Annotated in this window: 55 protein-coding genes (2 of these 55 cut by a window edge); 28 read left to right on the top strand and 27 right to left on the bottom strand. The window is 75.0% G+C overall.

Annotation, left to right across the window (positions count from 1 at the left end; all coding sequences use genetic code 11):
- Together CHF16_RS40890 and CHF16_RS40295 are read right to left on the bottom strand one after the other, a co-directional pair.
- Positions 1-1,004: the 5' portion of a helix-turn-helix transcriptional regulator gene (locus tag CHF16_RS40890; protein WP_218826687.1), read on the bottom strand. It extends 163 nt beyond the left edge of the window; 1,004 of the gene's 1,167 nt are visible here — the first part of the coding sequence; its start codon is at positions 1,002-1,004; its stop codon lies beyond the left edge, outside the window.
- Positions 1,005-1,173: 169 nt separating this feature from the next.
- A complete protein-coding gene (locus CHF16_RS40295) occupies positions 1,174-4,080 on the bottom strand; it encodes a hypothetical protein (RefSeq protein ID WP_089326790.1) in 2,907 nt (968 codons plus the stop codon).
- 215 nt (positions 4,081-4,295) lie between these two features.
- Here CHF16_RS40295 and CHF16_RS15820 point away from each other — a divergent pair, with 215 nt between their 5' ends.
- Positions 4,296-5,324, top strand: coding sequence for an EamA family transporter (locus CHF16_RS15820; protein WP_089326789.1), 1,029 nt, complete (start codon positions 4,296-4,298; stop codon positions 5,322-5,324).
- A gap of 27 nt (positions 5,325-5,351) precedes the next feature.
- Here the strand turns inward: CHF16_RS15820 and CHF16_RS15815 are convergent, their stop codons facing one another.
- Together CHF16_RS15815 and CHF16_RS15810 are read right to left on the bottom strand one after the other, a co-directional pair.
- Positions 5,352-6,206, bottom strand: coding sequence for an ABC transporter permease (locus CHF16_RS15815; protein ID WP_089326788.1), 855 nt, complete (start codon positions 6,204-6,206; stop codon positions 5,352-5,354).
- Positions 6,207-6,275: 69 nt separating this feature from the next.
- Positions 6,276-7,223 (bottom strand): ATP-binding cassette domain-containing protein, encoded by a 948-nt coding sequence (locus CHF16_RS15810; RefSeq protein WP_089326787.1) that lies wholly within the window; start codon positions 7,221-7,223, stop codon positions 6,276-6,278.
- Positions 7,224-7,319: 96 nt separating this feature from the next.
- On the opposite strand from CHF16_RS15810, the gene CHF16_RS15805 reads away from it, so the two are divergent.
- A complete protein-coding gene (locus CHF16_RS15805) occupies positions 7,320-8,102 on the top strand; it encodes a TetR/AcrR family transcriptional regulator (protein ID WP_089326786.1) in 783 nt (260 codons plus the stop codon).
- Between the two features lie 37 nt (positions 8,103-8,139).
- On the opposite strand, the gene CHF16_RS15800 is transcribed toward CHF16_RS15805, so the two are convergent.
- Entirely contained in the window at positions 8,140-8,580 is a 441-nt protein-coding gene (locus tag CHF16_RS15800) for an acyl-CoA thioesterase (protein ID WP_089326785.1), read from the bottom strand.
- Between the two features lie 163 nt (positions 8,581-8,743).
- Between CHF16_RS15800 and CHF16_RS15795 the strand changes: the two genes are divergently transcribed.
- Together CHF16_RS15795 and CHF16_RS15790 are read left to right on the top strand one after the other, a co-directional pair.
- Positions 8,744-10,003, top strand: coding sequence for an AI-2E family transporter (locus CHF16_RS15795; RefSeq protein ID WP_089326784.1), 1,260 nt, complete (start codon positions 8,744-8,746; stop codon positions 10,001-10,003).
- 142 nt (positions 10,004-10,145) lie between these two features.
- Positions 10,146-12,002, top strand: coding sequence for a glycoside hydrolase family 3 protein (locus CHF16_RS15790; protein WP_089326783.1), 1,857 nt, complete (start codon positions 10,146-10,148; stop codon positions 12,000-12,002).
- 123 nt (positions 12,003-12,125) lie between these two features.
- Here the strand turns inward: CHF16_RS15790 and CHF16_RS15785 are convergent, their stop codons facing one another.
- Both CHF16_RS15785 and CHF16_RS15780 read right to left on the bottom strand, forming a co-directional pair.
- The gene (locus CHF16_RS15785) at positions 12,126-13,181 is read right to left on the bottom strand and encodes an alpha/beta hydrolase (protein ID WP_089326782.1); all 1,056 of its coding nucleotides are present in this window, start codon (positions 13,179-13,181) and stop codon (positions 12,126-12,128) included.
- A gap of 301 nt (positions 13,182-13,482) precedes the next feature.
- Positions 13,483-14,457: a helix-turn-helix transcriptional regulator gene (locus tag CHF16_RS15780; protein ID WP_089326781.1), complete on the bottom strand. Its 975-nt coding sequence runs from the start codon at positions 14,455-14,457 to the stop codon at positions 13,483-13,485.
- 63 nt (positions 14,458-14,520) lie between these two features.
- Here CHF16_RS15780 and CHF16_RS15775 point away from each other — a divergent pair, with 63 nt between their 5' ends.
- From CHF16_RS15775 to CHF16_RS15765, 3 genes are all read left to right on the top strand, one after another.
- A complete protein-coding gene (locus tag CHF16_RS15775; RefSeq protein WP_089326780.1) occupies positions 14,521-15,705 on the top strand; it encodes an epoxide hydrolase family protein in 1,185 nt (394 codons plus the stop codon).
- A 65-nt stretch (positions 15,706-15,770) separates the two neighbouring features.
- Positions 15,771-16,613, top strand: coding sequence for an NAD(P)H-binding protein (locus CHF16_RS15770; protein WP_089326779.1), 843 nt, complete (start codon positions 15,771-15,773; stop codon positions 16,611-16,613).
- 58 nt (positions 16,614-16,671) lie between these two features.
- Positions 16,672-17,868, top strand: a complete 1,197-nt coding sequence (locus CHF16_RS15765; protein ID WP_245868569.1) for a winged helix DNA-binding domain-containing protein — start codon at positions 16,672-16,674, stop codon at positions 17,866-17,868.
- Between the two features lie 60 nt (positions 17,869-17,928).
- On the opposite strand, the gene CHF16_RS15760 is transcribed toward CHF16_RS15765, so the two are convergent.
- The 9 genes from CHF16_RS15760 to CHF16_RS15720 form a co-directional block, all read right to left on the bottom strand.
- Positions 17,929-18,495, bottom strand: coding sequence for a GNAT family N-acetyltransferase (locus tag CHF16_RS15760; protein ID WP_089326778.1), 567 nt, complete (start codon positions 18,493-18,495; stop codon positions 17,929-17,931).
- A gap of 84 nt (positions 18,496-18,579) precedes the next feature.
- Entirely contained in the window at positions 18,580-19,629 is a 1,050-nt protein-coding gene (locus CHF16_RS15755) for a YihY/virulence factor BrkB family protein (protein ID WP_089326777.1), read from the bottom strand.
- Between the two features lie 64 nt (positions 19,630-19,693).
- Positions 19,694-20,155, bottom strand: a complete 462-nt coding sequence (locus tag CHF16_RS15750) for a DUF3618 domain-containing protein (RefSeq protein ID WP_089326776.1) — start codon at positions 20,153-20,155, stop codon at positions 19,694-19,696.
- Positions 20,152-20,673 (bottom strand): phage holin family protein, encoded by a 522-nt coding sequence (locus tag CHF16_RS15745; protein ID WP_245868566.1) that lies wholly within the window; start codon positions 20,671-20,673, stop codon positions 20,152-20,154. Before CHF16_RS15745 ends, CHF16_RS15750 begins: the two co-directional genes overlap by 4 nt.
- 178 nt (positions 20,674-20,851) lie before the next feature.
- The gene (locus CHF16_RS15740) at positions 20,852-21,601 is read right to left on the bottom strand and encodes an SDR family oxidoreductase (RefSeq protein WP_179271545.1); all 750 of its coding nucleotides are present in this window, start codon (positions 21,599-21,601) and stop codon (positions 20,852-20,854) included.
- Between the two features lie 95 nt (positions 21,602-21,696).
- Positions 21,697-22,821: an AAA family ATPase gene (locus CHF16_RS15735; RefSeq protein WP_089326775.1), complete on the bottom strand. Its 1,125-nt coding sequence runs from the start codon at positions 22,819-22,821 to the stop codon at positions 21,697-21,699.
- Positions 22,805-23,593 carry an RNA ligase family protein gene (locus tag CHF16_RS15730; protein WP_089326774.1) on the bottom strand — a complete coding sequence of 263 codons (789 nt, stop codon included), beginning with the start codon at positions 23,591-23,593 and terminating at the stop codon, positions 22,805-22,807. The genes CHF16_RS15735 and CHF16_RS15730 overlap by 17 nt, the downstream gene beginning before the upstream one ends.
- 141 nt (positions 23,594-23,734) lie before the next feature.
- Positions 23,735-24,397 (bottom strand): response regulator, encoded by a 663-nt coding sequence (locus tag CHF16_RS15725; RefSeq protein WP_089326773.1) that lies wholly within the window; start codon positions 24,395-24,397, stop codon positions 23,735-23,737.
- Positions 24,385-25,647 (bottom strand): sensor histidine kinase, encoded by a 1,263-nt coding sequence (locus CHF16_RS15720; RefSeq protein ID WP_245868564.1) that lies wholly within the window; start codon positions 25,645-25,647, stop codon positions 24,385-24,387. The genes CHF16_RS15725 and CHF16_RS15720 overlap by 13 nt, the downstream gene beginning before the upstream one ends.
- Positions 25,648-25,896: 249 nt before the next feature.
- On the opposite strand from CHF16_RS15720, the gene CHF16_RS15715 reads away from it, so the two are divergent.
- Both CHF16_RS15715 and CHF16_RS15710 read left to right on the top strand, forming a co-directional pair.
- Entirely contained in the window at positions 25,897-28,287 is a 2,391-nt protein-coding gene (locus CHF16_RS15715) for an ATP-binding cassette domain-containing protein (RefSeq protein WP_089326772.1), read from the top strand.
- 49 nt (positions 28,288-28,336) lie between these two features.
- The gene (locus CHF16_RS15710; RefSeq protein WP_089326861.1) at positions 28,337-28,885 is read left to right on the top strand and encodes a helix-turn-helix transcriptional regulator; all 549 of its coding nucleotides are present in this window, start codon (positions 28,337-28,339) and stop codon (positions 28,883-28,885) included.
- Here the strand turns inward: CHF16_RS15710 and CHF16_RS15705 are convergent.
- Positions 28,874-29,488 (bottom strand): TetR/AcrR family transcriptional regulator, encoded by a 615-nt coding sequence (locus tag CHF16_RS15705; RefSeq protein ID WP_089326771.1) that lies wholly within the window; start codon positions 29,486-29,488, stop codon positions 28,874-28,876. The genes CHF16_RS15710 and CHF16_RS15705 overlap by 12 nt on opposite strands.
- An 81-nt stretch (positions 29,489-29,569) precedes the next feature.
- On the opposite strand from CHF16_RS15705, the gene CHF16_RS15700 reads away from it, so the two are divergent.
- The 3 genes from CHF16_RS15700 to CHF16_RS15690 all read left to right on the top strand — a co-directional run bounded on the left by CHF16_RS15700 (position 29,570) and on the right by CHF16_RS15690 (position 30,944).
- Complete coding sequence (locus CHF16_RS15700) at positions 29,570-30,037, top strand: nuclear transport factor 2 family protein (RefSeq protein WP_089326770.1); 468 nt, start codon at positions 29,570-29,572, stop codon at positions 30,035-30,037.
- Positions 29,968-30,153, top strand: a complete 186-nt coding sequence (locus tag CHF16_RS15695) for a heavy-metal-associated domain-containing protein (protein WP_089326769.1) — start codon at positions 29,968-29,970, stop codon at positions 30,151-30,153. The genes CHF16_RS15700 and CHF16_RS15695 overlap by 70 nt, the downstream gene beginning before the upstream one ends.
- A gap of 251 nt (positions 30,154-30,404) precedes the next feature.
- Complete coding sequence (locus tag CHF16_RS15690; protein WP_245868563.1) at positions 30,405-30,944, top strand: DUF1062 domain-containing protein; 540 nt, start codon at positions 30,405-30,407, stop codon at positions 30,942-30,944.
- An 88-nt stretch (positions 30,945-31,032) separates the two neighbouring features.
- Here CHF16_RS15690 and CHF16_RS15685 read toward each other — a convergent pair whose 3' ends face one another.
- On the bottom strand, positions 31,033-31,518 hold the full coding sequence (locus tag CHF16_RS15685) for a MerR family transcriptional regulator (RefSeq protein WP_245868559.1): 486 nt from the start codon (positions 31,516-31,518) through the stop codon (positions 31,033-31,035).
- Between the two features lie 63 nt (positions 31,519-31,581).
- On the opposite strand from CHF16_RS15685, the gene CHF16_RS15680 reads away from it, so the two are divergent.
- Positions 31,582-32,526: an NAD(P)/FAD-dependent oxidoreductase gene (locus CHF16_RS15680; RefSeq protein WP_089326766.1), complete on the top strand. Its 945-nt coding sequence runs from the start codon at positions 31,582-31,584 to the stop codon at positions 32,524-32,526.
- A 6-nt stretch (positions 32,527-32,532) separates the two neighbouring features.
- Positions 32,533-34,002: an MFS transporter gene (locus tag CHF16_RS15675; RefSeq protein WP_089326765.1), complete on the top strand. Its 1,470-nt coding sequence runs from the start codon at positions 32,533-32,535 to the stop codon at positions 34,000-34,002.
- 157 nt (positions 34,003-34,159) lie between these two features.
- Here CHF16_RS15675 and CHF16_RS15670 read toward each other — a convergent pair whose 3' ends face one another.
- Both CHF16_RS15670 and CHF16_RS15665 read right to left on the bottom strand, forming a co-directional pair.
- A complete protein-coding gene (locus CHF16_RS15670; protein WP_089326764.1) occupies positions 34,160-36,358 on the bottom strand; it encodes an MMPL family transporter in 2,199 nt (732 codons plus the stop codon).
- A 33-nt stretch (positions 36,359-36,391) separates the two neighbouring features.
- Positions 36,392-37,030, bottom strand: coding sequence for a TetR/AcrR family transcriptional regulator (locus tag CHF16_RS15665; protein WP_089326763.1), 639 nt, complete (start codon positions 37,028-37,030; stop codon positions 36,392-36,394).
- 59 nt (positions 37,031-37,089) lie between these two features.
- Here CHF16_RS15665 and CHF16_RS15660 point away from each other — a divergent pair, with 59 nt between their 5' ends.
- Positions 37,090-37,866, top strand: a complete 777-nt coding sequence (locus tag CHF16_RS15660) for a DUF4097 family beta strand repeat-containing protein (RefSeq protein ID WP_179271544.1) — start codon at positions 37,090-37,092, stop codon at positions 37,864-37,866.
- Positions 37,867-38,049: 183 nt separating this feature from the next.
- Here the strand turns inward: CHF16_RS15660 and CHF16_RS15655 are convergent, their stop codons facing one another.
- Positions 38,050-38,508 (bottom strand): carboxymuconolactone decarboxylase family protein, encoded by a 459-nt coding sequence (locus CHF16_RS15655; protein WP_089326761.1) that lies wholly within the window; start codon positions 38,506-38,508, stop codon positions 38,050-38,052.
- An 86-nt stretch (positions 38,509-38,594) separates the two neighbouring features.
- Here CHF16_RS15655 and CHF16_RS15650 point away from each other — a divergent pair, with 86 nt between their 5' ends.
- Positions 38,595-39,470 (top strand): sigma-70 family RNA polymerase sigma factor, encoded by an 876-nt coding sequence (locus tag CHF16_RS15650; protein WP_089326760.1) that lies wholly within the window; start codon positions 38,595-38,597, stop codon positions 39,468-39,470.
- A 90-nt stretch (positions 39,471-39,560) separates the two neighbouring features.
- On the opposite strand, the gene CHF16_RS15645 is transcribed toward CHF16_RS15650, so the two are convergent.
- Positions 39,561-40,691, bottom strand: a complete 1,131-nt coding sequence (locus CHF16_RS15645; RefSeq protein WP_143227997.1) for a tyrosine-type recombinase/integrase — start codon at positions 40,689-40,691, stop codon at positions 39,561-39,563.
- A 196-nt stretch (positions 40,692-40,887) separates the two neighbouring features.
- Here CHF16_RS15645 and CHF16_RS15635 point away from each other — a divergent pair, with 196 nt between their 5' ends.
- A complete protein-coding gene (locus CHF16_RS15635) occupies positions 40,888-42,069 on the top strand; it encodes a coiled-coil domain-containing protein (protein ID WP_089326758.1) in 1,182 nt (393 codons plus the stop codon).
- A gap of 27 nt (positions 42,070-42,096) precedes the next feature.
- Here the strand turns inward: CHF16_RS15635 and CHF16_RS15630 are convergent, their stop codons facing one another.
- Positions 42,097-43,299, bottom strand: a complete 1,203-nt coding sequence (locus CHF16_RS15630; protein ID WP_179271543.1) for a low temperature requirement protein A — start codon at positions 43,297-43,299, stop codon at positions 42,097-42,099.
- Between the two features lie 25 nt (positions 43,300-43,324).
- A complete protein-coding gene (locus CHF16_RS15625) occupies positions 43,325-44,602 on the bottom strand; it encodes an MFS transporter (protein WP_089326756.1) in 1,278 nt (425 codons plus the stop codon).
- Positions 44,603-44,756: 154 nt separating this feature from the next.
- Between CHF16_RS15625 and CHF16_RS15620 the strand changes: the two genes are divergently transcribed.
- From CHF16_RS15620 to CHF16_RS15605, 4 genes are all read left to right on the top strand, one after another.
- Entirely contained in the window at positions 44,757-45,764 is a 1,008-nt protein-coding gene (locus CHF16_RS15620; RefSeq protein WP_089326755.1) for an ArsR/SmtB family transcription factor, read from the top strand.
- An 89-nt stretch (positions 45,765-45,853) separates the two neighbouring features.
- Positions 45,854-46,465: a TetR/AcrR family transcriptional regulator gene (locus tag CHF16_RS40290; protein WP_179271542.1), complete on the top strand. Its 612-nt coding sequence runs from the start codon at positions 45,854-45,856 to the stop codon at positions 46,463-46,465.
- A 36-nt stretch (positions 46,466-46,501) separates the two neighbouring features.
- Positions 46,502-47,056 (top strand): hypothetical protein, encoded by a 555-nt coding sequence (locus CHF16_RS15610; protein WP_089326753.1) that lies wholly within the window; start codon positions 46,502-46,504, stop codon positions 47,054-47,056.
- Between the two features lie 85 nt (positions 47,057-47,141).
- Positions 47,142-47,921 carry a methyltransferase domain-containing protein gene (locus CHF16_RS15605; RefSeq protein WP_089326752.1) on the top strand — a complete coding sequence of 260 codons (780 nt, stop codon included), beginning with the start codon at positions 47,142-47,144 and terminating at the stop codon, positions 47,919-47,921.
- Positions 47,922-47,939: 18 nt separating this feature from the next.
- On the opposite strand, the gene CHF16_RS15600 is transcribed toward CHF16_RS15605, so the two are convergent.
- Both CHF16_RS15600 and CHF16_RS15595 read right to left on the bottom strand, forming a co-directional pair.
- Positions 47,940-48,764 (bottom strand): TrmH family RNA methyltransferase, encoded by an 825-nt coding sequence (locus tag CHF16_RS15600; RefSeq protein ID WP_245868556.1) that lies wholly within the window; start codon positions 48,762-48,764, stop codon positions 47,940-47,942.
- 104 nt (positions 48,765-48,868) lie between these two features.
- Positions 48,869-49,312 carry a group II truncated hemoglobin gene (locus CHF16_RS15595; protein ID WP_089326750.1) on the bottom strand — a complete coding sequence of 148 codons (444 nt, stop codon included), beginning with the start codon at positions 49,310-49,312 and terminating at the stop codon, positions 48,869-48,871.
- Positions 49,313-49,459: 147 nt separating this feature from the next.
- Here CHF16_RS15595 and CHF16_RS15590 point away from each other — a divergent pair, with 147 nt between their 5' ends.
- The gene (locus CHF16_RS15590; protein ID WP_089326749.1) at positions 49,460-49,960 is read left to right on the top strand and encodes a MarR family winged helix-turn-helix transcriptional regulator; all 501 of its coding nucleotides are present in this window, start codon (positions 49,460-49,462) and stop codon (positions 49,958-49,960) included.
- Positions 49,961-49,970: 10 nt separating this feature from the next.
- Here the strand turns inward: CHF16_RS15590 and CHF16_RS15585 are convergent, their stop codons facing one another.
- On the bottom strand, positions 49,971-50,963 hold the full coding sequence (locus CHF16_RS15585; protein WP_089326748.1) for a helix-turn-helix transcriptional regulator: 993 nt from the start codon (positions 50,961-50,963) through the stop codon (positions 49,971-49,973).
- Between the two features lie 102 nt (positions 50,964-51,065).
- Here CHF16_RS15585 and CHF16_RS15580 point away from each other — a divergent pair, with 102 nt between their 5' ends.
- The 6 genes from CHF16_RS15580 to CHF16_RS15555 form a co-directional block, all read left to right on the top strand.
- Positions 51,066-51,494 carry a VOC family protein gene (locus tag CHF16_RS15580; protein ID WP_089326747.1) on the top strand — a complete coding sequence of 143 codons (429 nt, stop codon included), beginning with the start codon at positions 51,066-51,068 and terminating at the stop codon, positions 51,492-51,494.
- Between the two features lie 95 nt (positions 51,495-51,589).
- Entirely contained in the window at positions 51,590-52,285 is a 696-nt protein-coding gene (locus tag CHF16_RS15575; protein WP_089326746.1) for a hemerythrin domain-containing protein, read from the top strand.
- A gap of 106 nt (positions 52,286-52,391) precedes the next feature.
- Complete coding sequence (locus CHF16_RS15570) at positions 52,392-52,664, top strand: hypothetical protein (RefSeq protein ID WP_089326745.1); 273 nt, start codon at positions 52,392-52,394, stop codon at positions 52,662-52,664.
- Positions 52,665-52,924: 260 nt separating this feature from the next.
- The gene (gvpJ, locus tag CHF16_RS15565) at positions 52,925-53,371 is read left to right on the top strand and encodes a gas vesicle protein GvpJ (RefSeq protein ID WP_089326744.1); all 447 of its coding nucleotides are present in this window, start codon (positions 52,925-52,927) and stop codon (positions 53,369-53,371) included.
- A complete protein-coding gene (locus CHF16_RS15560; protein ID WP_089326743.1) occupies positions 53,368-54,144 on the top strand; it encodes a GvpL/GvpF family gas vesicle protein in 777 nt (258 codons plus the stop codon). The genes gvpJ and CHF16_RS15560 overlap by 4 nt, the downstream gene beginning before the upstream one ends.
- Positions 54,141-54,222 carry the 5' end (the start) of a gas vesicle protein GvpG gene (locus CHF16_RS15555; protein WP_218826685.1) on the top strand. 176 nt of this gene lie beyond the right edge of the window, so 82 of the gene's 258 nt are visible here — the first part of the coding sequence; its start codon is at positions 54,141-54,143; its stop codon lies off the right edge, out of view. Before CHF16_RS15560 ends, CHF16_RS15555 begins: the two co-directional genes overlap by 4 nt.

Here is a 54,222-nt window from a genome sequence, read left to right as displayed (position 1 = left end):
GGCGGCCCGTACGGGCGCGGATCGGGCAGCTCGCCCTCCCACAGCGCGTCGTCGCACCCCGCCGCCCAGTGCCCCGCCGACGCCAGCACCTCCTCCAGGTCGCGCACCAGCTCGCCCAGCGACCGCGGCGCCATCGCGTCCTGGATCAGCCGCTCCCGCGCCTCGAACGGCAGGTCCCGCCCGAACACCGCCGGGAAGTCCGGGCGCCGCCCCGCCAGGACCGGCTCCTCACCCGTCGCCGCCGACCGGACCGCCGCCACCTGCCACCGGCACCACTCCGCCAGATGCCCCAGCGCACCGCGCAGCGCCGCCGCCCCCGCACCCCCGCTCGCACTCCGTCCGGGGGCCCGTCCGGGGGCGCGGACCTCGGCCGCCGCGTCCCGCAGCCGCGACCGCACATGCTCCAGCCGGTCCAGCGTCCACGCCCGCGCACGCGCCGCGTCCGCCGGCCCCCGCGGCCCCGCCCCCGGCGGCCCCGACGCCTCCGCCGGGCGCGGCACCGGCAGCCGCAGCGCCGCCAGCAGACCGTCCAGATCACGGTCCCGCGCGCCCCGCCCCGACAGGAACGCCGCGCCGATCCGGTCCAGCCGGAACGTCCGCGGCCCGTCCCGCAACCGGCACCACCCCACCAGGTACTCCCCGTAGGGGGCGATCACCAGGCCGTGCGCCTCCACGTCCCGGAAACTGCGGGCCCCCGACCGGCCGGTGTAGGCCAGCCGCACCACCCGGCGCGTGCGGACCGCCTCGGCGAGCGTCCCGCGCACCGGCGCGGTCAGCGACCCCGCCTCGCCCAGCGGCGCGGGCTCCGGCTCCGCCGGCAGCGCGTAGCCGCGGCCCCGGCCCGCCCGCACCGGCAGCCCGCCGTGCGCCAGCAGCTCCAGATCGCGGCGGACGGTCCGCTCACTGACCTCCAGCCGCGCCGCGAGGACCGCCGGGTCCACCGGCTCGGGCGAGGCCGCCCGCAGCTCGGCCACGAGCGCCAGCAGCCGGTCAACGCGATCCACGCCCACCATCGTCACCCGCGCGACCGGCGGTTCCGCCGCCCCGGGGGGACCCAAAACCCTTACCCCGCGGCGGAACCGGCCGCTTTCGCCCCCGCCCGACACCCCCCGCCCGACACCCCCCGCCGGGCACCCCCGCCGGCGGACGCGCCGACGGCGGGGGAGGGAGCCCTTACAGCTCCGCCGCCAGGCCCGCGAAGTCGGACGCCGTCAGCGACAGCGCGCTCCCGATCGCCTGCGTCGCCGCCGCGCTGCCCAGATGCCGCGTCGCCGCCCGGTCCAGGTAGGACTCCACCAGCCGGGCGCCGGTCAGCCGCCCACGCGGCCGCAGCGACCCCACCTCGCGGTTCACCACCGCCCACGCGTCCGCGCCCAGCCGCAGGCTGCGCTCCTCGGCCAGCAGCCCCACCAGCGCCGACCGCGCCGCCGCCGACGACAGGTCCGGCAGCCGCACCGCCCGCAGGTCGGCGGTGAGCTCCGGCGCCGCCGCCGACAGCTCCCCGACCCGGTCCGGCTCGCACGTGCCCAGCAGCGCGGTGTCGTTGACGCCCTCCAGCCGCGCCCGGTACAGCACCGACGCGTACGCGGCGCCGTCGGCCTCGTCCAGGATCAGGCCGTCCAGGCCGTCCAGCAGCAGCACGTGGCCCGAGTGGTCCTCCAGCGCGGCGCGCAGCCCGTCGGGGCCGTGCTCGCGCAGGTCCTCGGCGTGCACGGAGTGGACCTCGCCGCTGGACGCCTCGACCTCCGCCAGCGCGCGCGCCGCCATCCGGGCCAGCCGGCGCTGCCCGCTGGACGGCGCGCCGATCAGCAGCAGCGCCGGCGCCGACGCGCTCGACACCTCCTGCCCGCGCAGCCGCCGCGCCCACTTGCCGCGCCGCCGCACCTCGGTGACCACGCGCTCGATGTCGTCGGCGCCGCACAGGAACCGGATCCCGTACGCCTCGGCGACCCGCGGCTCGGGATCGGGGACCGCCGGGGCGGGCGGCGGGGGCGGCGGCTCGGGCACCGGCGCGGGAGGCGGCGGCAGATCCGCGGGCCGCGCCGGCTCCGGCATCGCCGGCGCCGGCGGAGACACGGGCGGCGGCGCCGGCGGAGACGGTGACGCGGCCGGCGGCTCGACAGGCGGCGGGACGGGCGGCGGGGGCGGCGCGGCCGCGCCCGGCCACGCCGGGCCCGGGTCGAGCTGGGTCTTGAACGCGTCGGTGTCCAGCTGCGTGCGCTGCGGCTCCGACGGCCACACCGGATCCGGCGCCGGCGGCGGGTACTGCACCTGCGCGGGCGGCCGGCCGCCCGCCGCACCGCCCGCCGCACCGGCCGCGGCGTCCCCCGCCGCGTCGGCGGTCGTCTGCTCCGCCGGCCGCGGCGGCGGCACCGGGTCAGCCGCCCGCTCCGGCGCGGGGGCGGGCGGCGGTTCGGGGGCGGGCGCCGGAGGCGGCGGGATCCGCGGGGGCGGCGCGTCCGACGCGAACGGATCGGCCGGAGGCGACGGCTGCGGCGGCTGCGCCGCCTCCGGCGAGGGCGACGGCGCGGGCGCGGGGGGTGGTTCGGGGGCGGCCGGGGGAGGGGCGGGCGCCACCGCGGGCGGCGGGCCCGGCGCGTCCTGGGTCGGCTCGGGCACCGGCGCGACCGGCTGGTCGGCGCCCGACCCGGCGCGCTCGGCGGCCATGTGGGCGCGGGCGGCCTTGATGATGTCCCACGCCGACAGCTCGTCGGTGGACGGCGGGGTGTGCATCGCCGGGGACGTCAGCTCCGCCGCGACCGCCTGCGGCACCGCGAACCCCGTCGCCGGCGGCGCGACCTGCGCCAGCCGGCACCACGTCAGCCCGAGCGCGTAGGTGGTGGCCAGCAGCGCGGCCAGCGCGTCGGCGTCGTCGCCGCGCAGCGCCTCGGGCAGCCGCCCCTCGCGCGGCCACAGCTCCCGCAGCGGGCTCGCCGGATCCGACAGCACCGTCTGCAGCGTCCGGACGCTGTCGGGGTCCAGCCACCGCTGCAGCGCCGGCACCGCGCCCGGCGCCGCCTGCAGGTCGGCGGCCAGCACCGCGATCCCCGCCCGGCGGACCTCGTCGTGGCCGCGGCCCGGCGCCGACGGGCGCGGCCCGGTCAGCCCCGCGACGATCTGCTGCAGGTCGTACAGGGCCAGCCGCAGGTACTCCCCGGGCGCGGTGTCGCGCAGCATCGGCGTGGCGTACTCGGCGGGGCAGCGGCGCCGCCACTCCTGCAGGACGGCGTCGGGCCCGTACCGGACGGTCGCCATGTCCTGCCCGACCATCCGCAGCGACGCCGCCGTCACCGCCGCCAGCGCGTCGGCGCCCGGCCGGAACCGCGGGTCGGCCTGCAGGCCCGCGGCGACCTCGTACATGACGCGGGCGACATGGGCGGCGCCGCCGCCGTCGCCCGCGCCGAGCCGGTGGATGTAGTAGCCCGCCAGGGTGGCGAAGTCCGGCGGCATCATCCAGTGCAGCCGGTCGGCGGAGGTGGTCAGGAACGGGATGAACGACTCGATCAGCGGATGCTCGGTCAGCGCGACCGGCGACCCCGCGCACCACAGCAGCGCCCCCCACGCCGCGGCGACCGTGCTGGGCGTGCCCGGCTGGAACATCGGGTCGCGGTTGGCGAACTGCTGCGGGTTCACCGCCAGCGCCGTGGTCAGCGCCTGGGAGATCCGCGCCACCACGGCGGTGTCGGGCACCGGCCCGAGGAACCCCGGCGAGGCCACCCGCCCCGCCGCCAGGTCCGGGCCGGTCGGGAACAGCTGCGGCGGGACCGGCGGGGTCCCCGCGCCCTGCGGCGCCGGCACCGCGACGCGGCGGTCCTCGAACGCCGCCGGCGGCGGGCAGGGGTGCCAGGTGCCGTCCAGGCCGCACCGGTACCAGCGGCCCCACGCCCCGTACAGCCACCATTCGCCGGCGCCCCACAGCATCCGCGCGGCGACCTGGGCCGCCCGGTCGGCGGGCTGGGCGGTCTGCCACCACGGCGAGGCCACCAGCTCGCGCACGTTGCCCTCGACCGAGGCGAACAGGTCGCCGCTCGGACCGCCTCCGGTTCCGCCGGGCCCCGCCCCGGCCGCCTGCCAGCTCATCCGGCGAATAGTAGTCGCCCGGTGCGGACCGTCCGGCATCGCGGGAATCACGGCCCGGTATCCCCCTCGGCATGTAAGGACTGTTCTGGCAGGATGCTCATGAACCCGTCGCGCGCGGGGCCGGCGCGGCACGCCGCACGGGCGACCGGGAAACCGGGCGACCGGGAAACCGGGCGGGCGGGCGATCGGACGGGGCGGCGGAGAGGGCGGCGACCATGACGGCGGGCACGGCGGCCGGGACCGGCGGCGCGGCGGGGACCCGGGCGGCGGGGCTGACGCTGGCGCTGCTGTCGTCGGTGTGCTTCGGTGCGTCCGGGCCGTTCGGCAAGGCCCTCATCGAGGCCGGGCTCGGTCCGCTGCAGGCGGTGTGGCTGCGGATCGCCGCCGCCGCGCTGGTGCTGCTCCCGCTCGCCGCCCTGCTGCGCCGCGCCGCGCTGCGCGACCTGCGGCCACACCTGCGCCCTTTGGTGCTGTACGGGCTGACCGGCGTCGCCGGCTGCCAGGCGTTCTACTTCGTGGCCGCGTCGCGGCTGCCGGTCGGGGTGGCGATCCTGCTGGAGTTCAGCGGCCCCCTGATCGTGCTCGCGTGGCTGCGGCTGGTCCGCCGGGTCCCCGTGCGCCGCACGGCCGCCGCCGGCGTCGCGGTCGCCATGGCCGGGCTCGCCCTGGTCGTGCAGGTGTGGACGGGCCTGTCGCTGGACCCGGTCGGGCTGGCCGCCGGGGCCGGCGCCGCCGCCTGCCAGGCCTGCTACTTCCTCATCGTCGACCGGTTCACCGGCAGCGTGGACCCGCTGGTCATCACCTCCGCCGGCAGCGCCGTCGCCGCGGCCGCCCTCGGCGTGCTGGCGGCGCCCTGGGCGCTGCCGTGGGAGGTGCTGGCCGCGCCGGTGCCCGTCGCCGGGCACACCGCGCCCGGCTGGACCCTGGTCGCCTGGATCGCGCTGGTCAGCACCGTGCTGGCCTACCTGACCGGCGTGGCCGGGCTGCAGCGGCTGTCGGCGCAGGTCGGCGCGGCGATCTGCTACACCGAGGCCGTCGCCGCCGCGCTCATCGCCTGGGCCGTGCTCGGCGAGCGCCTCACCCCGGCGCAGCTGGCCGGCGGCGCGATCGTGCTGACCGGCGCCTACCTCGCCCAGCGCGCCGCGCCCGCCCGCCCCGGCGACCCGCCCCCACCGGCGGCGGGGGCGGGAACGGGGACGGGTCGCCGCGGCCGCGCCCTCGGCGAGCCCGCCCTGGACCGCTGACCCCGGCGCCTTCGGAGGCTTCCGGTGTCAGGGGTTCTCGGTGCGGAACCGGCGGACGCCCAGCGCCACCGACACCGCCAGCAGCGCCGCCGTGACCGCCGCGCCCTCGGCGACGGCCGCACTGGCGTAGTCGCCCAGGAACGCCGCGCGGGCCCCGTCCACCACGTACCGGAAGGGCGTGAACCGCGACACCGCGTCCAGCCAGCCCGGTGCCAGGCCCATCGGCAGCAGGATCCCCGACAGCAGCATCAGCGGCAGCGTCACCGACGACAGCAGCGGCGCGAACGCGTCCTCGGTGCGGGTCCGCATCGCCAGCACGTACGACAAGGACGCGACGCTGACCGCGAGCGCCACCGTGAACAGTAGCCCCGCGGCGATCCCGGCGGCGGGGGCGCGCAGCCCCAGCGCGAGCCCGGCCGCGACCAGCAGCACCCCCTGCACCGCGATGACGGCGGTGTCGCGCAGGACGCGGCCCAGCAGCAGCGCGGTTCGGCTGACCGGGGTGACCCGCAGCCGCTCCACCACCCCCGACCGCATCTCCGCCAGCAGCCCGAACCCGACGAATCCGGCACCGAACAGCGCCAGCTGGACCAGGATCCCCGGCACGAACACCTGCCAGGCGTCACCGCCGCCGAACCCGCGCACGTCCGCCAGGTCCGACAGCAGCGGCCCGAACAGCACCAGGTACAGCAGCGGCTGCACCGCGCCGAACACCACCGCGACCTTGCTGCGCAGCGTCTGCCGCGCGTACCGCAGGAACACCAGCCGGGTGTCGGACACGATCCGCGCGAACGGCTCGCGCGCGTCCGCCGCGGGCACGGGCGGGCCTTCCGGGGACGCGGCCGGGGTCGGCGGGACCGGTTGAGAGGGAGGAAGCGGCATGGCGGAGCTCCTTGTCGGACGCCTAACGAGGAAACGGGGAACGGGGGAAGCGGGTGGCGGGGGCGGGGGTCAGGCGGCGGCGTCGCGCAGGGCGCGGCCGGTGACGGCGCGGAACACGTCGTCGAGGGTGGGGCGGGCCACGCTCATCGACGCCAGCTCGACGCCGGCGCCGTCCAGCGCGCGGATCAGCGGCATCAGGGCCTTCTCGCCGTCCTCGAGGGTGAGCCGGACCCGGCCGCCGGAGACCGCGGCCTCGCGGACGCCCGGATGGGACGCCAGCGCCGCGCGGACGCGCTCGCATCCGGCCGTGGCTGCGGGCTCCAGGGTGACGACGTCGCCGGCGACGCGGCGCTTGAGCTCGGCGGGCGTGCCCGCGGCGACGATGCGGCCCCGGTCGATGATCAGGAGCCGGTCGCACAGCGCGTCGGCCTCCTCCAGGTAGTGGGTGCTGAGGAACACCGTGGTGCCCTCGCCGGCGCGCATGGCGCGGATGTGGTCCCACAGCTCGCCGCGGCTCTTGGGGTCCAGGCCGGTGGTGGGCTCGTCCAGGAACAGCAGCGGCGGGCGGTGCACCAGCCCGAGGGCGATGTCCAGGCGGCGGCGCTGCCCGCCCGACAGCGACCCCGCCGGCTCCCGCGGGTCGGCCAGGTCCAGGCGGGCGCACAGCTCGGCGATCCGCGCGGCGCGGTCCGGCACCCCGTACAGGCGGGCCTGCAGGTCCAGCTCCTCGGCGGCCGGGACGGCGGGGTCGGTGCCGCCGCCCTGCGCGACGTAGCCGATGCGGCGCCGGACGCCCGCCGGGTCGCCGCGCAGGTCGCGGCCGGCGACGGTCGCGGTGCCGGCGGTCGGGGCCAGCAGCGTCGTCAGCATCCGCAGCGTGGTGGTCTTCCCGGCGCCGTTGGGGCCGAGGAACCCGACGATCTCGCCGGGCGCGACCGACAGGTCCACGCCGCGGACCGCCTCGACGGTCCCGTGCCGGCCGGTGAAGGTGCGGGCCAGCCCGCGCGCCTCGATCACGATGTGTGCCTCCTCTTCGACGACCCGGGTAGCGTAACCCCAATTTTGCAGTGACACCAAGTTTTCGGTCACTCCAGTGAAGGTAGGATTCCGGGCATGGGTGAGGAGCTCGGCGCGCCCGGACCGGGGCTGCGGGAACGCAAGAAGCGCGAGACGCGGCGCCGCATCTCCGACATCGCCACCGGCCTGTTCCTGCAGCGCGGCTTCGACGAGGTCACCATCGCCGACGTCGCCCGCGCCGCCGACGTGTCGGTCAACACCGTCTTCAACTACTTCCGCACCAAAGAGGACCTGTTCTTCGACCGCCAGGACGAGGCCGTCGAGGCCCCCGCCCGCGACTTCCAGGCCCGCCGCCCCGGCGAGAGCGCCGCCGCGGTGTTCCGCCGCCGGTTCTTCGAGGACCTCGACGCCCGCGGCCACCTCACCGGCCTCGCCGAGGGATCGGACGCCTGGCACCGCACCGTCCGCGCCAGCCCCGCCCTGCGGGCCCGCCAGCGCGAGATCGGCCGCCGAGCCAAGGACCGGCTCGCCGCCCGCATCGCCGAGGACACCGGCGCCGGCCCCGACGACATCGCCCCCCACGCCGCCGCCGCGATGATCTTCGCCGTGCGGACCACGCTGGTCGAGCAGATCGCCGACCGCCGCGCCGCGGGGGAGACCCCGGCGGAGATGCGCGACGACGTCTACGCCGCCGCCGCCCGCGCCTTCGACCTGCTCGAACACGGCCTCGGCGGATACGCCGCCGCCCCGCCCGACCCCACCGGGCCCGACCCCACCGGGCCCGACCCGGCAGGGCCCGACCCCACCGGCGATACCCCCGGCACGGGCGGCGAGAGCGGCGGCGGTGACGCGGGCGGGAAGCCGCCCGCCGGAAAGTGAGCGCCGGCGCGCCCACCGCGCGCGCCGCGCCCCGGAGTCAGGCCCCGGGCGTGCCGGGCGGCCGGCCCGTCCCGTCCAGGTAGGGGGTCAGCGCCGACCTGACCATCTCCGGCATCTCCCGCTTGCCCTTGGACGCCGGGTCGATGAACACGTGCCGCACCTCCCCGTCGGCGATGAGGCGCTCGCCCACCCGGAACACCGGGCGCACGATCATGCTGGTCGTCCCCAGGTGCGCCACCGGCATCGACACCTCCAGCAGCTCGTCGAACCGGGCGCCCTCCCGGTACCGGATCCGCGCCTCGGCCACCACCAGGTCGTAGCCGTCGCCCACCATCTGCCCGTAGTCGCCGACCAGCGCCCGCCACAGCTCCGTCAGCGCCACGTCGTAGTAGAAGAGGTAGTGGCCGTTGAACACCACGCCCTGCTGGTCGCACTCGCTGTACCGCACCCGCAGCCGATGCGTGAACACCTCGCCCATACCCGGGCATCCTGCCTCATCGTGCCGGCCGGTGCCCGCACGCCCCTCCGGCGCGGCGGAGCGGGGCGCAGGGGCGTGCGGAGCGCGAAATCCCGGCAAAGACTGGCCCCGGTGCGGGGCAGGACGACCGCAATGCCCGATCGGATGCCGTTAACGTGCGGGAATGCCGCAGACGCCCGGCCCGCCGCCCGGCGACCCGCCGGCCGACGCGCCCGCCGACATCCCGCCCGACGCGCAGCCCGCCGCCCCGCCGGCCGGGCCGCCCGCCGGTCCGGGCGGCCCGGCCGGGGGAGGCCCGGACGCGGACGGGCGCCCCGGCGGGCAGCGGATGCCGCCGTGGCTGCCCAAGGCGTTCGCGCTGGCCGGAGCGACCGTGCTGGCGTTCCTGGCCGGGCTGTGGCTGCTGCAGCGGCTGCGCGAGCTGCTGCTGCTCCTGCTGATCTCGCTGTTCCTGGCGTTCGCGATCGAACCGGCCGTGAACTGGCTGGCCCGCCGCGGATGGCGGCGCGGCCTGGCGACCGGCGCGATGTTCGTCGTCGTCGGGGTGCTGCTCGCCGGGTTCGTCGGCGGCATCGGGTCGCTGCTGGCCACCCAGGCCGCCCACCTCATCGACGGGTTCCCCGGCTACGTCCAGGACGTCATCGGATGGGTGAACTCCACCTTCGGGACGAACCTGTCCCAGCGGACCCTGTTCCAGCGGCTCCCCACCGTCACCGACACCCTGTCACGGCACATCACCGACCTGGCCGGGAACGTGTGGGGCGTCGGCACCACCGCCTTCGGCGTCGTCTTCAACGCCCTCGGCGTGCTGCTGTTCAGCTTCTACCTGTCGGCCGAAGGACCCCAGTTCCGCCGGACGGTCTGCTCCCTGCTCCCGCCGCACCGCCAGCGCGAGGTCCTGCGCGCCTGGGAGATCGCCGTCGACAAGACCGGCGGCTACATCTACTCCCGCGGGCTGCTCGCCCTCATCTCCGGCATCGCCCACTACGCCGCCATGGCCGGGCTCGGCGTCCCCTACGCCGCCACGCTCGCGCTGTGGGTCGGCGTGGTGTCGCAGTTCATCCCCGCCATCGGCACCTACCTCGCCGGCGCGGTGCCCGTCCTGATCGCGCTCACCGCCTCGCCCGCCACCGCGCTGTGGCTGCTGCTGTTCATCCTCGGCTACCAGCAGCTGGAGAACTACCTGCTGCAGCCGCGCATCACCGCCAAGACCCTGGACATGCACCCCGCCGTCGCGTTCGGCCTCATCCTCGCCGGCGCCGCCGTCGCCGGACCCGTCGGAGTGCTGCTGGCCATCCCGCTCGGCGCCAGCCTCCAGGCGTTCGCCTCCGCCTACGTCCGCCGCTACGACGTCGAGGAGCACCCCCTGACCAAACCCGACGCCCCCGCCGGACGCTGGTGGCGGTGGATGCGCCGCAACTGAACCCGCCCCGGCCGGGCCCGGCGTCCTTTACCCGAACCTGGTGCGGATCGTCGACCATTGCCGTGGACGGCGCCGCCCGCCCGGTCTACCGTGCCAGGAAGACCTTGATCATCAAGCAGCTCGGGGGCGGGAGGGAGCCGTCATGTACCGTCCCCGCACGCGCCGCCGCCGGTGGCTCGCCGGGCTCACCGCCGCGACGCTCACCGCGACCGGCCTCACCTGCCTCCCCGCGGCCTCCGCGCAGGCCACCGGGAAGGCCGGGCGGGCCGCACCGGGAGGGAAGGACCCCGCACTGCTGCGGATCATGCGGTCGATGTCCCTTCAGGACAAGGTCGCGCAGCTGTTCGTCCTGCAGATCCACGGCACCGGCGCCACCACCGACGACCCCGCCGCCGTCGCCGCCAACCGCCGGCTCTACGGAGTCGACAACGCCGCCCAGGTCGTCGCCCGCTACCGCCCCGGCGGATTCATCTACTACGGCGAGAACGTCACCGGCCCCGCGCAGGTCGCCGCGTTCTCCAACGGCATCCAGCGCGCCGCCGCGGCCCAGCCCCACCGCATCCCCGCCACCATCGCCACCGACCAGGAGGGCGGCATCGTCGCCCGCCTCCAGCCGCCCGCCACCCAGTCGCCCGGCGCGATGGCGCTGGCCGCCGGGCGCCGCACCGGCGACGCCCGCGCCCTCGCCGCCATCACCGGACGCGAACTGCGCGCCGTCGGCATCAACCAGGACTACGCGCCCGACGCCGACGTCAACGTCAACCCCGCCAACCCCGTCATCGGCGTCCGGTCCTTCGGCTCCGACCCCGCCCTGGTGTCGGACATGGTCACCGCCCAGATCGGCGGCTACCGGTCCGCGGGCGTCACCGCGACCGCCAAGCACTTCCCCGGCCACGGCGACACCACCACCGACTCCCACACCGGCGTCCCCCACATCGACCACACCCGCGCCGAATGGGAGCGCCTGGACGCGCCCCCGTTCCGCGCCGCGATCCGGCACGGCGTCGAGGCGATCATGACCGCGCACATCGTCGTGCCGTCACTGGACCCCTCCGGCGACCCCGCCACCCTGTCGCGGCCCATCCTCACCGGCATCCTGCGCGACCGCCTGCACTACCGCGGCCTCATCGTCACCGACGCCCTCGACATGCAGGGCGTCCGCGACAAGTACGGCGACGAGAACATCCCCGTCCTCGCCCTCAAGGCCGGCGCCGACGTCCTGCTCAAACCGCCGCTGGACGAGCAGGGCCAGGGCGTGTTCCCCCGCCAGCTCGCCGCCGTCGTCGCCGCCGTCGAGTCCGGCGAGCTCACCGAGCGGCGCATCGACGAGTCCGTCTACCGCGTCCTGGACCTCAAACGCCGCCGCGGCCTGTTCCGCGACCCCTACGCCGACGAATCGAAGATCGCCCGGCGCGTCGGGACGCCCGCGCACCTGGCCGCCGCCCAGCGCGCCGCCGACCGCACCACCACCCTGGTCCGCGACGACGCCGGCGCCCTGCCGCTGCGTCCCGGCGCCCGCGACGTCCTGGTCACCGGATGGGGCGTCTCCACCACCGCCGCGCTCGGCACCGAACTCGCCCGCCGCGGCGCCACCAGCACCGTCCGCGAGACCGGGATCAACCCCGGACCCGCGCAGATCGACCAGGCCGTCGCCGCCGCCCGCGGCCGCGACCTCGTCGTCGCCGTCACCAACCGCGCCTGGGACATCAAGGACGAACCCGGCCACAACGGCCCCGGGCAGATGAACCTCGTCAAGGCCCTCCTGGCCACCGGCACCCCCGTCGTCGTCATCGCCGTCCGCGACCCCTACGACATCGCCTGGTTCCCCGAGGCCCCCACCTACCTGGCCACCTACTCCTACACCGCCGAAGCGCTGCGGTCGGCCGCCAAGGCGCTCTTCGGGGAGACCGACCCGCGCGGGCGGCTGCCCGTCGCCATCCCCGACCGCGACGACCCCGCGACCGTCCTCTACCCGTTCGGGCACGGCCTGAGCTACTGACGGCCCGCACCCACCGCACGGACCCGGCCGGGAGCCGAACCGCCGGGAGAACCGGCGGGCCCGGTGCGGGACGGCGACCGCCGCCCACGCACCGGGCCCGGGAAACCCTCGCTCAGGCGCGCGTCACGCCTGGCGCGCGCCGATCGCCTTCATCATCGCCGGCCAGACCGACCGCGACTCGCGCACCCACGCCGGCCAGTTGTGCCGCCCGTCGCCGTAGATGTGCGCGGTGTAGGGGATCTTCAGCTCGTCCAGCCGCTTGCGGAAGTCCTTGTTGTTGGCGCCCACCGCGATCTCGCTCAGCAGGCCGATGTCCCACGGCGCCACGTCCGGGTCCCCGGGACCCGGGCGGCCGGTCGTGCCCGCCGAGAAGAACAGCTGGGTGCCGCGCAGCTTGCCCGCCAGCGAGTACGGGTCGTGCGCCGCCCAGTTGGCGTCGTCCAGCCACGGGATGCCCCAGATCGCGAACGGGTCCTGCCCGTTGCCGGCGTTGGTGAACATCAGCATCGCCGGCATCCCGATCGACCGCATCGACAGGATCCCGCTCAGCGACGCCGCGTACTTGAACATCCCCGGGTGCCGCGCCGCGTACGACATCGCGCCCGCGCCGCCCGAGGAGTTCCCGATCGCCGCGCGCAGCGCCCCCGCGTGGTAGTTGCGCTCCATCAGCTGGCGCACCTCGGCGGTGTGGAAGGTCTCCCACCGGGGCGTCCCGCCCATGCCGTAGTTGTACCAGTCGGTGTAGGAGCCGTTCGCGCCCTCGGGCATCACCACGATGACGTTGTACTTGGCCGCCCACGCCTCGATGTCGGTGTTCCTGGTCCAGGAGGTGTAGTCGTCCTGCCCGCCGTGGAAGGCGTACAGGATCGGCCACGTCGCCGTCGAGTCCCGCGTCCAGTTCTTGGGCAGCAGGATCCGGGTCTTCACCGACTGGCCCAGCGCGGGGGAGTCGATGGTGATGTCGACCTCGCGGGTGCCGATCTTCTTCTCCGCGGTGATGCGCGCGCCGTCGTCGGCCTTGGCCGACGGTCCCGCGAGCGCCTGCGCCGGGATCCGGGCCTGCGCGGGGACCGCGCCCGCCGCGCCGATCCCGGCGACGAGGACGGCGCCGATGGCGCCGGACGCCAGGGAGCGCCGCCAGTGGATCCGGTGGGGCCGACGGCGGACGGAAGGTGTCATCTGCTCACCTCGCGGATCAGGCCCGACCCCCGACGGCCGCGCGACTGCGGGAGAGTGTCCTCGCCCCCGCCGAAATGATCTACATGTCGGTGTGACAAAGAATCCGCGCGGCGCTGTGCACAAGTGAGTCATCCCGCCGCTTCGGCCGGCAGCGCGGCCAGCGCCGCGGCGCCCGGCCCCGCCAGGTTCATCGCCGCTCCACACCGCTGGCAACGCACTCCAAGTAGCCGATGAGCGGATGCGCAACCGCATGGAGGCAATGGAGGCGGGAGCCGCGGCGGGGCGGCCTCGTCCGCGTGGCTCAGGTGTCCTGCGGCCGTGGCTCGGTGGCGCGGTGGTAGCGGTCGGCGAGTGCACGCACGAGTTCGACGAGTTCCGCGGGTTGGGTCACGGTGAAGTCGAGGCCGAGCAGGCCGAGGTGAACGGCGAGCGCCTCGATGCTGTCCGCGCCGGTGTCCAGCAGGCAGCGGGTGTCGTCGACCGGCGTGATCGTGCCGATGGCGGCGTTGATTCGTTCGGCGAGCTGTTCGGCTGGTACGTGCACGACGACCTGGGCCCGGTATCGCCAGGCAGCCGACGACACGCCCCGGCGTACCTGGTCGATGGCCTCCTCGGGGAGATCGCGGGGGGTGAACCGGGGACCCGTCGGGGTGCGTGGGTGGAGCTGGTCCACCCGGAACGTCCGCCAGCCGGCCCGCTCGACGTCGAACCCGACGAGGTACCACCGACGTCCCCAGTTGACCAGCCGGTATGGTTCCACCTCGCGCCGGCTCTCGGAGCCGTCGTGGCTTCGGTAGTCGAATCGCAGGCGCTCGTGATCCCGGCAGGCGGCGGCGAGGGCGCTCAGCGTGTCCGCGTCCACCCGTGGGCCCGGGTCGTCCCGCGGTACCGCGACGGCGTACCGCTGGAGGGCGTTCACACGGCGCCGGAGCCGGGTCGGTAGCACCTGCTCCAGTTTGGCCAGCGCGCGCAGCGAGGTCTCCTCGACTCCGGTGATCGTGCCCCCGGCGGCGGTGCGCAGTCCGATCGCCACCGCGACCGCCTCTTCATCGTCGAGCAGCAGCGGCGGCAGCGCGGCCCCGGCACCGAGCCGGTAGCCGCCCACCGCGCCTCGGTTGCCGTGCACCGGATAGCCGAGGTTTCGCAGGCGTTCCACGTCGTTGCGGACGGTGCGGGTGCTGACCGACAGCCGTTCGGCCAGTTCGGCGCCGGTCCACTCGCGGGGCGTCTGGAGCAGCGACAGCAGGCGCAGCAGCCGCGCCGAGGTTTCCAACATTCCTCGGAGTCTGCCAGAGCATTAGGAACGGATCTTGCCTAAATGGATCTTACGCTGACGACCATGACGAACGACAGCACGATCGCCCCGTTCTGGATCGACATCCCCCAGGCCGACCTCGACGATCTCCAGCAGCGGCTGGCGCGGACCCGGTGGGCGGAGGAACTGCCCGCGGGCGAGTCGGCGCCGGCCGGCCCGGTGCCGCCCGGCTGGGAGTACGGCGTCCCGGTGGGCTACGTCAAGCAGCTGGTCGAGCGGTGGCGCACCGGCTACGACTGGCGGGCCTGGGAGGCGAAGCTGAACGCGTACCCGCAGTTCACCACTGAGATCGACGGCCAGAACATTCACTTCCTGCACGTGCGGTCGCCGGAGCCGAACGCGACGCCGCTGATCCTGACCCACGGCTGGCCGACCTCGGTGGTCGAGTGGCTGGACGTGATCGGCCCGCTCACCGACCCGCGGGCCCACGGCGGCGACCCGGCGGACGCGTTCCACCTGGTCATTCCGTCGGTGCCGGGCTTCGGCTTCTCCGGGCCGACCCGGGAGCGTGGCTGGGACCGGTACCGGGTGGCCCGGGCCTGGGCCGAGCTGATGCGTCGGCTCGGATACGGCCGGTACGGCGCGGCCGGCAACGACGGCGGGTCGCTGATCTCGCCCGAGGTGGGCCGGGTCGACCCCGAGCGCGTCTGCGGCGTGCACGTGACGCAGGTCTTCTCGTTCCCGTCGGGTGACCCCGCCGAGCTGGCCGGTCTGTCCGAGGAGGAGCGCGGCAAGCTCGCGTTCGCCGAGTGGTTCACCCAGAACCGGGGCGCGTACGACAAGCTCCAGTCCACCGAGCCGCAGAATCTGGCGCACGCCCTGGCCGACTCCCCGGCCGGCCTGCTGGGCTGGCACGCGCAGCTGCTCGGCGCTTCGCTCGACCAGGATTTCGTACTCACGAACGTGATGATCTACTGGCTGACCAACACGGCCGCCTCAGCCGCCCGGTTCTACTACGAGGACGCGGCGGCGGCCCCCGTACAGCAGAAGTCGAACGGCCGGGGCACCTCCGTGCCCGAGCCGACCACCGTGCCCCTCGGCCTGGCCAACTTCGCCTGGGACTTCCAGTCCATCCGGCCGTTCGCCGACCGCGACCACAAGAACATCCTGTCCTGGAACGTCTATGACCGGGGCAGCCACTTCGCCGCGCACGACGCCCCCGACCTGCTCGTCGACGACATCCGGCAGTTCTTCGACAAGGTTCGCTGATCCGCCGCCGGTTGCCGACGGACCCGCTCAGACCCCCCATGTATTCGCACGAAGGGAAACCCCCCATGTATCTCGTCATCGGTGCCACGGCTCACTTCGGACGTCAGGCGGTAGAGGAGTTGGTCGCCGCGGGTGCCCCGGTGCGGGCGCTGACCCGTACGCCGGAGCGGGCCGGGCTCCCGGAGGAAGTCGACGTGGTCCGGGGTGATCTGACCAAGCCCGAGACGCTGCCGGCGGCGCTGGCCGGCGTCGAGGCCGCCTTCCTGGTTCTGCAGTACGGGATGGATGTCGCTCCGCTGCTGGCGGCCGCGGGCCGAGCCGGGGTGCGGCGGCTGGTGTTCCTGTCCTCGGGGGCGGTCGTCCCGGGCGCCGAGCGGCAGCCCGACGTGATCGCCCAATACCACCGCGACGTCGAGCGGGCCGTCGAGGCGTCCGGAACCGAGTGGACGTTCCTGCGGCTGCTCTTCCCCGCCATCAACTCGTTGACGTTCGCGATGCAGCTCCAGGGCGGTGACGTCATTCGCGCGCCGTACGCCGAAGCGGCCTTCAGCGCCGTGCACGAAAGGGATGTCGCCGAGGTGGCCACGCAGATCCTGATCGGCGGCGGGCACGCGGGGCGGGCCTACGACCTGACCGGCCCCGAGTCGCTGACCCAGACACAGCAGGTCCGCATCCTCGGCGAGACGCTGGGGCGCCCGCTCACCGTCGAGGACCTCGACCCGGAGCCTGTGCTGGAGCAGATGAGCCAGTTCATGGACCCCGAGTTCCTGGCCGCGCTGTTCGCTCTCATGGCGCAGGCGGTCGGCAAGCCCGCGCCGGTCAACGACGTCATCGAGCAGATCACCGGGCACCCCGCACGGACCTACGCCCGGTGGGCCGCGGATCACCGGGCCGACTTCGGCGGCTGATCAACGAGGCCGGGGCGGCATCCGCCGCCCCGGCCGTGTGGACGGAGAGGACGGCACGGTGGCACAGGTGCTGGGGCGACGGGAGTTGGGGAGAGCCCTGCTGGCCCGTCAGTGGCTGCTGGAACGGGCCGACGCGACCGCCGAGGAGGCGGTCACCTGGCTGGTCGGCATGCAGGCGCAGGCGCCGTACGCGCCCTACTTCGGGCTCTGGAGCAGGTTGCGGAAGTTCGGTACCGCCGACCTGGCGGACGCGCTGACTGAGCGCCGCCTGGTGCGGGTCGCGCTGATGCGGAGCACCGTCCACCTGGTCACCACGGCGGACTACCGCTCGTTGCGGCCATGGGCGCAGCCCGCGCTCGACCGTGAGCTGGACACCGCGTTCAGAACGGCCCTGACCGGTCTGGACCGTGTGGCCGTGGCGAAGTCGGGCCGGGCGCTGCTCGACGCACGGCACCTCACCCCCAAGGAGCTCAGGGCGGCGCTGCACGAGCGGTGGCCCGATCACGAGCCCCGCGCGCTCGCCACCGTAGTGCGCAACCTCGTGCCGCTAGTCCAGGTGCCGCCACGCGCCGTCTGGGGCGTCGGCGGCACCACCCGGTACGCGACGGCGGCCGGCTGGACCGGGGCCGAGCCCGCCCCCGCCGCCGACTCCGAACACATAGTGCTGCGCTACCTCGCCGCGTTCGGCCCGGCCTCGGTCACCGACGTGCAGACATGGGCCGGCCGAACCCGGCTGCGTCCCGTCCTGGAGAGACTCCGGCCGCAACTGGCGGTCTTCCGCGACGAGCACGGGACGGAGCTGTTCGACCTGCCGAATGCGCCACGCCCCGGCGCCGACGCCCGCGCGCCGGTTCGCTTTTTGCCCGAATACGACAACCTGCTGGCCTCCCACGCCGTCCGCACCCGCGTGATCTCGGAGGAGGCCCGCAAACGAGTCATGACACGCAACGGGATGCGCGCCACCTTCCTGGTGGACGGGCAGGTGACGGGCGCCTGGAAACTCCACCGGGGCAAAGCGTCGGCGACTCTGGAGATCGACCCGTTCCGGCCGCTGACCGCCACCGAGCGCGCCGAGGTCGAGACCGAAGGCGCCCGGCTGCTGGAGTTCGCCGCGCCCGGCGCCGGCCACGACCTCCGCAGCGGCAGGGCCACGCTCGTCGGCCACGACGACGCGGTGACCGGCGTGCACCTCCAGCAGCAGCTCGGGCAGCTCGACGGCATGGCCCGAATGCCGGCCGAGCAGGCCGACCGGTGACCGCTCGCGGAGCCGCCCCCCGCCGCCTCACCGCCCCCGCCGCCTCACCGTCCACTCGCGTCAGCGGCCGGCGCGGGCGTCCCACTCGTGCCGCAGCATCGCGTACACGACCTCGTCGCTCCACTCGCCCTTGACCATCTCGTTCTGCACCAGGTGCGCCTCGCGGCGCATCCCCAGCCGCTCCAGCACCCGCGCGGACGCCGCGTTGCGGCCGTCCAGCCGCCCGCACACCCGGTGCAGGTCCAGGCCCTCGAACCCCAGCCGCAGCACGACCTCGGCGGCCTCGGTGGCGAACCCCCGCCCGTGGAAGGCCGGGTTGAAGATGTAGCCGATCTCGCCCTGCCGGTGCTCACGGCTGCGCCACTGCAGGTTGACCTCGCCGATCAGGTCGCCCGTCTCGCGCCACACCACCGCCAGGACCAGCCAGTCGCCCTCCTTCTCCACGGTCGAGGCGCCCATCTTCTGCTTCAGGAACGACCGCGACTCCTCCAAGGTCCGCGGCTCCCAGTACAGGAACCGCGCCACCTCCGGCAGGGACTGGTAGGCGTACAGGCCCTCCAGGTCGCCCTCGTGGAACGGCCGCAGGGTGAGCCGCTCGGTCTCGATCGGGTACGCGGGACGGAGCATGGGCATGATCCTATTCACCGTGTTCGCCCTCCGGCGACCGTAATTCCCCGGTAACCCCCCGCAGCCGGGGCCCCGTCCGCGCCGCTAGGAGCGGCCGCGTCCCGGCCGGCCCCGGGTCGCTCCGGGGCCGGGCGCCGCCGTCCCGCCGCCCCCGTCCGCGCCCTCCTCGGCGCCGTCGCCGCCGGCCACGCCGGTCTCGCGGCGCTCCTGCTCGTCGAAGGCGCGGGTGTCGCGGAACCGCACGTACGGCTCGCTGCGCGGGGGAGCGCCCGCGGCGATCGCCCGGCCCCGCTCCAGCTCGGCGTTCAGCTCCAGGCCCAGCAGGATCGCCAGATTCGTGATCCACAGCCACACCAGGAACACGATGATCGCCGCGAGGCTGCCGTAGGTCTTGTTGTAGGAGGAGAAGTTCGCCACGTACACCGCGAACAGCCCCGACGCCGCCAGCCACACCACGATCGCCAGGACGCCGCCGGGCAGCAGCCCCCGGAAGCCGCGCTTGGCGTTCGGCGACGCCCAGTACAGCAGCATGAACAGGAACGCCACCACCACCAGCAGCACCGGCCACTTGACGATGCCCCACACCGTGACCGCCTGCGACCCGGCGCCGATCACGTCGCCGACCTTGCGGGCCAGCGGCCCGGTCACCACCACCGCGACCGACGACGCCGCCAGCAGCACCAGCGTCACCAGCGTCACCCCGATCCGCACCGGCAGGGTCTTCCAGATCGGGCGGCCCTCCGGGACGTCGTAGACGATGTTGGACGCCTGCATGAACCCGCCGACGTACCCCGACGCCGACCACACCGCGCCCAGCAGGCTCACCGCCGCGATCACCCCGGCGCCGCCGCCGCTGTTCTGGAGCTGCCGCACCGAGCTCACCAGCAGGTCCCGGACCGCGCCCGGCGCCAGGTCCCCGATGTTGGCGATCAGGTCGTCGGTGGTGGACCGGCCCGCCAGCCCCACCAGCGACACCACCACCAGCAGTGCCGGGAAGATCGACAGGATGGAGTAGTAGGTCAGCGCCGCCGCCCACGCGGTGAGGTTGTCGCGCTTGAACTCACCGACCGTCCGCTTCAGCGCCCCCCGCCACGAGGTGGCCGGGGGGTGGGCGATCGCGCCTGGGACACGCATGCTGATCCTCTCACCGGATCGTCTGGACGGGGGCCTGTCCCGGGGAGGGCGGCCCCCCCGGGGGTCAGTGGCGCTTGCCGCGCCGCACCTTCACCGCGCGGCGCTGCCCGGCCGTGAACCGCAACCGCACCGGCCCCATCCGCACCGGCCCCGAACGCCGCGCCGTCCGCCACGACATCGACCGCGCCATCCGCCCCGGCACCGGCCCCAGCACCGGCCGCGACGACGCCCGCCGGCGCCGCACCCACAGCGCCGCCGCGCCCACCGCGCCCGCCGAGACGGCCACCGCGCCGCCCAGCCGCAGCCGCGCCATCGCCTGCTCCGAGCCCGCCGCCTGCCACGCCGACGCCGCCGCGTCCCGCGCCCGGACCCTGGCCTGCTCGGCCTTCTCCCGGGCCAGCGCCTTCACGTCCGCCTTGGCGGCCAGCAGCTCGACGGTGTCGCCGAGCTCGTGGCGCGCCCGGTCGACCTCCTGGCGCAGCTCCTCGGTGGCGGCCTCGGCTCCGTGCCTGCCCTGAACCGTCATCGGTGCGTCGCCCTCTCCTTCAGTTCGGCCACGGCCTGCCGCGCGCCGTCCATGGCCGCCTCCGGCTTGGCCGGCGCGGCGCGCCGGGTCTGCGACCGGCCCAGCAGGGCCAGCACCCCGGCCACCAGCATCAGGAACCCGCCGATGATCAGCGCCGCCGCCCACACCGGCAGCGCCAGCGCGATCGCCGCGATCGCCGCGGCCAGCAGCGCGCCCATCCCGTACAGCGCGACCAGCGCCGCGCCGCCGAACATCCCGGCGCCGGTGCCGGCGTGCCGGACCTTGGTCTTCAGCTCGGCGGCCGCCAGCCGGATCTCGGCGCGGGTCAGGTCCGAGACCTGCTGCGCGGCCTGCCGCACCAGCTCGCCCGTCCCCGCCTCCGTGCGCCGGGACGGGAACTCCGGTGCCCGGGCCCCGTCCGCCGCGCGGGCCCCGTCCGCGTGGGCGGGGTCCACGCGGTGCGCGCCCATGCCCTCGGCCGCCGCCTCGCCGTCATGCGTCTGCCGCACGATGCTCATCGCCTTCAGGCCCCCTCCGCGTTCGTTCCGACGCTCGAAGGTGGCGTTCCCCCTTGTCGGCGGCTAAACGTGTCCGGGCCCCGACAAAGGGTGCACAGGCGTGCCTGCGGCGCCCTCCCCGCGCCGCCGCGGGACTCGCTCCCGCGGCGCGGTCCCAGGACGCGGTCCAGGGGCCGGGTCAGCCGCGCCCGACGTAGGACGGCATCGCCGTGGCCAGCACCGTCATCTGCTGGACGTTGGCCTCCAGCGGAAGCCCCGCCATGTACAGGACGGCGTCGACGACGTGGCGGACGTCCATCACCGGCTCGGGCTTCACCGAACCGTCCGCCTGCACGGTGCCGGTGGAGAACGCGCCGGTCATATCGGTGGCGGCGTTGCCGACGTCGATCTGCCCGCACGCGATCCGGTAGGGGCGGCCCTCCAGCGACAGCGCCTTGGTCAGCCCGGTCACCGCGTGCTTGCTGGCGGCGTAGGCGACGGTGAGGGGCCGCGGCGTGTGCGCCGACAGCGACCCGTTGTTGATGATCCGCCCGCCCTGCGGGTCCTGGTCCTTCATCATCCGGAACGCCTGCTGCGCGCACAGGAACGCGCCGGTGAGGTTGGTGTCGACGACCGCGCGCCACTCCTGGTGGGAGTAGTCCTGCACGGGCGCGGACCGGCCGAACACCCCGGCGTTGTTGACCAGCAGGTCCAGCCGCCCCCACCGGCCGGCGACGGCGGCGAACAGCTCCCGCACCGCCTCGGGGTCGGTGACGTCGGCGGGGACGGCCACCGCCGCCCCCTCCGGTGCCGCGGCGGCGGCCGCCTCCAGAGGGGCGGCGCGGCGCCCGGCGAGCGCCACCCGCCAGCCCGCGTCCAGGAGCGCGGCCGCGACCGCCGCGCCGATGCCCGACCCGGCGCCGGTCACCAGCGCCACCCGTCCCTCCATGAGCCCTCCCGCCGTTCGCCGTGGCCTCGATCATGGTCGGGCCCGATCACCGTCCCGATTATCGCCGGTCGCGGCCGGAGGGGCGCCGCGGGCGGTCAGGCGGTGGTGAGCCAGTCGACGCGGTGCGCCTCGGTCGGGTCGGGGGTCTCCCAGCGGCGCACCAGCCGGTCCAGGACCCCGTCCGGCACCGGCGCCGGACGCGCCCGGTTGCGGTCGCGGACCACCCCCGGCGGCGCCTCCACCGCGACGATCTCCACCCGCGCCCGGTACCGGGCGGCCAGCCCCGTGCACGCCTCCCGCTGCTGCCGCGACACGTTGGTGGCGTTCCACACGAACGACCGGCCGGCGCGCAGGTGCCCCCGGGCCGCCTCGTGCGCGGCGGCGGCCACCGGCCGCTGGTCCCCCGAGGGCGCCACGCCCATCTCGGCGCGGAGCCGGTCCAGGCTCACCACCGGCACGTCCGGGCGGTGCGCGGCGATCCAGTGGTCCTTGCCCGCCCCCGGCAGCCCCGACAGCACCGTCATGGTGCAGCGGGTGTCGTCGAACGCGGCGTAGCCGGGGTCGCGGCCGGGCTTGCGGAAATACCAGAACCGGGCATGGTCGGACGGGAACTCCCGCGGCGCGTCCAGGCAGTCCAGCTCCGCGCAGTACTCCCCGTACAGGGCGGCGTTGTCCAGCATCTCCGCGGTGTCGGAGCAGATCCGCCCGAGGATGTCGGCCGACGCCAGCAGCACCAGGTCGTCGTTGCGGGCCAGCAGGCTCGCCCGGAACGCGATCTGCTGCAGGTCGGGGCGCTCCAGCGCCCAGAACGGCACCTGGTGGTGGCGCACCAGCGCCGCGACGTGCTCGCGCCAGCCGATCGGCGCGCCCAGCTCCCACAGGATCCGCCGCACCATCAGGTCGCCGCGCCGGGAGTGGCCGTGCGAGGTGACGCGGCCGTCGCCGTCCAGCGCGGTGCAGTGCGGCTTGGCGACGTCGTGCATCAGCACCGCGGTGAACAGCCGCACCCGCTCGCCGTGCGGGCGGGCCCGCCACTGCGGCAGCGACGCCAGCGCCTCGCACGCCATCCGGGTGTGGGTCTCGACGTCGCCCTCGCCGTGGTGGACGGGATCCTGCGGGACGCCGGACATGTCCCGCACCCACGAGAACGCGTCCCGGAGCCGGTCCCACGGCACCGTCCAGTGCGGCGGCGCCGGGCACAGCTCATCGAACACCCGCATACAGCACCTCCGGGTCCGCCAGGCCGTTGGCGACGATGGGCCGGTCCAGCCAGTGGGTGCCGGCGTCCAGGATCGCGGTCAGGAAGCTCGCCCGGACCCACTTGTAGCGGCCGACCGTCCTGCCGTCCTCCTCCACCTTGATGTAGAGGCCCTCCATCTCCTCGCAGGAGTCGGTCTCCTCGGCGACGCGGTCGGGGTCGGCGCCGCCCGCGACCGCCGCCGCGCGCAGCGCGTCCCGCCACCGAGGGGTCCGGCACGTCGACGGGCCCGCCAGCGCCGTCAGCGCCTCCAGGTCCGGCAGCGGGCCCTCGTGCAGGACCGGCACCGGCACCACAGGCGCCCCGGCCAGCAGCTCCGCGCGCCGCTCGGTCGACAGGAACGTCCCGTCGGCGAGGTCCAGCACGTCGAACGCGCAGAAGTAGTGGGGGAGCGCGTCGTAGAAGACGGTGTGCTTGGCGTACAGCCACTCCCCGTACAGCACGTACCGGTCGCCCAGGCGTTCGCGCAGGACGTGCTGGACCGACGCCGCCCACGCCTTCAGCGGCCCGAACTGCCGCTCGCGGGGCCCGCCGGTCAGGTAGTGGCCGCGGCTCTGCAGCCGCAGCGCGCCCTCGGCGGTGAAGCTGATGCCGGCGTTGGCGCCGTCGAGCTTCTCCTCCACCACCAGGTACCGCCCGGCGATCTCCGCGAACGGCGCCGCGGCCAGGTCGTGGTCGCCGGGCTGGAGACGCGAGCCCGCGATGTGCGGGGTCCGGGGGTACTTGCGGAGCATGCCGACCGTTGTAAGGGACCGTCCCCGCTCCCACCAACCGGTTTTCCGCCCGCACGGTCGCACGGCAGCACGGCCCGCCCGCCCGCGAGCCCGGCGTGCGAGGAGGGGCCGTCGGACGGGCGGGGCGGCCGGACCAGGCGGTCAGACCAGGCCGGCGTCGTGGACCAGCAGCGCGATCTGGGTGCGGTTGTCCAGGTCCAGCTTGGTCAGGACGCTGGACACGTGCGCCTTCACCGTCGCCAGGCTCATGAACAGCGCCGAGGCGATGTCGGCGTTGGACCGGCCCCGCGCGATCTCCAGCGCCACCTCGTTCTCGCGGGGGCTGAGCCGGGCGAGCGCCGCGCGGGCCCGCTGGTGCGCGCCCGCCTCGGTCGCGGCGCGGTCCATCAGGCGGCGGGTGACGCTCGGCGACAGGATCGGGTCGCCGGCGGCGACCCGCTGCACCGCCTCGACGATCCGGCCGGGCGGGGTGTCCTTCAGCAGGAACCCGCCCGCGCCGGCGCGCAGCGCGCGCAGGATGTCCTCGTCGGAGTCGAACGTCGTCAGCACGATGACCTCGGGCGGGTTCGGCCGGGCCCGCAGCCGGCGGGTCGCGGTGATCCCGTCGACGCGCGGCATCCGCAGGTCCATCAGCACCACGTCGGGCGCGTGCGCGTCGGCGGCCGCGGGCACCTCGGCGCCGTCGGCGGCCTCCCCGGCGACGGTGATGCCGCCCGCCCCGTCCAGCATCATCGACAGCCCGGCGCGGACGAGCGCGTCGTCGTCCACGATCAGCACGCGCAGGGGAGGGGTCACGCCGGCCATGGTAGCCAGGCGCGCAGCCGGAACTCGCCCGCCGCGGCCTCGTGGTCCAGGCGCCCGCCGGCCAGCCGGACCCGCTCGGTCAGCCCGACCAGGCCCGTCCCGCTGCCCGGCAGCGCGCCGGCGCCGCCCGACGCCGGGGAATCGGCGCCGCCCGCGGCCAGCGGGTTGCGGACGTCGACGACCAGCCCGTCGCCCGGACCACCCTCCAGGACCACCCGCACGGGCTCGCCCGCGGCGTGCTTGCGCGCGTTGGTCAGCGCCTCCTGGACCACCCGGTACGCGGCGCGGCCCGCCGCCGGCGGCGCGTCCCCCGCGCCGGCGACCCCGTCGCGCAGCTCCACCCGCCCGCCCGCGGCCCGCGACTCCTCCAGCAGCCGGGGCACGTCCGCCAGCGCGGGCTGCGGCCGGCCCCGCCCGCCGTCCGGCCCGCCCTCGCCGTCCCTTTCGGGCTGGTCGGCGCGCAGCAGCAGGATCACCTCGCGGAGCTCCTCCAGTGCCTGGTGCACCCCGGCGCGGACCACCCCCGCCGCCTGCGCGAGCTTCTCCGGCGGCGCGTCGGGACGGTACTCCAGCGCCCCCGCGTAGGTGGCCAGCAGCGACAGCCGGTGCGCCAGGACGTCGTGCATCTCCCGCGCGATCCGGGTCCGCTCGGCCATCCGCGCCTCGGCGACCCGGCGGCCCTGCTCGGCCTCGGCGCGGCGGGCGCGCTCGCGCAGCGACGCCACCAGCGCCCGCCGCGCCCGCGCCAGCGCCCCCCACCCGACCAGCGCGCCGTAGGCGAGCGCGACCAGCAGCAGCCACCAGCCGAAGGAGATCCCGCCGCTCGGCCGCCACCACCCCTGCGCCACGTGCCCGGCCACGCCCGCCGCGCCGACCGCCGCCGCCACCGGGAACGGCCGCCGCTGCGCGACCTGCAGCACCCCCATGCTCGCCGCGGGCGTCGCCGCCGGGGACAGCGCCGCGAGGACGCCCAGCGCCAGCGCGGCCGGCACCGGCCGCCACAGCAGCAGCGGCGCCGCCAGGCACGCCACCGCGCCGGCCGCCGCGTCCAGCGCCGGGCTCCCGCCGGTCCCCGGCCGCCCCCACATCGTCAGGGCCGCCAGGACGGCCGTCACCGCGAACACGATCACCGCCCCGGCCGCCCTGCGCGGCGGACCCCCGTCGACCGGACCCCCGTCGACCGGACCCCCGTCGACCGGACCCCTGTCCACCGAGACCGTGCCCACCTGCCCGAACGTCACCTCGTCCACCGGGCACAGGCTAGCCGCGGCCCGCCCGGCGGCGGCACCGACCAAAGTCGGTGTCCGCTCCGCCCGAGGACGGCCCCGCGACCGCCCGCCGAGGGGGCGGGCGGTCAGGAATCGAGAAGCCGTCTGTCGGTGGCCGCCGATAGCGTGGCGGCAGGCCGGCCCGGCATATCCTTCGCGACTGAGCGGATCGAGCCGGGCGACCCGACGGGGGAACGCGGACGCGGCCCCGCCCGACCAGATGGAGACACGATGAGCAAGGCCACGACGACGGACGCCCGGCCGCAGGCGGCGCACGCCGCCGACAGCCACGACCTGATCCGCGTGCACGGGGCGCGCGAGAACAACCTCAAGGACGTCAGCATCGAGATCCCCAAGCGGCGGCTGACGGTGTTCACCGGCGTGTCCGGGTCGGGCAAGAGCTCACTGGTGTTCAACACGATCGCCGCGGAGTCGCAGCGGCTGATCAACGAGACCTACAGCACCTTCGTGCAGGGCTTCATGCCGACGCTGGCGCGGCCCGAGGTCGACGTCCTCGAGGGCCTCACGACCGCGATCATCGTCGACCAGCAGCGGATGGGCTCCGACCCCCGCTCCACCGTCGGCACCGCCACCGACGCCAACGCGCTGCTGCGCATCCTGTTCAGCCGCCTCGGCAAGCCCTACATCGGCCCGGCCAAGGCGTTCTCCTTCAACGTCGCCTCCATGAGCGGCGCCGGCGCGGTCACCGTCGAACGCGGCGGCAAGACCGTCAAGGAGAAGCGCACCTTCACCGTCACCGGCGGCATGTGCCCGCGCTGCGAGGGCCGCGGCGCCGTCACCGACTTCGACCTCACCGCGCTGTACGACGACTCCAAGTCGCTGCGCGAGGGCGCCCTCACCATCCCCGGCTACAGCATGGACGGCTGGTACGGCCGCATCTTCATGGGATCGGGGTTCCTCGACCCCGACAAGCCGATCCGCGAGTACACCGGCACCGAGCTGCACGACCTGCTCCACAAGGAGACCACCAAGATCAAGGTCGACGGCATCAACGTCACCTACGAGGGCCTGATCCCGCGGATCCGCAAGTCGTTCCTGGCCAAGGACCGGGAGGCGATGCAGCCCCACATCCGCGCGTTCGTGGACCGGGCCGTCACCTTCACCGACTGCCCCGACTGCGGCGGCACCCGGCTCACCGAGGCGGCCCGCTCGTCCAAGATCAAGGGGATCAGCATCGCCGACGCCTGCGCGATGCAGATCAGCGACCTCGCCGCGTGGGTGCGCGAGCTGGACGAGCCGTCGGTCGCGCCGCTGCTGACCACGCTGCAGCACACCCTCGACTCGTTCGTGGAGATCGGGCTCGGCTACCTCAGCCTCGAACGCCCGTCCGGCACCCTGTCGGGCGGCGAGGCCCAGCGCACCAAGATGATCCGCCACCTCGGGTCCTCGCTCACCGACGTCACCTACGTCTTCGACGAGCCGACGATCGGGCTGCACCCCCACGACATCCAGCGGATGAACGGCATGCTGCTGCAGCTGCGCGACAAGGGCAACACCGTCCTGGTCGTCGAGCACAAGCCGGAGGCGATCGCGGTCGCCGACCACGTCGTCGACCTCGGCCCCCGCGCCGGCACCGAGGGCGGCGAGGTGATGTTCGAGGGGACCGTCGAGGGCCTGCGCGCCAGCGGCACCCTCACCGGCCGGCACCTGGACGACCGCGCCGCCCTCAAACCGGAGGTGCGCGAGCCGAAGGGCGCGCTGGAGGTCCGCGGCGCCGCCACCCACAACCTGCGCGACGTCGACGTCGACATCCCCCTCGGCGTGCTGGTCGTCGTCACCGGCGTCGCCGGATCGGGCAAGAGCTCGCTGATCAACGGGTCCGTCACCGGCCGCGACGGGGTCCTGACGGTCGACCAGGCCCCCATCAAGGGGTCGCGGCGCAGCAACCCGGCCACCTACACCGGGCTGCTCGACCCGATCCGCAAGGCCTTCGCCAAGGCCAACGGGGTCAAGCCGGCGCTGTTCAGCGCCAACTCCGAGGGCGCGTGCCCCACCTGCAAGGGCGCCGGCGTCGTCTACACCGACCTGGCGATGATGGCCGGCGTCGCCACCACCTGCGAGGAGTGCGAGGGCAAGCGGTTCCAGGCGGCGGTCCTGGAGCACCGCCTCGGCGGCCGCGACATCGCCGAGGTCCTGGCGATGCCGGTCACCGAGGCCGAGGAGTTCTTCGGCGCCGGCGACGCCCGCATCCCCGCCGCGCACAAGATCCTGGCGCGGATGAGCGACGTCGGGCTCGGCTACCTGCGGCTCGGCCAGCCGCTCACCACGCTGTCGGGCGGCGAGCGGCAGCGCCTCAAGCTCGCCACCCACATGGGCGGCGACGGCGGCGTCTACGTCCTGGACGAGCCCACCACCGGCCTGCACCTCGCCGACGTCGAGCAGCTCCTCGGCCTCCTGGACCGCCTCGTCGACTCCGGCAAGTCGGTCATCGTCATCGAGCACCACCAGGCCGTCATGGCGCACGCCGACTGGATCATCGACCTCGGCCCCGGCGCCGGCCACGACGGCGGCCGGATCGTGTTCCAGGGCACCCCCGCCGACCTGGTCGCCGACCGCTCGACCCTCACCGGCGAGCACCTGGCCGCCTACGTCGCCGGCTGAGCCGGGCCCGGCGGCGCCCGGCGGCCGTGTGGCAGGGCCGTGTGGCAGGATCGTCCAGGTGAGAGGCACCACCGATCCGGCGCAGCGGCTGCGCGACCTGGCGCGGCTGCGCCGGGTCCGCGACCGGATCGACCGCGAGTACGCCCGGCCGCTGGACGTCGAGGCGCTCGCTCGCGGCGCGCACATGTCCGCCGGGCACCTCAGCCGCCAGTTCCGCCTCGCCTACGGCGAGTCGCCCTACGGCTACCTGATGACGCGGCGGATCGAGCGGGCGATGGCGCTGCTGCGCCGCGGCGACCTCAGCGTCACCGAGGTGTGCTTCGCGGTCGGCTGCTCGTCCCTGGGCACCTTCAGCACCCGCTTCACCGAGCTGGTCGGGATGCCGCCCAGCGCCTACCGGCGCCGCGCCGCCGCCCCCGCACGCCCCGCCGATGACACGGACAAGGCGGATACGGGGGATACGGGGGATGAGGTGGACGGGGCCGGTGCGGCGCCGGGGGCGGGCATGCCGACCGGCATGCCGTCGTGCCTGGAGAAGCAGGTGACCAGGCCCGTCAGGACCCGGCGGCGCCCCGCCGCCTCGCGCTCACCGCGCTGACGGCCGGCCCTCCGCCGCGCCGGCCGCGCCGAGCACCCGCAGGACGCTGACGTGCAGGGCGTGCGCGGCGTCCCGGTCCGCCATCCGCCCGGCCGCGCGCTCCTCGCCGGCGGCGTGGGCGAGCCGGACGATCACCGAGACCAGCCAGTCCAGCGGCAGCGAGTCGTCGAACTCGCCGCCGCGCCGGCCCCGCTCCACCACCCGCGCGATCCGGTCGGTGACCGGCAGGTGCCGGTCGCGGTCGGCCTCCGCCCCCGCCGGCAGCTCGCTGATCCGCCGCGTCAGGGCGGGGGAGCGGCGGGCCGCCCGCTCGGCGGCGTCCAGCACCCGCAGCAGAGCGCCGGCGGCGGGCCCCTCGTCGGGCGCGGCGGCGTCCATCGCGGCGGCGACCTCCTCGGTGATCCGCTCGACGACGCCCGCCAGCAGCCGCTCGCGGGAGGAGAAGTGGGCGTAGACGGTCTGGCGGGTCACGCCCGCCGCCTCCGCGATCGCGCCCAGGCTCGCGTCGGGCCGCTCGTCCAGGATCCGGACGGCGGCGTCCAGGATGGCGGCCCTGCTGCGGCGCGCGTCCGCGCGGCGGCGGGCCGCCGGAGAAGACGTCATCTCTTACACCTTGTCAAAGTTGTCGGCCCTTCTATATCTTACGATGTGTAAGAGTTATCGGTTCTCGACCAGCGGAGCACCATGCACGCACTCGCCGGCACCGACCCCGAGCGGTTCATCGCCGACTTCTACACCTCCTTCACCCGGGACCTGCTGGGCGACGACGACCCGGCGGCGGTCGTCGACCGCTACCACACCCCCGACATCGTCCAGGTCGCCGACGGCCACCGCATGGACCGCGACACCCTCATCGCCCACACCCGGCCCGTCCGCAAGGACCGGTCCACCGCGCGGATGGAGGTGCACGACGCCCTCGCCGACGGCGACCGTATCGCCGCCCGCTACACCCTGCACGTCCACCAGCGCGGCAAGGACCTGCGGATCGAGGTCTGCTTCTTCGGCCGGTTCGCCGCCGACGGGCGGATGCGCGCCGCGAACATGCTCACCCGCTCCGTCCCCGCCGACCGGACGGCGACGGCATGGCCTGCGGGCACTGCGCCGCCGCCGTCGCCGAGGAGATCGAGCGCATCGCCGGCGTCACCGCCGTGACCGTGGACGTCGCCGCCGGCCGGGTCGCGGTGACCAGCGACGCCCCGCTCGGCACCGCGGACGTGCGCGCCGCGGTCGAGGAGGCGGGCCACGAACTCACCGGCGCCGACGCCTAGACGAAAACCGGTTGAGCGTTCCGGCGGCGTCCCGTAGGTTGCCTGCGGCCCATTGCCGTGAGGACAAGGGACGACACCGCGTGACCCCGCCTGCTCTTTAGACCTGACACCTTCTTCCGCTCACCTGTAGCCGGCCCCTCCGCCGGTTCTGCCGGGCTGCCGTCGCGCGCCCCGGCCCTACAGCGTCCGAGGCCGCGCGCAATCGGCCTCGTGTCAGGTCTAGAGAGCCCATGTCTTCACAACCTCATACCGTGCTGCCCTGGATCGTCCGCCGGACCAGGCTGCCGCTGCTGTCGCTGCGGTGCCCCGCCTGCCGGTACGGAACGGCCACCACCGGCGAGGGCAGGTTCCGCGTCAACGCCAACGGCAAGCTGCTGGACGTGTGGCTGCTGGTCCGCTGCGCGTCCTGCGACCGCACGGCCAAGCTCACCGTGCACGAGCGGGTCCCGGTCGGCTCCTTCGCGCCGGCAGCACTGCGCGGCTACCGCGCCAACGATCCGGAACTGGTCGCGGCGACGCTGCTGGATCCGCTGCTGGCCCGCCGCAACCGGTTCGCCCTGGACTGGACGGGCGCCTGGCGGCTCCACACCCCGCCGGAACCGCCCGGCGAGGCGTGGCCGGTCCAGGTGCGGGTCGCCTTCGACGACCCGGTGCCGGTCCGGCCCGACCGGCTCATCGCCAACGCGCTCGGCCTCAGCAGGAACGAGGTCCGGCGCCGCGTCAAGTGCGACATCCCGCTGCGCCGCCCGACGAGCACGGACTTCACCTTCACCGTGCTGGCCGCGGGCTAGCGGGGACGCGGCCGCGGCGGGCCGTCCGTCCCGCCGCGGCCGCGTTCGCCGTGGCCCGGCCCGCCCGGCCCGCGCGGCCGCCCGCCGGTCAGCGGGCCTCGCCGCCGCCCTCCGCCTGCCCCCGGCCGGCGGCGGGGGCGGCGTCGGCGACCACGCACCCGCCGTCATGGAGATGCTCCGGCGCCACCGCGGACTCGGCCAGCCGCCGGTAGTCGGGGCACTGGGTGAAGTCGTCCGCCCCGCACATCATCAGGTGCTCGATGAGCGCCTTGGAGGCCGCGATCTCCCGCAGCCGCCGTTCCAGTTCCTCATGGTGGCGCCGCAGCAGCGCCCGCCGCTCGTCCCGGCCCGAGACGGTGAGGACCTCGCGGATCTGCTCCAGGCTCATGCCCGCCGCCTTCGCGCGGATGATCGTCATCACCCGGACGGCGTGGTCGCGGGTGTAGCGGCGGCGTCCGTTGACCCGGGCCGCCGGGGTCAGCAGGCCCATGGCCTCCCAGTGGCGCAGGACGTGCGCGGCGAGGCCGAACTGCCCGGCCAGCTCCCCGATCCGCATCGAGTCACTTGACTTCATGTTGACATTAACTTGCAGAATCGGCCGCACGTCAAGCGACGACCGTTTCTCTGGAGGCAGGACATGTTCGACGCCGCCATCGTGGGCGGAGGCCCCGCCGGTATGGCCGCCGCGCTGGCCCTCGGCCGGGTCCACCGGCCGGTGCTGCTGATCGACGAAGGCCAGGGCCGCAACGCCACCGCCGCCAACGTGCACAACTTCCTCACCCGCGACGGCACGCCCCCCGCCGACCTGCGCCGCCTCGGCCGCGAGGAACTGGCCGCCTACCCGGCCGTGCGCACCCTGACCGGGACCGTCACCGGCGCCCGCCCGCTGGACGGCCGCGGCTTCCACCTGGAACTGGCGGACGGCGGGACCGCGTCCGCGCGGCGCGTCCTGCTGGCCACCGGGCTCGCCGACGACCTCCCCGCCCCGCGCGGCGTCCGGGAACTGTGGGGCCGGTCGGCGTTCCACTGCCCCTACTGCCACGGCTACGAATGCACCGGCAGGCAGGTCGCCGTGCTCGGCGCCGAACCGGCCCGCGTGCGGCTGGCGCTGCAGCTCAGCCGCTTCGCCGCCGGCGTCGCCCTGTGCACCGGCGCCCGCCCGCTCGACCCGGCACTGCGGGCCGTGCTGGACGAGCACGGCGTCGCCGTGCACTGCGAACCCGTCGCCCGCCTGGAGGGGACGGACGGCCGCCTGGAGCACATCGTGTTCGAGGACGGCACGTCCCTGGCCCGGGAGGCGGTGTTCGTCGCCAACGTGCCGCGCCAGCGCTCCGACCTGGCCGGACGCCTCGCCTGCGCCGCCTTCCCCGACGGATGCGTGCGGGTCGACGAGTTCGCCCGCACCAGCGTCCCCGGCGTGTACGCGGCCGGCGACATGGCACGGCGCGCGAGCATGCCCATGCCGCTGGCCGCCGTCATCGCCGCCGCCGCGAGCGGCACCGTCGCCGCGGCGGCCCTCGACCAGGACCTCCTCAGCGCCGACTTCAACCTGCCCGACCCGCTCGCGCGGGCGAAGGGCTGACCCGCCATGGTGTCCGCGGACCCCTCGAAGACCGCCCCGGCCGTCCCCGGCGCGCGCGCCGCCAACGTGCCGCTCGCCACGGCGGGCCTGCTCATCGGCATGCTGCTGTCGGTCCTGGACCAGACCGTGGTGGCCATCGCCCTGCCCGACATCGCCGCCGACCTGGGCGGCATGGACTCCATCGGCTGGATCGTCACCTCCTACGTGCTGGCCTCGACCGCGACCGGCGCGCTCTACGGCCGCGTCAGCGACCGGTTCGGGCGGCGCCCGGTGTTCCTCACCGCGGTCGCCGCCTTCATCGCCGGCTCCGCCCTGTGCGGCCTGGCCCGGACCACCCCCCAGCTGATCGCCGCGCGGACCTTCCAGGGCATCGGCGCCGGAGCGCTGTTCGTGCTGCCCACGATCGCGCTGTCGGAGCTGTATCCGCGGCGCCTGCGCGGCAGGGTCCAGGGCCTGACCGGCGGCGTCTTCGCGCTGGCGGCCGTGGGCGGCCCGCTCGCCGGCGGCGCGATCACCGACGCCTGGGGCTGGCGCTGGATCTTCTACGTCAACCTGCCGCTCGGCCTGCTGGCCATGGCGGCCGCCGCGCTCGCGCTGCGGCTGCCCCGGCCGGGCGGCGGCGGCAGGGTCGACCTGCCCGGCGCCGTGCTGGTCGCGGGCGCCGTGACGGCCCTGCTGCTCGCGGCCGAATGGGGCGGCCGCACCCGCCCCTGGACGTCCGGGACGATCCTCGCCCTGATCGGCGCCGTCGCGGTGCTGGCGGCGCTCTTCGTGTGGCGGGAAGGGCGCGCGGCCGAGCCGCTGCTGCCGCCGCGGCTGTTCGCCGACCCCGTCCTGCGCGTCGTGCTCCCCGCGACCGCGCTGCTCGGCGCGCTGCTCGGCGGCTCGATCGTCTACCTGCCCACCTACCTGCAGGCCGCGTACGGGAGGGGGGCCGCCGGGGCGGGCCTGGCGCTCAACCCCTACGTCCTGACGTTCATGGCGGTCTCCTCGCTCGCCGGCGCCCGCGCCGGCGCGAGCGGCCGCTACAAGCCGTACCTGCTGGCCGGCTCGGCGGCCGCCGTGCTGGGGTTCGCCCTGCTGAGCCGGCTGGGCCCCGAAACCCCCTACGCCGTCCTGGCCGCGGAGATCGCGGTGCTGGGCTTCGGGTTCGGGCTGCTGATGCAGAACCTGGTGGTCGTCGCGCAGAACGCCGTCCCACCCGCGGACCTGGCCGCCACGACCTCCGCGACGGTGTCGGTCCGCGGCCTCGGCCTGTCGCTCGGCGTCTCGGTCTTCGGAACCCTCCTGGCCCGCGAGACGCAGGGCCGGGCCCCGGGCCCGGAGGCGACCGCGGCCGCCATCCCGGACGTCCTGCTGTGGGGCGCCCCGGCCGCCGCCGTCCTGCTGGCACTGATGGCGGTACTCCCCAGCCGGACCCGGCACCCGGTCGCGGCGCAGGCGGCGGCCGGAGCACCCGCCGACCCGGCCCCCTGACCGCCGAGTCGCCGCGGGGCACGGTCCACCACGGACCTCCGGTCGCAGCACCCGCTCGTGCAGTGGGTGCGCGTCATCGGCCGGCGGCTCGTCCGGCCGGGCATCGGCATGTCCGCGCAGGTCCCGCCCAGCCCGCCGCGGTGGGCTGGGCGGGACGTCACCGGGAGGACGCCACCGATGGGGCGGCGTGTGCGGCGTCCTGGGCGGGGGAGTGGCGGGTTCGCCGCAAGGTGGCGCCTTCGATGTCGAGGTCGGGCAGGATCCGGTCCAGCGGGCGGGGCAGCCACCAGGCGCCGCGGCCGGTCAGCTTCAGCACGGCCGGGACGAGGGTCATCCGGACCAGGAAGGCGTCGGCCAGGATGCCGGCGGCCAGGCCGAGGGCGATGGGCTTGAGGGTGAGGTCGTCGGTGGTGACGAAACCGGCGAAGACGGCGAACATGATCAGCGCGGCGGCGGTGATGACCCGGGTGGCGTGCCGCGCGCCGGTCAGCACGGCCTCGCGCGGATCGCCGCCGCCGACGTACTCCTCCCGGATCCGGGAGACCAGGAACACCTGGTAGTCCATCGCCAGGCCGAACAGCACGGCGATCACGACGATGGGCATGAAGCTGAAGACCGGCCCGGTGGTGGCGACGCCGAACGCCTCGGCGAGCCAGCCCCACTGGAAGACCGCGACGGCGGTGCCGAACGCGGCGCCGGCCGACAGCAGGAACCCGGCCGCGGCCTTGACCGGGACGAGGATCGAGCGGAAGACCAGCAGCAACAGCAGCAGCGACAGCCCGACCACGATGGCGGTGAAGGGCACCAGCGAGCCGCGCAGGCGGTCGGAGACGTCGATGGCGGCGGGGGTTGACCCGGTGACCAGGACCTGCGCGCCCGCGGCGGCGCCCAGGGCGGGCGTGCGGGAGCGGACGTCGCGGACGAGCCGCTGCGTTTCCCGGGTGCGCGGGCCGTGCTCGGGGACGAGGTTGAGGACGGCGGTGCGCCCGTCGGTGCCGGGTTCGGGGTCGCTGACCGACACCACGCCGGGCAGGTCGAGCCCCTTCCCGATCTGGGCGGCGGCCCGGACCGGGTCACCGCCGCGTTCGGTGTGGACCAGGACCAGCAGCCGGCCGTTGCTGCCCGGGCCGAAGGCGGCGGAGATCAGGTCGTAGGCCTTGCGCTGGGTGGAGGCGGGGTCGGCGGTGCCGTTGTCGGGCATCGCCAGATCGAGCTGGAGGGCCGGGACCGTCATCGCGCCCAGGACCAGCAGGACCGCCGGAATGGTGAGCAGAGGACGGCGGGTGACCAGGCGCGCCCAGCGCAGCCCGCCCGCCCCGGCGCGTCCGGGCCGGGCGGCGCGCGCGCCCGGCCGGGGGCGCAGGCGGTCGCCGGCCAGGCCGAGCAGCGCGGGCAGCAGGGTGATCGCGGCCGCGACCGCCATCAGCACGGTCAGCGCGGCGGCCAGCCCCATGACGGTCAGGAACGGAATGCCGACCACGGTCAGCCCGGCCAGCGCGATGACCACCGTCAGGCCGGCGAACACGACGGCGCCGCCCGCGGTCGCCACGGCGCGCGCCGCCGAGTCCTCGGCTCCGGCACCCTCCGCGAGCTGGGCGCGGTGCCGGGACCCGATGAACAGCGCGTAGTCGATGCCCACGGCCAGCCCGACCATCAGGGCCAGGCTCGGCGCGGTGTCGGAGATCGTGGTCAGGTGGGAGAGCAGCATCAGCCCCAGCAGCCCGATCACCAGCCCGGTGATCGCGGTGGCCAGGGTCAGCCCGGCGGCCAGCAGCGACCCGAAGGTGACCACCAGCACGATCACGGCCACGGCGACGCCGAGCACCTCCCCGATGCCCGCGTGCATGCCCGCGGTGCTGTAGACCGACCCGCCGACCTCGGCGCGCAGTCCCCCGGAACGGGCCCCGGCGGCGATGCCCTCCAGCGCGGTGACGCTCTCGTCCGCCAGCTGATCGCGTTTGATCGGGTAGAGCACCTGCGCCATGGCGGTGCGGCGGTCGGCGGACACGGTACCGGTCCGGAACGGGTCGGTGGCCTCGGAGACCTGCGGTGCCGCGGCCGCCCGCCGGACCGCGTCGCCGATGCGGGCCCGGTGCGCCGGGTCGTCGACGGTGCCGCCGGGCGGAGCGGCGAACACCAGCTGCGCGGTGACGCCGGTCGCCTCCGGCAGGGAGCGTTCCAGCAGGTCGATTCCCTGCTGGGACTGCGAGCCGGGGATGGTGGCCTCGCTGTCCAGATGGGAGCCGAGGGCGGCGAAACCGCCCCCGGCCAGCAGGAGCAGCACCAGCCAGCCGGTCAGGAACCGCAGGCGGTGGCGGAACGCGGCCCGCCCGAGCCGGTAGAGCAGGATCGCCAACGAAGGTCCTCTCAGAGATGCGCGCCGGGCGCGTCAGGTGCGGGGGGTCGAGGGCAGCAGCGCGGTCAGCACGGCGGTGAACGCCTCCCGGATGACGTCGGCGGTGACCGTCTCGGGGTCGGCCAGGTGCTCGTTGACCAGGCCGTTGGTGAGGCAGTGCACGATCAGCCCGGCCAGCTCCGGCGGGACGGCCGGGCCGGCGCCGGTGCGCTCGGACACCTCGGCGACGGCGCGGGCCGCGGTGCCGCGCTGCGCGCGGCGCATCGGGGCCAGCACGGCCCGGATCTTCTCGTCGCGGGCGGCGCGCGCGGCGAACTCCAGACCGAGCTGCCCGTGTCCGGTGTCGGTGACGATCCGGGCGGCGATCAGCGCGGCGACCCGTTCGATGACCGCGCCGGCGTCGCCGGCGCCGTCGATCTCGGTGGTCACGGCGGCCAGTTCGTCCTCGGCGCCCTGGCCGAGGACGGCGCCGAACAGTTCCTGCTTGCCGCCGAAGTTGGAGTAGACGGCGCCCTTGGTGAACCCGGCGGCGTGGGCGATGTCCTCGATCCGGGCGTCGTCGTAGCCGCGCTCGGTGAACACCCGCCGCGCCTCGGCCAGCAGCCGCCGCCGGACCTCCGCACGCGGCACGCGCCGCGCGGGCCCCGGCCTGTCAGTGGAGTCGTCGGTCATGATCGGACCGTAGCATACTTAGAGTATTCAGTACTTTAGGTATCCACTTGGGAGGCTCGTTGCTCACCTCGCTCCACCGCTCGTCCCGCCGCTCGGCGCCGCCCGCCGCCGCGGCACTGCTCGCGCTGGCGGCCCTCACCGGCTGCGGCGCCTCGGCCGACGACGCCCGGCCGGAACGGCGCTCCTTCGGCCCGGTCGGCGACCACCTGACGATCGAGAAGGACTCGGGCGACCTGGACGTCCGGCCCGCCGATGTGCGGGACGTCCAGGTCACCCGCCGGTTCGACCGGTGGTCGGTGATCGGCGGCGAACCCTCCGCGACCTGGAACCTCACCGGCGACCGGCTCACCCTGTCCACCGACTGCGACGCGCTCATCGGCGGCTGCGAGGTCCGGTACCAGGTCCTCGTCCCGCGCCGCCTCGCCCTGAGCATCAAGGGCGACAACGGACGGGTCTCGGCCACCGGTCTCGGCACCGCCCTGAACATCCGCACCACCAGCGGCGCGATCACGGTCACCAGTGCCACCGGCGCCCTCGACCTGCGCACCGAGAGCGGCGAACTGCGCTCCACGGCCACCCGATCGGAGCGCGTCTCCGCCGACTCGCAGAACGGAAAGGTCGCCCTGTCCTTCGCCGCCGCGCCACGGCAGGTCGCGGTGAGAACCGAGAACGGCGAGGTGAACATCACCGTCCCGCGCACCGCCTACAAGGTCACCACCACCACCGACAGCGGCGACGTCCGCGCCGACGTCCCCGAGGACGGGGCCGCCCCGCGATCGATCACCGCCCGCACCGAGAGCGGCGCGATCACCCTGACCACCGCGGCAGGCGGCTGACCCGCGCCCTGGACGGCCGGCGGCGAAGGAAGCCGGCCGTCGAACCCGCCGGTGCGCCGGCCTCGCCCCCCACCCGCGCGATCCGGCCGGCGGAACCGGTGGAGATCGTCAAGGTTCTCCGCATGGCCGATGAGCGGAGCGGAGGGGGCGCGGCCGGGCGACCGGCTCGGCCCTGTTCTGGGCTCAGCCCCAGGTCTGCCCGGCCGGTTCCTTGATGGTGCGGTTGATCCGGTTGAAGAAGTTGGTCAGCGCGATCTCCAGGTTGATCGCGCCGATCTGTTCCTCGGTGAAATGGGCGTTGGCCTCTTCCCAGATCTCATCGGTGACGCCCTCCGCACCGTCCTGCAGCCGGGTGGCGGCCTCGGCCAGCGCCAGCGCCGCGCGCTCCGCATCGGTGTAGAACGGCGCCTCGCGCCACGCCGCCACGTTGTGCAGCCGCTCGTCGGTGTCACCGGCCTTCTTCCCCCCGGCGACACTGGCGTAGACGCACGCCGAGCAGCCGTTGATCTGGCTGGCGCGCAGGTGGACCAGCGCGAGCAGCTTCGGGTCGACGCCCCCGGCGGCGATCGCCTTCTGCAGGTGCCCGACCGCCTTCCACACGTCGGGGTTGTTGGTGCTCTTGTTCTTCAGTCGGTTCCGCATGGAGGGTGCTCTCCTTGATCAGGGTTACCTCGCGGGGCTGGTGCCCGTCGCGCTTATGACGGAGCAGCTTCCAGGGAGGTAACTCCATGTCCGGCGCCCATCCCGCCGATCCGGTCGCCGAGGCCTTCGAGGCGCACCGCGCCCGGCTCACAGCCGTTGCCTATCGCGTGCTCGGCTCGCACGCCGACGCGGACGACGCGGTTCAGGAGGCGTGGCTGCGTCTGTCCCGCCAGGACGCCGACGCCATCGACAATCTCGGCGGCCGGCTGACCACCGTGGTCGGCCGCATCAGCCTCGATCTCCTACGTTCGGGCCGAACGCGCCCGACAGTCCCCCTGGACGACCGGCTGCCCGAACTCACCGTGACGCTCGACGATGGCCCGGCTCCTGAAGAGGTTGTGGCACTGGGCGACTCGGTGGGCCTGGCGCTGTTGACGGTCCTGGACTCGCTGCGCCCCGACGAGCGGCTGGCATTCGTGCTGCACGACGTGTTCGCCGTGCCCTTCGCGGAGATCGGCATCATTCTCGGCAAGTCCGCCGACGCGACCAAGATGCTCGCCAGCCGCGCCCGCGGGAAAGTACAAGACGCCCAGCGGCCGGCGAGCGCCGGACGACAACGACGCGAGGTGGTCCAAGCCTTCCTGGCCGCGGCCCGCGACGGTCAGTTCGAGCGGCTGCTGCAGGTTCTCCACCCCGAAGTGAAGTTCACCGTCCACACACCGGACGGCACCTTCGTCACCCTCGGAGCCACCGAAGTCGCCACCCGCGCACGAGTGGCCGGCAGCGCGGCACGAGGACATGCGGCGACCGTCGACGGCCTCCCCGGCGTCATCTCCTGGAGTGAAGACGGCATCCCGCTCTCCCTCCTTGCCTTCATCGTGGCCGCCGGCCGCATCACCGAGATCATCGCCGTGACCGACCCGGCCAGACTTGCGCTCATCAACCTGCCGGACCCGGTGTAACGACGACTTCTCCGGGCTGCTCGCCAGGCAGGACGCGTTTGCCCGGGCCCGCGACGACCATCCAGGACGCTGAAGGGTCAGCGGCATGAGCTACAGCCCGACGTTGTCCAGGGCGTTGTTGGCCCAGGCGGTGCCGCGGCGCCAGTAGATGAACACCATCGACAGGCTGCTCCAGCGGCCGTGCTCCTGGATGGTCGAGGGGGCGGCGCCCGCTTCGGCGGCGCTGGTGGCGCTCCCGGCGCGCAGCCCGTGGAAGGTGTGGGCCGCGGCGTTGTCGAGTCCGGCGCGCAGGGCGGCGTCGCGGACGATGGTGTTCAGGGTCTCGTCGTCGATGCGCCCGGAGCCGCGTCCGGCGAACCGGCCGGCGCCGGCCAGGTTGCCGTGCCGGTCGATGCCGCGCAGCAGCGGCCCGCCGGTGATGCCGTGGCCGGCGAGGGTGGCCAGCCAGCCGCGGGCGAGCTCGACCGGGCAGGTCCGGGGGTGGCGGCCGCGCTTGAGGAACACCTGCGTCCCGGCGGCGTCCTGGTCGGTCTTGGAGAAGCGGACGGTGATGGTCAGGCCGCGGTCGCCGAAGTCCAGGTCCTCGATGTCGAGGGCGGCGACCTCCGAGCGGCGGCCCATCATCGCGAAGCCGAGCACCAGGACCAGCTGGTCGCGTTCGGCGCGCAGCGGATGCAGCGTGCCCGCGGCCACCGCCCCGGCGATCGCGTCGATCATGGCGCGCAGCGCCGCGACGTCGATCTCCGGGGCCTTGCGCCGCCTGTAGCGCAGCTCGGGGTCGGGGTGCCTGGCGCGCTCGCGGCGGTAGGCACGCAGCGCCATCCGGGCCGGCCGGGCGTCGCAGTCCTCCCCGGCGAGCTTGTGCGCGGACTGCACGCAGCTGAGCATCGTGTCGATGGTGGACGGCGCCGGGGGCTTCCCGTACTGGGTGGTGGTGCCGGTCAGGTGGTGGACGTACTCGGCGAGGGTCTCCCGGGTGGCCGGGAGCGGGGTCCGTCCGGTCAGCTCGCACCAGCGGACGTAGGTGGCCCAGTGCCGGGCGTAGGCGCGGGTGGTGTTGTCGGCCAGCCCGGCCGTGATGCGGGCGGCGGCCTCCGGCGAGAGCGTCCGGTCGGAGGGCGGCGGTGGTGCCTGCGAGGGCACCGCCGGCGGCGGGGTCGTGGGGGCCACGGCGGCACGGTCGGTCGGCGGGGCGTCGCCGCCTGCGTCGCGGTCGGTCACCAGATGCTCCTCGGGTATCGCCGGTAGCCGGGGGAGTGCGTCGTGACCGAGCCTAGCCGGATGATCACAAGGCTGGTTCGGGTTAACGTTGCCTTAACCCTATCCAGATCGGGACGAGATTTGAGGTTTCGTAAACCACGGAACTTGAATCGTGGTTTCGCGCGCACAGCACCTCGAAACTCGGCATGATGGTGATGTGAGCGATCAGCACGAGCAGACGACGTCGGCCGGGGGAGCCGGGCCCGTCCCGCCCGGCGCGGAGGCGTCCACCGAGGCGCCCCACGGCCGGTGCAAGCACTGCCAGGGGCCGCTGCCGCCACCGGCGGCCACCGGCCGGCGCCGCGAGTACCACCGCGGTGGCGAGGGGCCGGGCGGGCAGGACTGCAAGGAGGCCGCACGCAGGGCACGCGAGTCGGCCGTCGGCGCCGTCGTCGAGCGTCCGCTGCAGGCCCTCATCAGCTGGGCCGAACGCGAGGAGGCCGAGCGGGGCAGGCTCGCCGGGCTGCTGGCCGCGGCCGCCGAACGCGACCGGCGCTTCACCGGCGACCTCACCGATCTCCGCGAGAGCGTCCTGAGCCGCAACACCGAGCTCGAAGCCGCGATCGCCCGGGCCGAGGCCGACGCGGCCGAGGCCCGAACCGCACGCGAGGCCGCCGAGCAGCGCGCGCGGGCCGCCGCGCAGGAGGCCGCCGGCGCCCGCGAGGACGCCCGCCGCGCCGGAGAGCGCGCCGACGCCGCCGAGGAGCGCGCCCGGCTCGCCGAACGCGCCGCGTCCGCCGAGGAGGCCGCGAGGATCAAGGCGGAAAAGGAGACCCGGGACGCGGTCGGCAGCGGGAACCGGGCCCGCGCGGCGCTGGCCGAGACCCGAGGGCGTCTCGCCGAGGCCGAGGAGCGGATCGAGCGGCTGCGGGCCGACCTCGACCGCGTCCGGGAGGAGCGCGACGAGCGGGCCGCGCGGCTGGAGTCCGCCACGGCCGAGCTGGCCGCCGCCCGCCAGACGCTCACCGAGATGACCACCGCGGTCGGCGACCTCACCGGGCGGCTCGAACGCGCCGAGCACGAGGCCGCCGCCGCCCGCCGGCAGGCCGCCGACGACGTGCGCTCCGCCCGCGACACCGCCGCCGAGCAGGTCCGGCAGGCCGACGCGCAGCGGCAGAGCGCGGTCGAGGCCGCCGAGCGGATGCGCGGCGAACGCGACCGGGCCCGCACCGACCTGATCGCCGCTCAGGCGGCCCACAACGCCGAACGGCAGGCGCTGGAGCGCGAACGCGACGCCGCCCGGGCCGCCGAGAGCGAGCAGCGCGAACGAGCCGTGCGCGCCGAGCAGGCGGCCGAGGCCGTCCAGTCACCCGGCACGGCCGGCGCACCGGACGGATGACCGCGCGCAGGCGGCCGGGCGGCGCCGTTACGGGTGGCGTGCTCGGAGCGTGGCCTGCGTCCGCCACTCGAAGGCGACCAGGGCGAGAAGCAGCGTGCTCACCAAGGCGAGCGCGGCCGTCACGGGCAGAAGCCGCCCCACGGGGATGAGCGCGAGGAACACCAGCACGAGGAACACCAGGGCAAGGAGCGACTGCGCGGTCGCAGCGGAGCGGATGGCGAGCCTGGCGAACGCCGCCCGTCCCAGAAGGAAGACGGCGGCGCCCCCGTACAGGGCTGTCGAGGCGGCCCATTCCAGATGCCCGCCCTGGTCGCCGGTGCCGGACAGTTCCGCCAGGACTTCGTGGACGCCCAGGGCGATGTAGACGGCTCCGGCGATCAGCGGGAAGTGCGCCAGCGTGTAGGCGTCGCGGGCGATCTTGGCGCGGCGCGCACGGGGCGCGCGTCCGAACGCATGCTCGGCCTCGGCCGCCAGGCGGGAGAAGTAGAGCAGCCACAGGCAGACGACGGCGACGAACCCGATCAGCGCGGCGAGGAGCACCGGTGCGTCGGTCAGTTCTCCGCCGGCGCCGGCGGAGATCAGGGACTCGCCGAACGCGATGATCAGCACCATGCGGTGCCGTTCGGCGAAGTGCGCGGTGCTGCGGATGCTCCAGCCGCCCAGGGCGGAGGCGATCCGTCCGCCGCCGAAGTCGATGGCGAACGCGGTGGCCCACAGCGCGGTCTGCCAGGTCCCGCCGAGCACCGCTCCGGTCAGGAGGGCGGCCAGGGAGGCGGTCTGGGGGACGGCGTCGAGCAGGAGCTGGGCGCGCAGCCTGCGGTCGCCCGCCACGGAGGCCAGGTGCAGGCCGAAGTAGATCGCCCGGACGAGGGAGAAGGCCACCGCCAGGATGAGCGGCGCGTCGACCGTCCCGGCGTGGCGGCTGAAGCCCTCGGGCATGACGAGCGCGGCGACGAACAGCGCCGCCATCACGGCCAGCATCCCGGTCCGGACCACGCCGCGGTCGGCGTGCGCCCGGTTGCCGAGCCAGGCGTAGGCCGCCCAGGACCACCAGAGCAGCAGCAACAGGATCAGCCCGCGGACGAGCGCCAGTGCCGACACCGAATGCGCCATGAACGCCACGACCCGGGTGATGGCGAACACGAAGACCAGGTCGAAGAAGATCTCGAAGGAGGTCGCCCGGTGCGTCTCGGGCGTGATCGCCGGTCGCCGCCAGGGGAGCTCTGCCACCGGCACAGCGTATGGCTCGCCCCGGTCAGCGGGCCGCCCCGCCGCGCGGCAGCGTGTCGTCCGTTGCGTCCGGGACACCGGCGCCAGGGCGGTGGCCGAGGCCGTCCGCACTCGCCGCGCGGTTGCCGGCCCGGCTTTCCCCGGATGTGTACAGCGCCGGTAGGTGGCGGGCGAGGGCGAGTGCGGCGAGCAGCGCGACGAGCACGCACACGCCCCACCAGCCGACCTGGCCCCAGACGCGTATCCCGAGCCAGGAACCTGCGCTGCCGCCCAGGTAGGCGCAGGTCATGTAGGCGGTGTTGAGCCGGCTGCGGGCGTCGGCGCGCACGGCGTAGACGCGGACCTGGTTGGCGACCATGCCGGACTGCATCGCGGTGTCGAGGAGCAGCGTGCCGAGTATCAGGAATGCCAGCCCCACCGCGCCGCCCTGGGCGCCGAGGGTGAGGATCGCGGCCGAGACGAGGACGCCGAGCATGCAGACCAGGTTGACCGGATCGGGGCCGTAGCGGTCGACCAGGCGGCCGGCGAGCGGGGTGCAGACCATGGGCGCCGCGCCGACCAGGGCGATCAATCCCACCGCCTGGCCACCCAGCCCGTAGGCGGGACCGGCGAGCAGGAGCGCCAGGCAGGTCCAGACCGCGGAGAACCCGGCGAAGACGGTCGCCTGGTAGAAGCACGAGCGGCGCAGGTCCGGCTCGGTGCGCAGCAGGCGCAGCGGCTCGGCCAGGAGTGCTGTGCACGGTTGGCGGGACGACGGGGTCGTGGCCGGCACCGCGAACGCCAGGACGGTGGCGAGGATCAGGGCCAGGACCGCGGCGATCAGGTAGGGGGCCCGCCAGCCCAGCCAATCGCCGAGCGTGCCGCTGAAGGTCCGGGCCAGCAGCATGCCGCCGGTCGATCCGCTCAGCAGGGTGCCGATCACCGCTCCCCGGCGGTCGGCGGCGACGAGTCCGGCCGCCAGGGGGCCGACGATCTGCGCGCCCACGGTGGCCAGGCCGACGAGGGCGCCGGCGGCGATGAGGGCCGGCAGCGCCGGTGCGCAGCCCGCCGCGAGCAGTGCCAGGCCGGTCAGGGCGAGGAGGACGACGAGGAACGAGCGGTGCGGGAGCCGGTCGCCGAGCGGCACCAGCAAGACCATCCCGGCCGTGTAGCCGGCCTGTGTGGCGGTCACCACGGCGGCGGCCGAATCGGGCGACACGTGCAGCCCGTCGGCGATCAGCGGACCGATGGCCTGCGGGAAGTAGAGGTTGCCCACCGCCACGGCGCATGTGACGGCCAGGATCAGGACCGTCCGGCGGCTCATGCTTCGGTCCACCGGCCCGCCCGGCACGTGAATGACCTGGTAGGAGACGAACCCCGCCCCGGGACCGCCGTCCGCCGCACGTGAGTTGTGGGTGTCATGGGAGGAAGTCCACGGCATCGCCGTTGCGGCGCCAATGGATGTAGCGTACGGCTTAATGATCAGCTTCGTGCTCGGCGTCGAGGACCTCGCCGAGACCCGCTTCGCCCTCTCACCCCTGCACGAGACCCTGTTCAGCCTGCGGGTGCTCCAGGATCCCGGCCTTTCGGCGCTGCATCTGCCCTGGCGCAGGTCCGTGCTCGGCAGGCTCGGCACGCTCGACACCGGTCTGCTGATGTCCCTGGTCGCCCAGCGGCGCACGCTCCCCGACTTCCTGACCCCGAACCCCGCGAGCTTCGCACCGGACTTCGAAGAAGAACTCTCCGTCGTCCGCCGGACGTCGTGCGCTCGGGTCCGTCACGACCTGCTGCTCGCGCACGCGCCCGACCCCGTTCCCGAAGCGCTCCGTGACGCCACCGCCGCCGAAGACGCACCCGTCGCCGGGCTCCGCGACGCCATCTGCGATCTCCTGCGGCGGTACTGGGCGGTGGCCATCGAGCCGGTGTGGCCGCAGATGCGGCTGGTGCTGGAAGCCGACATGACCTACCGCGCCCGCCGGCTCGCCTTGGGGGGCGCGCGACTGCTGTTCGCCGACATGCACCCGAACCTGCGCTGGCAGGGCGGAGAGCTGCACATCCACAAGATGATCAGCAGGCACCGGATGGCCGCGGCCGGCCGGGGGCTGCTGCTCCTGCCGTCGGTGTTCGCGCACAAGCCCGCGCCGCCCGTGAGCCCGGACGAGCCGCCGAGCCTCGTCTATCCCAGCCGGGGAGTGGCCACGCTGTGGGGCTCGGAGATGCCGGCGGTGGACTCGACCGCTCTGGTGTCCCTGCTCGGTTCGCCCCGAGCGAGACTGCTCGGTCTCTTGGAGGAGCCGCTGCCCACCGTGGAGCTCGCCCGCCGTCTCAGGGTCACCCCGAGCGCCGTCTCCCAGCATCTGCGTGTCCTGTACTCCACCGGACTGGTCACACGGGCACGCGACGGACGGCATGTGCTGTACCGGAGAAGCCCGCTCGGCGACCGGCTCACGGGCGCCGCTGCCGGCCCGCCGACCCAGGACGGCTGAGGCGATTTTCGCTACGACTGTTGCGTATATGTGGGGACCGGCCTAGGCTGATATACGAAACGTTCGTAGCGAAAAGAGGGGGCGGCGCGGTGGGACCGGCTGGACGGCGCGGACGACCGCGGTCTGAGGCGGCTGACGCCCGCATCCTCGACGCGGCGCTGGAGTCGCTGCTCGAACGCGGTTACGACCGGTTCTCGGTCGACGAGGTCGCCATGCGGGCCGGGGTCGCCAAGACCACGCTGTACCGGAGGTGGCCCACCAAGGACCACCTGATCGTCACCGTGGTCGCGCGGCTCCAGGACTCCGTGCCGGTGGAGTACACCGGGGACGTCCGCGAGGATCTCACCCGCTACCTGGGCGAGATCGTCGCGGGACTCCACCGGATGCGGCGGGCCGGCCGCCCCGCCGCGTCGGGCGACGCCTCCGCGGGCCTGGTCGCCGAGGTCGCCGCGGCGGCCGCCCGCCACGCCGATGTCGGCGCGGCCGTCCAGGCGATGTTCCACCGCCGCAACGCTCTGGTGCTGACGCTGCTCGAACGCGCCCGCGAAAGCGGAGAGCTCCACGCCGGCGTCGAGCCCGAGGTCCTGTTCGACCAGCTCGCCGGCGCCCTGTACTACCGGCTGCTCGTCACCGGCCGCCCCATCGACGGGGCCTACGTCGACCGCCTCGTCGCGAGCGCACTGCGCGGCGCATCCGCCTGAACCACGCACCCCCCTACGAAACCTGAGGACCAAGTCATGAGAATTCCGCTGCCCGTCGCAGGTGTACTGTTCCTGCTCTATCCCGCCCTCCGCCCGTGGGAGGACGAGTCCACCACCTCGGGTGCCGCCGCCGCGATGGGCTCCGACGCGTGGATCGTCGCGCACCTGTGCGCGATGATCGGGTTCATCCTGGTCGCGGTCGCGCTGCTGCCGATCGACCGCGTGGCGGCGATCGTGTTCTGGGTCGGCGCCGGCCTGACGCTGCCGTACTACGGCGCCGAGAGCTTCGGCCTGCATGCGATGGCCGACCAGTCGAACATCCTCGACCTGGCCGAGGACGTGCGCTACAACCCGTTCGCGATGACGGTGTTCGGGCTCGGGCTGCTGGCCATGGCGGCGGGCGCGATCCTCGTCGCGGCCCGGCTGCGGACGGTGCCGGCGATCCTGTTCGCGGTCGGGTTCGGGCTGTTCCTGCCGCAGTTCTTCGGCCCGCCCGCACTGCGGATCGCGCACGGCGCACTGCTCGCGGCCGCCTGCGTGTGGCTGGCCTGGGACGCCAAGCGGGTCCAGCCCGCGCCGGTCCCGTCCTGACTTGGAGGCATCGAATCCCGAAGCATCCGCGCGGGCCCGAAAACGGGATGAGGAGCGCGCGGGCGCGGGCGTAACGTCGGCGACCATGATCGAGCAAGGCACAGGGGACGACCCGGCGGACGGCTGGTTCCCCGAGAGCGTGGCCGCGGGCTACGACGCTCCGGGCGGCGTGAACGCGCCCGAGGCGGTGACGCCCGTGGTGGACGTCCTGGAGGACCTGGCCGACGGCCCGGTGCTGGAGTTCGCCGTCGGCACCGGGCGGATCGCCGCGCCGCTGGCCGCGCGCGGGGTCCGGGTGAGCGGCATCGAGCTGAGCCGGGCGATGGCGGCACGGATCGCGGGCAAACCGGGCGGCGACGCGGTCGAGGTCACGATCGGCGACATGACCAGGGCGCGGGTGCCCGGCCGGTTCTCGCTGGTCTACCTGGTGTTCAACACCATCAGCAACGTGACCACGCAGGACGGGCAGGTCGAGGTCTTCCGGAACGCGGCAGCGCACCTGCGGCCGGGCGGGCTGTTCCTCGTCGAGGTGGGCCTGCCGGACCTGCGCCGCCTGCCGCCCGGGCAGGACACCGTCCCGTTCGCGGTGGAGCCCGGCGCCGACGGCGGCGGCTATGTCGGGTTCGACCGGTACGACGTCGTCACGCAGGAGTTCACCTCCACACACGTCACCGTGTCACCGGACGGGACGGGGCGGTTCCGCCGCATCCCGTTCCGGTACGCCTGGCCGGCGGAGATGGACCTGATGGCGCGCATCGCCGGGATGCGCCTGAAGTACCGCTGGGCGGACTGGGACCGCTCGGAGCTCACCGCCGACAGCACCAAGCACGTGTCGGTGTGGGAGAAGACGGTTCCGGGCGCGTGACGGCGCGCGGCGGCCCGATCAGGGGCGGCGGGCGCGCTGGCGGACGGCCTCGTACAGGGCGACCGTGGCGGCGCCGGCGGCGTTGAGGGAGCTGGCCGCGCCGCCGATGGGGATCCGCGCCATCGTGTCGCAGCCCTCGCGCCAGCCCGCGCTGAGCCCGGCGGTCTCGTTGCCGATCACCAGCAGCACCGGGCCGGTCAGGTCGACCTCGGCGATGTCGGCGGTGCCGTTCTCGTCGGTGCCGACGACGGTGAGGGGGCGTCCGGCCGCGCGTTCGCGCGCCACCCAGTCCAGCACCTCGCGGTGGGAGCGGGCGCGGACCACCGGCACCGCCAGCAGCGACCCGGTCGAGGCGCGCACCGCCTTGGGGTCGTAGGGGTCGGCGGCGTGCCCGGTGACGATCAGGCCGGCGCCGCCGAACGCGTCCAGCGACCGCACGATGGTGCCGATGTTGCCGGGCCCGGTCGGGCGGTCGAACACCGCGCCGAGGAACGTCGGGCCCACCGGGATGCGCGACAGGTCGTCGGGGGGCAGTTCGGCGACCGCCACCAGCTCGGGGACGTCCTGCTCCTTGCCGCTCAGCTCGCGCAGCAGGTCGGGCGCCATCGCCACCCGCTCGGCCCCGGCGCGCTCCAGCATGTCCCGCGCCCACCGCGACGGCTGCCGCTCGGCGTCGTAGATCAGCGTCCGCACCGGCCAGCCGCGCTCCACCGCCAGGGTGATCGGGCGGACGCCCTGGACGAGGAACTCCCCGGCCCGCTGCCGCTTGGCCCGGTTGCGCAGCAGCGCCTCCCACTGCTGGAACCGCGCGTTGGGCCGCGAGACCCGAAGCACACCCCCCACCGAACGCTCCAGTCCTCGCATCCCGCCGTCGAACGGGCCCCAGTCTCCCATACGGCGAGGGCCCGGCGCGGCGCCCCGGTGGTGGGAGTGCGGCGGCGGGCGGGTCAGGGGGCGGGCCAGTCCCAGTGGGGGACCTCGCGCAGGGGATGCAGTTCGTCGTCGGTCGCGGCGTTGGAGTTCTGCTTGGCGACCTCGGAGCCGAACTCCACATGCTCGCGCAGGGCCTGGCGGAACGGGGGGTCGGCGGGGAGCCCGGCGGCGTCGGCGGCGGCCATGTACAGCTCGACGAACCGGACGCGCTGCTCTTCGGTGATCTTCAGGTGGCGGTGGACGTCGATGAGGTGCGCGAAGCCGCCCATCTCGCGGGTGAAGGCGTCGGGGCCGCCGAAGGTCTCGGCGGTGAAGGCGGTCAGGTGGTCGACGTGGGACGGGCGGCCCTCGCCGAACAGCGGCTGGAGCAGGTCGTCGGCCAGGACGGAGGCGTAGAACAGGGCGATGAACCCGCGCAGGCCCTCCTCACCCCCGGCGTGCTCGTACAGGCTGCGCATGATTGCACCATTACTGGTTGGTGGCGGTCGTGCGTCGTTTATCCCAGGCCGCCGCCGCGGCCGTCGAGGCGCGTGCCGGTTGTGGCCACCGGCCCGCCGATGTCCCATGATTGATAATCTCAATGTTGAGAGAATCTGGGAGGGGCCGTGGCGGACGCGGTGGACGCGATCCTGGCGCAGTGGGAGCGCGAACGACCCGACGTGGACGTGTCCCCGATGGGCGTCATCGGCCGGATCTCGCGGGCCCAGCTGCTGCTGGGCCGGGAGCTGAAGCGGTTCTTCGCCGAGCGCGGGCTGGAGAGCTGGGAGTTCGACGTCCTGGCGACGCTGCGCCGGCACGGCGCCCCCTACGAGCTGACGGCGGGGGCGCTGCTGAACGCGGCGATGGTGACGTCGGGGGCGATCACCAACCGGATCGACCGGCTGGAGGCCAAGGGCCTGGTCGAGCGGGTCCGCGACGCCGCCGACCGCCGGTCGGTGCTGATCCGGCTCACGCCGCGCGGCCTGGAGACCGTGGAGGAGCTGGTGGCCGAGCACGCCGCCAACGAGGACCGGCTGCTGGCCGCCCTGGACGCCGGCGAGCGGGAGCGGCTGGCCGGGGCGCTGCGCACGCTGCTGGAGTCGCTCGGCGACACCTCCCTCGCCTAACGCGGCACGCCTAACGCGGCACGTCCCGCACGTCCTGGACGTCCTGGACGGCGCGGGAGGCGCGGGCGGCGATGGCCGACAGCTCCGCGGCCAGCTCGGGCGGGTCGAGCAGGGTGTAGTCGACGGGCAGCAGCGCCACGCGGTGGGCCAGGAAGCGCAGGTCGTCGCCGCGGGTGTGCAGCACGCAGGCCCCGTCGCCGGCCGGTTCCAGGACGCCGTGCCAGGCGGTGACGTGCCCGGCGGCCTCGGCGAGGGGGACGTGCAGCAGCAGCCGCGCCCGGATCCGCCCCGACCCGCCGGCCAGGGCGTCCATCGTCCAGGAGACGGCGTCGGCGCCGCCGGGCAGCTCGCGGGCCGGGCCGCGGACGCCGGTGCGGTGCGGGCCGGTGACGCGGTCGGCGCGGAAGGTGCGCCAGGCGCCGCGGTCCTCGTCGTGGGCGAGCAGGTACCAGCGGCGGCCCGCGGCGACCAGGCGGTACGGCTGCGCCAGCCGCCGGGTGGCGGCGCCGCCGGCGGCGGTGTAGGTGAAGCGGACGAGCTCGCGGGCGGCGCAGGCGGCCGCGAGCAGCGCCAGCACGCCGGGGTCGGCGGGCGGCGGGCCGCCGCCGTGCGGCGGGAGGGCCACGGCGGCCGCGCCGAGCGCGGCGACGCGGGGCCGCAGCCGGTGGGGGAGGACCTGCTCGAGTTTGGCCAGCGCGCGCAGCGCGGTGTCCTCGATGCCGGCGCCGCCGGCGGCGGCGGTGCGCAGCGCGATCGCCACGGCGGTGGCCTCGTCGTCGTCCAGCAGCAGCGGCGGCATGGCGGTGCCGGCGGTGAGCCGGTACCCGCCGGTGCTGCCGCGCGCGGCCCGCACGGGGTAGCCGAGGTCGCGGAGCCGGTCGACGTCGCGGCGGATGGTGCGGGGCGTGACGCCGAGCCGCTCGGCCAGCTCGGGGCCGGGCCACTCGCGTGGGGTCTGCAGCAGGGACAGCAGCCGCAGCAGCCGCCCGGACGGATCGCGCATGGCCCCCATACTGCCGTCCTTTGCGGACGTTCAGTGACCTGATGGGGTTCTAGCGTCGGTGCCGAGGCCGGGAGGTCCCCGGTCCCGCACGAAGGGAGCGCCATGCTGCGCGGATTCGCCACCATCAGCCTGTGGGCCGACGACCTGGAGGCCGCCAAGGACTGGTACGCCGGGCTGCTGGGCGTCCAGCCCTACTTCAGCGTCCCCGGGCCCGGCGGCCGCGCCGTCTACCACGAGTTCCGGGTGGGGGACTACCAGCACGAGCTGGGCCTGATCGACGCCCGGTTCCGGCCCGGCGGGCCCGCGGCGGCCGGCCCCGGCGGGGCGATCGCGTACTGGCACGTCGACGACCTGGAGGCCGCGGTGGCGCGGCTGCTGGCGATGGGCGCCCGCGAGCACGAGAAGATCACCGAGCGGGGCACGGGGACGGGGTTCGCGACCGCGTCGGTCGTCGACCCGTTCGGCAACGTCCTCGGGGTGATGACCAACCCGCACTACCTGAAGGTCCTGGCCGCCGCCGGGCCGCGCTGACCGCCCGCCCGGAGCCGGGAGCGCGGCGTTGTGAGGTGCGTCTCTCCCGCGCCCGGGGATGTCACGTCCGCGGGCGCCGGGACCCTCATATGTGCATGGGAGCTTTCGCGGTCGGGACGCGCGACACCACGTGCCGCACCCTCCTGCACGCCGCGCACGCCGCGTTCCGCCGGGACCTGGACCGGCTCGCGGCGGCGGTGGCGGCGGGCAAGGGCGGGGCCGCGCACGTGCGCGCGGGCTGGGACAACCTCACCCAGCAGATGGACATGCACCACGAACTGGAGGACCGGGCGCTGTGGCCGCGGGTGGAGCGCGCGGTGGGCGGGCGCCCGGCGGAACTGGCGGCGCTGGCCGAGATCCGCGCCGAGCGCGCCCGGCTCGGCCCGCTGATCGCCGGTGTCGACGCGGCACTGGCCCGCGCCGGAACCGGCACCGGCACCCGCGTAGGCGGTGTCGGGGCCGGCGCGGACCGGACCGGCGCGGACAGGGGTGGTGCGGTGGCGGCGGTGCGGGCGCTGCGAGAGGCGCTGGAGGTGCACCTGCGGCACGAGGAGGCGACCGTGCTGCCGCTCGCGGAGTCGTTGCTGGAGGCGGGGCAGTGGCGGGCGCTGTCCGACGAGGCCGCCCTGCGCTGCGCGGCGGGCGCCGCGCTGTTCGTGCCGTGGGTGGTGGACGGGATCGCGCCGGTGGAGCGGTCGCGGTTCCTGACGGCGCTGCCCGGCCCGGTCCGCGAGCGCAACCGGGTGCTGTGGGAGCCCCGCTACCGCAAGCGCCGCCTGTGGAGCACCTGACGCCGCGCTGCGTGGTGGTTTGGCGGGATTTGCCGGGGTAGAGCGCGCTAAAGCGCAGGCACGGCGCACCCCAGGCCACCCGCGAACCACCAAGGAAGGACCGACGATGGACACCCCCTCGATTCCCGGCAACGGCACCCGGCAGGTGAGCGAGAACACCTCCCGGCTCACCGGCGGCGCCGCCGACGCCGGCCGCTCCGCCGGCCGGACGGCCGGCGCGACCGCGCACGCCGCGGCGCGGCCGGTCACGGCCCTGCCCGGCCGGGCCAAGGCGCTGGCCAAGCTGGTGACGCTGCGGCGCTTCCTGCGCGCGGCCCCGCTCGCCGGGGCCGCCGTCGCCGGCGTGATCGTCGGGCGGGTCACCGCCAAGAGGCGCTGACCACCCGCCCGAACCGGCCGACCGGCCGGAACGACCCCTCCCGGACGCCCCCGGGCACTCCCGCCCGGGGGCGTCCGCATGCCCGCCCGCACCCGCCCCGCCCTCGCCACGCGCCGGAGCCGGGCCGTGACGGTCCGCCAGCGTCGCGCGGCCTGTTCCCGACCGAAATCAGACCGCCCGTTTAGACAGGTCGGTGTGGGTACACCGGGGGCCATGCCTAACCCCAACAGCACGCAAAACCCCCGAGCAGAGGAGATGACATGACTGGGCCCATCGCCCAGCAGACTTCGGGCGCCAGCCAAGTCCAGCGCGGCGGATCCGGCAGCAGCCTCGCCGACGTCGTCGACCTGATCCTGGAAAAGGGCCTGGTCATCGACCTGTACGCGCGGGTGTCGCTGGTCGGGATCGAGATCTTGACCATCGACGTGCGGATCGTCGTCGCCAGCGTCGACACCTACCTGCGCTTCGCCGAGGCGGTCAACCGGCTCGACATCGCCCACGACGGCACCTCCCAGGGGCTGCCGGAGTTCGTCGGCGGCATGCAGGAGTCGGGCGCCAAGAAGAAGACCCGCGGCGCGCTGGAAGGCGCCCAGGAGCGGCTGAAGGAGACCTTCGGCGGCGGCGACTCCGACGACTCCGAGGACTCCGACGAGGAGCGGCAGCCCGCGCGCCGCCGCTCGCGCAAGAAGGAGGACGAGGACGAATGACCACGCCGCAGACCCCCGGCGGCGCCGCCGCCCCGCAGTACGTCTACGGAGTGACCCGCGCGGACGCGCAGCTGCCCGACGGCCTGACCGGCCTGGACGACGCGCCGGTGACGCTGGTCACCGACGGCGGCGCCTGCGCCGCGGCCGTCAGCGACCTGCCCACCGGCCGCGCGCTCGGCGAGCGCGCCGACCTGGTCGCCCACCAGAAGGTCCTCAACACCCTGGTGGAGGCCGGCACCACGGTGCTGCCGTTCCGGTTCGGCGCCGCGCTGGCCGACCGCGAGGCCGTGGAGAAGGAGCTGCTGGCCGGCAACTCCGACCGCTTCGCGCAGGTCCTGGACGGCCTGGAGGGCCGGGTCGAGCTGCGCCTGAAGGCCACCTACGTCCAGGACGAGGTCCTCGGCGAGATCATCGCGGCCGAACCGGAGATCGCCGAGCTGTCGCAGCGGCTGCGCGAGGTCCCCGCGGACGCCGCCGACGCCGTCTACTACGACCGCATCCGGCTCGGCGAGCTGATCGCGCAGGCCATGGAGCGGCGCCGCGACCGCGACGGGCAGGTCCTGCTGGACCGCGCCGCGGCCGCGGCCGAGGCGTTCGCCCGCAAGACGCCCGCCCGCGAGGAGGACGTCCTGGACGTCTCGTTCCTGGTCCGCACCGACCGCCGGGAGGCGTTCGAGCAGGCCGTGGAGGAGCTCGCCGGCGAGCACGGCGACCGGATCCGGATCCGGCTGATCGGGCCGCTGCCGCCCTACGACTTCGTCCCGGAGGCATGAGCGAGATGGGAATGTTCACCGGCTTGGTGACGCTGCCGCTCGCGCCCGTGCGGGGCGTGATGTGGCTGGCCGAGACCC

Source organism: Actinomadura meyerae (genome assembly GCF_900188445.1).
Taxonomy (GTDB): Bacteria; Actinomycetota; Actinomycetes; order Streptosporangiales; family Streptosporangiaceae; genus Spirillospora; species Spirillospora meyerae.
Note: the sequence above shows the minus strand (reverse complement) of the source record. Positions and strands in the feature narration are given on the sequence as shown.

What these genes read in the sequence shown, in the direction of transcription:
- CHF16_RS40295 (WP_089326790.1), bottom strand. Translation starts at nt 4,080, where the DNA reads ATGAGCTGGCAGGCGGCCGGGGCGGGGCCCGGCGGAACCGGAGGCGGT.
- CHF16_RS15820 (WP_089326789.1), top strand. Translation starts at nt 4,296, where the DNA reads ATGACGGCGGGCACGGCGGCCGGGACCGGCGGCGCGGCGGGGACCCGG.
- CHF16_RS15815 (WP_089326788.1), bottom strand. Translation starts at nt 6,206, where the DNA reads ATGCCGCTTCCTCCCTCTCAACCGGTCCCGCCGACCCCGGCCGCGTCC.
- CHF16_RS15805 (WP_089326786.1), top strand. Translation starts at nt 7,320, where the DNA reads ATGGGTGAGGAGCTCGGCGCGCCCGGACCGGGGCTGCGGGAACGCAAG.
- CHF16_RS15800 (WP_089326785.1), bottom strand. Translation starts at nt 8,580, where the DNA reads ATGGGCGAGGTGTTCACGCATCGGCTGCGGGTGCGGTACAGCGAGTGC.
- CHF16_RS15795 (WP_089326784.1), top strand. Translation starts at nt 8,744, where the DNA reads ATGCCGCAGACGCCCGGCCCGCCGCCCGGCGACCCGCCGGCCGACGCG.
- CHF16_RS15790 (WP_089326783.1), top strand. Translation starts at nt 10,146, where the DNA reads ATGTACCGTCCCCGCACGCGCCGCCGCCGGTGGCTCGCCGGGCTCACC.
- CHF16_RS15785 (WP_089326782.1), bottom strand. Translation starts at nt 13,181, where the DNA reads ATGACACCTTCCGTCCGCCGTCGGCCCCACCGGATCCACTGGCGGCGC.
- CHF16_RS15780 (WP_089326781.1), bottom strand. Translation starts at nt 14,457, where the DNA reads ATGTTGGAAACCTCGGCGCGGCTGCTGCGCCTGCTGTCGCTGCTCCAG.
- CHF16_RS15775 (WP_089326780.1), top strand. Translation starts at nt 14,521, where the DNA reads ATGACGAACGACAGCACGATCGCCCCGTTCTGGATCGACATCCCCCAG.
- CHF16_RS15770 (WP_089326779.1), top strand. Translation starts at nt 15,771, where the DNA reads ATGTATCTCGTCATCGGTGCCACGGCTCACTTCGGACGTCAGGCGGTA.
- CHF16_RS15760 (WP_089326778.1), bottom strand. Translation starts at nt 18,495, where the DNA reads ATGCTCCGTCCCGCGTACCCGATCGAGACCGAGCGGCTCACCCTGCGG.
- CHF16_RS15755 (WP_089326777.1), bottom strand. Translation starts at nt 19,629, where the DNA reads ATGCGTGTCCCAGGCGCGATCGCCCACCCCCCGGCCACCTCGTGGCGG.
- CHF16_RS15750 (WP_089326776.1), bottom strand. Translation starts at nt 20,155, where the DNA reads ATGACGGTTCAGGGCAGGCACGGAGCCGAGGCCGCCACCGAGGAGCTG.
- CHF16_RS15745 (WP_245868566.1), bottom strand. Translation starts at nt 20,673, where the DNA reads ATGAGCATCGTGCGGCAGACGCATGACGGCGAGGCGGCGGCCGAGGGC.
- CHF16_RS15740 (WP_179271545.1), bottom strand. Translation starts at nt 21,601, where the DNA reads ATGGAGGGACGGGTGGCGCTGGTGACCGGCGCCGGGTCGGGCATCGGC.
- CHF16_RS15735 (WP_089326775.1), bottom strand. Translation starts at nt 22,821, where the DNA reads ATGCGGGTGTTCGATGAGCTGTGCCCGGCGCCGCCGCACTGGACGGTG.
- CHF16_RS15730 (WP_089326774.1), bottom strand. Translation starts at nt 23,593, where the DNA reads ATGCTCCGCAAGTACCCCCGGACCCCGCACATCGCGGGCTCGCGTCTC.
- CHF16_RS15725 (WP_089326773.1), bottom strand. Translation starts at nt 24,397, where the DNA reads ATGGCCGGCGTGACCCCTCCCCTGCGCGTGCTGATCGTGGACGACGAC.
- CHF16_RS15715 (WP_089326772.1), top strand. Translation starts at nt 25,897, where the DNA reads ATGAGCAAGGCCACGACGACGGACGCCCGGCCGCAGGCGGCGCACGCC.
- CHF16_RS15705 (WP_089326771.1), bottom strand. Translation starts at nt 29,488, where the DNA reads ATGACGTCTTCTCCGGCGGCCCGCCGCCGCGCGGACGCGCGCCGCAGC.
- CHF16_RS15700 (WP_089326770.1), top strand. Translation starts at nt 29,570, where the DNA reads ATGCACGCACTCGCCGGCACCGACCCCGAGCGGTTCATCGCCGACTTC.
- CHF16_RS15695 (WP_089326769.1), top strand. Translation starts at nt 29,968, where the DNA reads ATGGCCTGCGGGCACTGCGCCGCCGCCGTCGCCGAGGAGATCGAGCGC.
- CHF16_RS15685 (WP_245868559.1), bottom strand. Translation starts at nt 31,518, where the DNA reads ATGAAGTCAAGTGACTCGATGCGGATCGGGGAGCTGGCCGGGCAGTTC.
- CHF16_RS15680 (WP_089326766.1), top strand. Translation starts at nt 31,582, where the DNA reads ATGTTCGACGCCGCCATCGTGGGCGGAGGCCCCGCCGGTATGGCCGCC.
- CHF16_RS15675 (WP_089326765.1), top strand. Translation starts at nt 32,533, where the DNA reads ATGGTGTCCGCGGACCCCTCGAAGACCGCCCCGGCCGTCCCCGGCGCG.
- CHF16_RS15665 (WP_089326763.1), bottom strand. Translation starts at nt 37,030, where the DNA reads ATGACCGACGACTCCACTGACAGGCCGGGGCCCGCGCGGCGCGTGCCG.
- CHF16_RS15655 (WP_089326761.1), bottom strand. Translation starts at nt 38,508, where the DNA reads ATGCGGAACCGACTGAAGAACAAGAGCACCAACAACCCCGACGTGTGG.
- CHF16_RS15650 (WP_089326760.1), top strand. Translation starts at nt 38,595, where the DNA reads ATGTCCGGCGCCCATCCCGCCGATCCGGTCGCCGAGGCCTTCGAGGCG.
- CHF16_RS15625 (WP_089326756.1), bottom strand. Translation starts at nt 44,602, where the DNA reads ATGAGCCGCCGGACGGTCCTGATCCTGGCCGTCACATGCGCCGTGGCG.
- CHF16_RS15620 (WP_089326755.1), top strand. Translation starts at nt 44,757, where the DNA reads ATGATCAGCTTCGTGCTCGGCGTCGAGGACCTCGCCGAGACCCGCTTC.
- CHF16_RS15610 (WP_089326753.1), top strand. Translation starts at nt 46,502, where the DNA reads ATGAGAATTCCGCTGCCCGTCGCAGGTGTACTGTTCCTGCTCTATCCC.
- CHF16_RS15605 (WP_089326752.1), top strand. Translation starts at nt 47,142, where the DNA reads ATGATCGAGCAAGGCACAGGGGACGACCCGGCGGACGGCTGGTTCCCC.
- CHF16_RS15595 (WP_089326750.1), bottom strand. Translation starts at nt 49,312, where the DNA reads ATGCGCAGCCTGTACGAGCACGCCGGGGGTGAGGAGGGCCTGCGCGGG.
- CHF16_RS15585 (WP_089326748.1), bottom strand. Translation starts at nt 50,963, where the DNA reads ATGCGCGATCCGTCCGGGCGGCTGCTGCGGCTGCTGTCCCTGCTGCAG.
- CHF16_RS15580 (WP_089326747.1), top strand. Translation starts at nt 51,066, where the DNA reads ATGCTGCGCGGATTCGCCACCATCAGCCTGTGGGCCGACGACCTGGAG.
- CHF16_RS15575 (WP_089326746.1), top strand. Translation starts at nt 51,590, where the DNA reads ATGGGAGCTTTCGCGGTCGGGACGCGCGACACCACGTGCCGCACCCTC.
- CHF16_RS15570 (WP_089326745.1), top strand. Translation starts at nt 52,392, where the DNA reads ATGGACACCCCCTCGATTCCCGGCAACGGCACCCGGCAGGTGAGCGAG.
- gvpJ (WP_089326744.1), top strand. Translation starts at nt 52,925, where the DNA reads ATGACTGGGCCCATCGCCCAGCAGACTTCGGGCGCCAGCCAAGTCCAG.
- CHF16_RS15560 (WP_089326743.1), top strand. Translation starts at nt 53,368, where the DNA reads ATGACCACGCCGCAGACCCCCGGCGGCGCCGCCGCCCCGCAGTACGTC.